Source organism: Glutamicibacter sp. MNS18 (assembly GCF_026107515.2).
In the GTDB taxonomy this organism is placed as follows: domain Bacteria; phylum Actinomycetota; class Actinomycetes; order Actinomycetales; family Micrococcaceae; genus Glutamicibacter.
Genome location: NZ_JAPCHW010000005.1, coordinates 57672 through 113670, shown reverse-complemented (window position 1 = coordinate 113670; position 55999 = coordinate 57672). Strand labels below are relative to the sequence as shown.

Sequence of the window (55999 nt, the reverse complement as noted above, 5' to 3'; positions counted from 1 at the left end):
AAATGGCAGCCAACGCGGTGGATATGATTGTTCACCCAAGTAAGGAGCCAAGTGTACGAAAGTCGCTACCCTCGCTCATTCCACGAGACTCCAGCGGTTCACGCATCAGCTGAGCACTTACTACTTGTCACGAGTTGAGCATACGCTTTAACGACGCGTCAATACTGACGTGATTTGGTCTTTTAGTCCCGTGTTCATTAGCTATGATTCGCTCCACGCGCACGAGAAAGCAATAGCTGTCCGCGATAATTCACCATTAGGGCCAAAGCGGCACTTCCACACGCACACGAGCGCATAAATTTCATGTCCTCCGGCGGGTTCCCAGCTGTAGATCAAACTCCCGATAGGTTCTCACGATTGATCCGGACAAGTCACACTCCGCATTACTTTCGTGACTGGTCGGGGTCTAACTGCAGCGTCTTCTATTTATCCCCATCGGCGGCCAGCTGGCCGCAGGCACCGTCGATTTCCTTGCCGCGGGTATCACGCAGCGTGGTGGGTACCCCCAGCTCATCGAGGCGCCGCACGAACTTGGACGTAATGTCCGGTTCGCTGCGGGTCCAGATGGATCCCGGGACCGGGTTGAGCGGGATCGGGTTCACGTGCACCCAGCCCCGGCCGCGCTCATTGAGCTTCCTGGCCAACAGCTCGGCACGCCATTCATGGTCGTTCATGTCCTTGATCAGCGCGTACTCGATCGACACCCGGCGTCCGGTCTTCACGTAGTAGTCGAAGGCGGCATCCAATGCCTCGTCAGCCTTCCACCGCGAGTTCACCGGGATCAGCTCATCACGCAGTTCGTCGTCGGGGGCGTGCAGGGACAGGGCGAAGGTCACCGGGACGTTCTCGTCGGCCAGCTTACGGATTGCCGGGACCAGGCCGACGGTGGAGACGGTGATGCCGCGGGCACTCATGCCCAGGCCCTCGGGGGCGTCGGCGACCATGCGGTGCACGGCGTTCATGACGCGCTTGTAGTTGGCCAGCGGCTCACCCATGCCCATGAACACGATATTGCCCACACGCTCGTCCGGGTGCTTCTGCCCGCCCAGGCCGCCTTCGGCGATGACCCGGTTGGCCTGGATGATCTGGTCCAGGATCTCCGCGGTGGACATGTTGCGGGTCAGGCCCGCCTGGCCGGTGGCGCAGAACGGGCAGTTCATGCCGCAGCCGCATTGCGAGGAGATGCACAGGGTGATGCGGTTCGGGTAGCGCATCAGCACGGATTCGACCAGCGAGCCGTCGAACAGGCGCCAGAGGAACTTGACGGTCGTCCCGTCATCGGTGGTCAGCCGCTTGACCTCGGTCAGCAGCGTCGGGAACATCGCCTCGACCAGCTCTTCGCGGCCGTTCTTGGGCAGATCGCTCATCTTCGCCGGATCGGTGGTGTAGTGCTGGAAGTAGTGCACCGACAGCTGCTTGGCACGGAACGCCTGCAGCCCCATCTCCTTCAGCTTGGCCTGGCGTTCGGCCAGGGACAGGTCGGCAAGGTGGGTGGGCGGTTGGGAGACCCGGCGCTTGGTGGAGAACTGGAGTTCCGGGCGTCCGTCGGCGCCCATCTCCTGCTTCCACCCTTCGGCGGTGGGTACCACCTGGGTGCGCCCCTCGGCCTTGGCACGGGACTGCGAAATGCGCAGCTGCTGGGCACGCTGGGCTGCGGCCTGCTCGGTGCGCAGGACCTTGCGCTCGGCGGCGGAAAGTGGGGTGGCGTCGATAGAAGTCATCTTTTCCATTGTTCCATGCATTCACTGGTAATGGGCGGTGAGTTGCCGCACGCGGTGCAGGCATCTGCGGTTGGGTCATTGGCGGCGGCCGTTGGTCATCGTGAAAGTGCGTGCCACGGCCGAATTGATACCGGCGCTTCCGGCAAGGGAACCAAGCAGCAGGTCCCGGGCCGGGACTACCCACTTTGGCAGGGGGCGACCCAACACCATATTCAGGTGGGCCTGGCGGCCGGCACGACGTGATGCGGCCAGCCTGCGCCGTTCGAACCCGGGCCAGAGGAGTTGCTGCACCCCCGGTGGGGTGCTGAGGATTCCGGCCAGTTCCGCCGCATCCAGCAAACCCAGGGTCATACCCTGTCCACCAATCGGGCTCACCTCATGGGCGGCATCGCCGATGAGCACCGTCCGCCGGTGCACCATGGAGGACACCTGCCGGTTCGCGGTACCGAACTCGCCGGACATGGTGAGCTGGCTATCGTCCAGAAGGTACCCGGCCCGCTCCCGGACCAGTGTTGCCAGCCCGGCTGCGCTACCGGTACCTTGGCGGGCGACCCAACGCCGCAGCCCGCCGGGCAGCGGGAAGGACTCGATGATCCCCTCCGGGTGCAGGAACAAGGCCGCGGTATCGCCGAAATCGGTGGTGTCGGGGTAGTCCCCCATGACATAGCGGTCAGGCAGTTCACGCCCGGCAAAGGGTATCCGCAGCCCGTGGCGTACCGCTGATGTGGCCCCATCGGCACCAATCAGCCAGCGCGCACAGACGGTTTCCGGCGAGCGCGCCGGGCTACCGGACTCGAGCCGCACCTGGACCGTGTGCTGATCCGGTGCCATCCGGTGGCCCAGATATCGGGCGTCTTCTTGCAGCGCCCGTGGGTCCAGCACCAGCAACCGGTGGCGCAGCAGGGCCAGCGTCTCGTTCTGCGGCAGGCTGGCGATGTACCGGTGCCGGCTGGGGACCTGCGAGAAGTCCATCCGGCCGACAACCCTGCCATTGGAGATCCCCACGCCATCCCGGATCCTCACTGCCCGGGCAGCGACCTGTTCCCCGATCCCCACCGCATCCAACACCTCAAGGCCCGGCGGGTGGATGCCAATGGCCCGTGAATGCCCGCTGATACCGCGGCGCTTCTCGATGACCCGCACCCTGAGCCCGCCCTTGATCAGCAGGATCGCCGTGCTCAGCCCGCTGGGTCCGGCCCCGACGACCAGGACATCGATCATGGTTTCTCCGCGGCCGGTTCGAAGACGGCCAGGTTCCGGAACCTGCCACCGGTCTCCACCCGCCAGCCTGCGGGGAGCCGATGCGCCAGTTCCACCGGGGTGTAGCTGCGATGGATCGAGATCAGCCCGTCGCGACGGATCAGCGATGTCCCGGCCAACGGCAGGCTGATCGTGCCGAAGAGCACCGATGCCACGCGGCTGCGGCGGATATCCGAGTGCAGCACCAGTCGGCCGGCCAGCGAGCTGGAGTCCTGCCACAACCCCTCCAGCTCTTGCGGGGACAGATGGTGGATCAGGTGGTTGGAGATCACCACATCGTAGCGCCCGGGTTCGGCCAGCAGCTCGTGGCTGAACGCCTGGCGGAATTCCAGCCGCCCCTCGGGAAGAGCGGCCCGTGCGGCACGGCCTGTGGCGTACTGCCAGGCGCGCTCATCCGGGTCGATCCCCAGTATGCGGGCATCGAGCCCGTCCCGCACCGTCCACCGGGCCAGCGCCAGGGCGATGTCCCCGCCGCCACAACCGATATCCAGGATCCGCGCCGTGCGGTCGCCGGGCAGCACCGGCCTGATCCTTTCCGTGTACAGTCCACGCCACCCGGAAAACAGCCGGTTGACCATCGGGAACTGGGCATAGGTGCGCTCCAGCAGCGCCGGATCACAATCCGGCTTGTCCATGTCCTCGATGGCCTCGTCCCACCTGCGCACTATGTCTCCGATTCGTGCCCGGGTAGCAGGGTCATCAGCGCGCTTTCGACGGTCAGCCCCGGCCCGAAGGCCATGGAACAGACCTGTTTTCCTTCCGGTGCCAGGCCCGCAAGATTCTGCTCCATGATCCGCTGGAGCACAAAGAGCACGGTGACGCTGGACATGTTCCCGTAGTTGCGTAGCACGTGACGGGCCGGTTCCAGTTGGCTGTCGCTGAGTCCGAGACGTTTCTGCACCCTGTCCAGGATGGACCGGCCCCCGGGATGGATCCCCCACAACGGGATGTCGGCAAATCTCCTGGTGGCCTGCGGGTCGTGGGCCAGCAGCGGCTCCAGGGCGCCGGTGATGTGCTCGTCGATGATGTGCGGGACATAGGTTCCCAATACCATCTCGAACCCCTCATCCCCGATGTTCCAGGCCATGGAGTCCTCCCCCACCGGGGTCAACGTGGTTTCGAAGGCGTCCAGCCGCAATCCAGGGGCGCCGTGGTCGCGGCCGGTCACCACTGCGGCGGCGGCTCCGTCGGCGAAGAGTGCCGAGCCCATGATCGTGTCCGGGTTGTTCGACGAATGCACATGCAAGGTGCACAGTTCCGCGCAGACCACCAGGACCACCGCGTTCGGATCGGCACGGCAGAAGTCGGCGGCGGCACGCAGCCCCGGGAACGCCGCGTAGCACCCCATGAACCCCAGGTGGTAGCGCCAGGTGGAGGGTCGCAGACCCAGTTCCCGCACGATCTGGTAATCCGGTCCGGGGTTGTAGAACCCGGTGCAGGAAACCGTCACCAGATGGGTGACATCCTCCGGGCCAAGATCGGGGCAGGCTTCCAGGGCCTTGCGCGCCGATTCGAGGAACAGCGCCGATGCCTGCTGGGCGTAGATCTCGTTACGTTTCCTGGTCCCCGGGCTCAGCAGCTCGTTGCGTCCCGCATCGTAGAACACCGGCTCGTCGGGTCGCGGGGCTGCGGTGTTGAATTCGTCGACCACGGTGTACCGGGTGTCGATATCCGCGGAGTCGAAGGAGGTCGCGATGAGCCGCTGTCCCAGCCGGGTCAGTCCCGGTTGCGCCGCGAAGACATCCCTGACCTCGGGCTGGTGCAGGACGGTGGGCGGCAGGGCCGTTTGGATGGTTCTGAGCATGACCGGCATGGGTCGAGCCTATGTGCAGGTTGTCCACCGGTAAAGAGTACGGCGCGAACTCCCAGAGGGGACAGGGGCCGGACGCCACCTTGCCTCCTTGCTTCCGGGATCGATCAGAGTCCCTCTGCCTGGCGTTGCGCCTGCCTGGCAGCCGCAACCTGTTCCTCGGCTTCCATCTTCTCCTCCACCACGTCAAGCATGGCCGCGGTGGTCCGGATGAAGGCGCTGATCCAGCCGAAGAGGATCGCCACGGCGGCCAATTCGAAACCGGTGAGATTGAAGTAGTCCCACTCCAGCCAGAGCAGCAACGCCAACCACATGCCACCCAGCGCGCTGAGCGAAAGCAGGTGGAAGATGACGGGGAAGCCCGGGAAGAGGAACACCGAACCGCCCAAGAGGATGATCAGCGCCCCTGCGGCGAGCCAGACACCGCTGGCATGCAGATCACCCAGGGTATTCACCGGCACCACGGCCGCCAGCATCACCCCGCCGGCAACCACCAGCAGGCAGCCGCGGACCACTCGTGGGCGCGGCCGGAAGATCCGCGAGCGTTTCTGGCCACGCGCGGTGGCCCGACGGGCATGGGCTCGCGCCAGCTGCACCAGGTCCCGCAGCAGGAACTCGCTGAAGGTGGCCAGCACCAGGCCGGTGACCAGCAAGGTGGTGTTGAAGGTCCAGAAGGACAACACCCCGCTATCGAAGGTGCCCAGGGTGGAGAACATGGTCTGCCACCACACCGGGTCCTCGGCCACCAGCATGCTGAGCATGATCCCGGCAACCATGAACCCGCCCAGCACCACGGACAGGGTCTGCGCAGTGGTCCGGGCAGTGGCTTCCATGGCGATATAGGCGCTGACCCCGGTAGCCACCGCTACCAGTGCGCTCCCGGCAAAGAGGTCCAGCCGCAATCCCAGGAAGGAACGTTGCATCAAATGGAAGAAAACACTCAGCCCCATCACCGCGATAGCCGCATGCACCAGGATCAGCGAAAAGGAGGTCAGCAGCCAGCGCCAGACAGGCAAGCGGGCCAACCACGGCTCACGACGAACCAACAGGTACTTGTAACCCCATGCGCTGCTGCCCGCGGCAGCGGTACCGCCGGCCACGGCGGCCACGGACCCCACCGACAGCCCGCCATAGAGCGCCGGTTGCTCCCCGGAGAACAGCAGTAGTCCCACGCCTAAGCCCAGCACCGAGCAGATCAACCCGGTCCAGAGCGCGTGGCGCTCGATATCCAGCTCCACCCCGGGCGACCGTCGGGTATGTGTTCTCACGTCTTCCTCCACCCGTACATTGTGCCATTTTCGGCCTTCGGCCCGCCCCTTGGAGACCAGAAGATAGTATGGTGATTGGAGAAAAGCGGATTGGAGGGAGCATTGTGGTCGGACAAGCGGCACAGCCGGGGCGCTCGGTCATCTCGAAGGCCCTGGGCATCATGTCGGCCTTCGAGTCCCTCAACCCCCCGGTTTCGGTGCAGGAACTGGCCGAATACGCACAGGTCCCGTTGAGCACCACCCACCGGATTATCGGCGAATTGATCGACTGGGGAGCCCTGGAACGGGACAAGAACGGCGGGCTGCATCTGGGCGGCCGGCTAACCGCTTTGGCATCCACCGGGACGTCCTCGATGCGCCAGCTTTTCCTGCCTCATCTGGAGGAACTCTGCGCAGTCACCGGGCATACGGTATCCCTGGGGCTACGCGAAGGAGACGAGGTGCGGATTTCCGAGCGGTGTTACGGGCAGGTCGAAACCCCGAGACTGACGCGGGTTGGCAGCCGGCTCAGGTTGGATCTGACCGCCATGGGCAAGACCCTGCTGGCCCATGCCCCGCCCTGGTTGCAGGAGACCTACCTTTCCCGGGTGGAAGCGGACACGCAGCCGAAGGAGCCGACGGCTCCGGCACGGCTGAAGTCGGCATTGTCGCAGATCAAGTCGGACGGATTCGCCCACACAACCCACCGTATTCCCGAAGAAGTCGAAGTACTCGCCGTCCCGGTACACCACCAGCAGCGGATCATCTGCGCACTGGATCTGATGCGCCCCACGGACCACCAGGTCCCGATCCACCGGTTCCTGCCGGCCCTGCAGGCCACAGCCAACACGATGCAAGCGGAGCTGGATCATTTCCAGGCCCTGCCGGCCTGGGATACCGGCTAGCTCCCAGGCAGGAAGGAATCGTTTCGCTGCGCAGTGCCCCGGGACGGATTCATGGTGCAGCCGGCGCCTGGCACGTTCGGGTGGCCCGCCGGCCGATGGCCCCTTCCCGACATCTCCACCACCTTGCCCAGTTAGGCTTTGTACATGGAGCCCCTGAACCAATCTGTCTTGGATGCCGTGGACTATCGGCCGCGCCCATTCGAAACAAAGGACGCCGGATTGGTTCGAGAGGCATCGCTTGACCCGCTGATACCTCTGATCACGACTGTGCCAGGCAACGGTACTGACGATGAAATCAGCAAGTACATCCTCGGGCAGCGCCGTCGGCTTGTGGAGCGATCCGGATATTCCTTCGCTGTCGCGGATGCAGGCTCCGATCAAGCACTGGGCCACATCGGACTGTGGTTGAAAAACGCCGAACAAGTCCGCGCCAGGATCGGATACTGGGTTGGACCTCGCCATCGAAACAAGGGAATTATCTCCGTTGCCCTGGATGCCATCTCACGGTGGGGGCTCAACCTGTCCGGAATACACCGGCTGGAACTCTACGTCGAACCGTGGAACGAAGGTTCCTGGCGAGCTGCGGAGCGCTGTGGCTACACCCGCGAAGGGCTGCTGCGCAGCTGGCAGGACGTCGGTGGGCAACGTAGGGACATGTACATGTACTCCCGCCTCGGCTCAAGCCAAGGTGCCGTTCCTGCTTCACATCCGGCATAGCGCTGGCACGACGTGCCGCGATATCGGCCGGGACCCAGCCGGTGAAGGGAATTCCGCGATGAAGCTGGAGCCGGTTTCGGGGGTGCTTCAGTTACACGATGACTCACCTTGTTCTTGAACTCGCACCAACCGTCCCGGACATCCTGGCCAAAGGCCAGCCACCGGGGATCCACGAACCGCCACTGTTGGATCCGAATAACCGCGAATCGATAGACTCAGGGTTGATGGGTATGACAGGCAACCGGCTAGCCAGCTGGTCCCGCCGCAGGATCCATCTATCCACTGGCCGGGTCTATGCGGCCAGCTCCATGATTCCACTGGCCATCAGGGACAGGGCACCGATGAACGCGATGACCACTACGAAGGCGCGACTGAACTTATGCGGGATCTTAGGGGCCAACCAGTTGCCCAGCAGGATGCCGCAGACCATGGCGACAAGACACCCGGTCCACTGGATCCAGTGCAATTGCGGCATCCCGCCCTTGGCCAGCAACGAGGCGAGGGACAGCACAAAAAAGTACAGCTGGACTGAGATCGCGAACTTCGCCTGGGGCCAACGGCTGGCCACCGCATAGGCGGCGATGGCCGGGCCGGAGACCCCGGCGGTCACCGACATGAACCCGGACACGGCCCCGGCGCCGACGGCCAGGCCCTTGCCTTGGGAGGATTTGAGATTGCGCAACAGGAAACTGCTTCCCAGGGCGAGGACCACCATCACGGAGATGGCGATGGACAGGGCCGGGCCTCCGATCCTTGCCGCCACCCAGGCCCCGGGGATCGTCATGACCACGGCCGGAGCCAGTACCAGCAGAACCTTGCGGAACTCGATCTGCTTGTAGATCTGCACCAGGATCAAGAAGCTGCTGCAACAGCCCAGGAAGTTGACCAGCATCACCCCCTGATGGGGTCCGAGCACCATGACCAGGAACGGGGAGGACACCAGCGCGAATCCCATACCGCTGATCCGTTGGGTGGAGGCACCGACGAAGGTCGCTGCAACCAGCGCGATCAAGGCGCTGATGCCAACGGTGTCGATCAAAGGGAAGCCCTCCTGCTTTGGTTGCGCGGCGCAATCACTGGCGCCCATTCAACGCTACCCTACCGTTTCATCGGCACCGCTTCGCCCGGGCAGGGGCATTGCCCTGGGCGGGTTCAGTCGATGATGTCTGCCGCACTGGTTCTCGAACTGGATCCGAAGAACCGTGGACGGCGTTTCCGGGCCCCAATGAGGAAGAGGGCCCCGGCAAGCAGGATACCGGCACCAACCAGGAACACCAGTCCCAGCCCGCCCAGATGCGTCCCCGACCCGTACCCGGGATCCAGGGAATCGAACACCGTCTGCACGAACACGGCGCTGAGGGCGACCCCGCCCAGGAAAGGAGCGATCCCCCGAAGCAGCAGGTGGCGAAGTGAACCGCGCAGGGTCTTCCGGAAGTACCAGACACAGGCGAAAGCGGTGATCCCGTAGTAGAAACAGATCATCAGGCCCAACGCCAGAATCGTGTCGTTCAGGACATTCATCGAAACGAAGCGCATCATCGCGTAAAAGCCGGTGGAGAGCAACGCTGCGACCACCGTGGAGAAGGCCGGGGTACCGAACCGCGGATGCAGCCGGGTAAAGGCTTCGGGTATCGCCCCATGGTGTCCCATGGCCAGCAGGGAGCGGGCCGGGGAAATCATCGTGGACTGCAAGGAGGCGGCACAGCTGGACAGGGTGGCCAGCGAGAGCAGGATCGCTGCCGGCCCCATGACCGGCGAGGCAAGCACCGCAAAGATGTTTCCCGCGTTCTCGGCATTGCCAAGACCCACTCCCTCGGTACCCACCCCGGCAAACACGGTGGCCGCCACGGCAGCCAGCAGGTAGAGTGCCAGCACCACCAACGCGGTGATTCCCGCAGCCAGACCACTGGTCCGTTCCCCGTGCCTGGTTTCCTCGTTCATGGTCAGGCACACGTCCCAGCCCCAGAAGGCGAAGATCGATAGGCTCAGCCCCACGGCAAGGGCCGAGAACGAATCAATGCCCATCGGGTTGAACCATTCCAGGCTGACCTGTGCGGCGGGGATGCCCGTGGACATCGCCGCGGTGATGAACCATCCCAACACCAGCAACTGGAAGCCGACCAGCAGGTACTGCACCTTGCCCGAAGCCTGCAGGCCGCGAACCGAAACCCCGGTGGCTACCAACATGAAGACCAGGCAGGTGGCCACGTTGACCCAGGGGTTGGCGGCAAGTTCCGCCAGGTGCGGACTGCCGGTCAGTTGGGCAAGGAACAGGTAGAAGAAATCCACTGCCACCCCGGCCAGGTTGGACAGCACGATGATATTGGCCGCCAGCAGACCCCAGCCGCCCATCCATCCGGCCCGCGGGCCGAAGGCCCTCCACACCCAGGTGAAGGTGGTGCCGTTATCGGGCATGGCCCGGTTCAGCTCGCGGTACCCCATGGCCACCAGGAACATCGGCAAAAAGCCGATCAGGAAGATCGCCGGCAGGTGGGTGTCCACCACTTGTGCGGTGGGTCCCAGGGTACTGGTGATGACATAGGCCGGGGCGATGGTCGATACACCGATCACCGTCGCGGTCATCAACCCGATCTGACCTGATCGCAGTCCCTTTCCGCTGCCCTTGACAGCGGTGCGGCTACCGGTGGCTGCTGGCGCGCTCATGATGTTTCACCGGAAGTTGCTGGGTAATGCAATGGATGCCGCCACCGCGTGCGAACAGTTCACGGGCGTCCACGCCCACGACTTCACGCCCGGGGTAGGCTTCTGCCAGGATTTGCAGGGCCTCGGCATCCTGTGGATCGTCAAAGGTGCAGGCGATCACCCCGCCATTGGTGACCAGGTGGTTGATGTAGGAGTAGTCAACCCAACCGTCCGTGTCGCGCAAGACGGAGGGAGCCGGCACCGGAACCAGTTCCAGGTGTCGCCCGCGGGCGTCGGTGGCTGATTCCAGCATCTGGCGGATTTCCGCGGAGATCCCGTGGTCCGGATGGGAGGGATCGCGCTGGTCGTGGTAGAGCACCACCCCTGGGGCGGCAAAGCAGGCCGTGATGTCCACATGTCCTCGGGTCCCGAATTCCTCGTTGTCACGGCTCAGCCCGCGCTGGAGCCAAATCACCTTCTCCGTCCCGAGCAGTCGGGCAAATTCCGTTTCGATCTCCGACGCGGTTTTGCCGGGGTTGCGTCCGGGATCCAGCTGGACGCTGCGCGTGGCGAGCACGGTCCCCGCCCCGTCCACATGGATCCCGCCTCCCTCGTTGGTGATCGACGCGCCAAGACGCGGAACCCCGGCAAGCTCGGCCACTTCGGCGGCGATTTTCGAGTCCTTCCCCCAGCTGGCCCACGACTGGGCGCCCCATCCATTGAAGTTCCAGTCAACCGCCGCCAATCCTCCGTCTGCCTGGCGCACGAAGGTCGGGCCGATGTCGCGCATCCACGCATCGTCCAGTTCGCGCAGCTCATAGTGCACCGTGTCACCCAAGTGCCGGCGAGCTTCGGCCTCGGCGGACGGGTCCACGATCAGGGTCACCGGGGTGAACCGTGCTATCGCCCGGGCGACATTGGCCCAGGCGGTGCGGGCAGCTTCGGCTTCCGCTTCCGTATCCCCCAGCGTGTAACCGCGGGTTGGAAATGCCATGAAGATCCGTTCGTGTGCAGAGGTCTCCGCGGGCATGGTGTATTCAGGCACTGGTCTTCACCGCCTCGCCGAGGCCGGTGGTCCGGCGGGCCTCAACCAGTGCACCGTAGGTATCCGGTCGGCGGGTGCGCAGGAAGGGAAAGAGGGTCAGCCAGTCCCGTCGTGCGTCCAGGTCCAGGGTGGCGACCAGGACCGCGGATTCATCGCGTGGTGCCCGGGCCAGGATTCTCCCGTAGGGATCCGAGATGAACGAGGATCCGTAGAATGTCAGCTCTCCCTCGGTTCCCCAGCGGTTGGGTACCACCATGAACAGTCCGTTGGCTATCCCGTTGCCCACGATGGTCTGGCGCCACAATGGCTCGGTGTCGAAATCGGGATGCTCGGGCTCCGACCCGATGGCGGTGGGGTAGGCCAGCAGATCGGCACCGGCGAGCGAGTAGATCCGTGGCGGCTCGCTGAACCATTCGTCCCAGCAGGTCGGCAGGCCCAGGCGCAACCCCGGAACGCCGGCCAATTCGTGGACCGGGTACGGGTCCTGGTTGGGGCCTTCGCGAAAGTATGTGTGTTCGTAGTATCCGGCGGTCCGCGGAATGTGCAGTTTGTTGGTGGCGGCCACCAGCTCGCCCTCCGGGGAGACCACGATCGCCGTATTCAGACCCAGCCCGTCGGCTCCCTCGCTCTTGCGGAACAGGGAGATGTGGACATGGATGCCGTGGTGGGCGGCCTGTTCGGCGGCGAAGCGGAAGGTGGGTCCGCTCAGCAGTTCCTCGGCGGTGGTGTCGGCCAGGCCTGGTTCCGGTTTCTCGAAGGCGGGGTAGCGGCTCAGGGTGAGCTCCGGCAGGAAGACTACCTGCGCCCCGTGCCCGGCGGCCTTGGCGATCCCGTCAGCCAGTTCGGCACATGTCTCGGCCGCGTTCCCGTGCCAGCGATGTTGCACCGCGGCAATCGTGATGGTGCCTCGCTCCGGCGCTGCAGCCCTCGCCGGTGAGGCCGGTGGGGTCAAGGCAAGTATTTCCCTCATGATCATTTTCCTCTTGTGACCTAAATAACGAATGTGATTCGTTTTCAGGATAGGGAAGATTGACGAGTGGCACAAGGGTTTTAACGAACCGAATTCGTTTACTTCGGGTATGCTCTAGTCAAGCTACGTAAAAACAGGAGTCGATCATGGCACGGCCTTCCACACCCAAGCTCAGCAGTCACATCATTGCCGAAGCCGCGCTGGAACTGGTCGACAAACAGGGTGAATTCACCATTCCCCAACTGGCAAAGTCGCTCAGCGTCTCGGCCTCCTCGCTCTACAACCACGTGGGCGGCAAAGACGACATCATTGAACTGATGCGCGGACAAGCGATGTCGGCGGTCAGGCTACCTGAACGCCTGGACGGCGACTGGCGAGACATCGTCAGGGTAATTGCCACGTCCTACTTCGAATCATATTCCCGTCACCCCCGGCTGATTCCCTTGTTCACCAGCCATACCGTTCGGGACCGCACGACCTTGCGGATCTATGATGCACTGGCCGAAGTCCTTGCCGGAGCGGGATTCGAGCCCGCGGCACGGCTGCGGGCAATCACGATCATCGATTCCTTCGTCCTGGGGTCGGCATTGGATGCGGCGGCACCCCAGCAGGTCTGGGCTGCGGATGCGGAAATCTCAGGGGCGTTCAGCGAAGCGCTCTTACAAGGCCTAAAAACCGAACACCGCGCAAAAACTACATTCGCTTACGGAATAGCATTGATTCTGTCTGGGCTGAATTCTCTGGATCAATGACTTCCCAATCCAGCCACCAGCCAGGTCCGCGAGTCTAGCCTCGGCTCCAATGCGCATCCGCATCTTGCAGAGCAGGACTAACCCACGCATGTGATCTGCCTAGATCCACTGACTAGAAGTCCTGGATAGTTGGCATGAATCTTGTATGGAACCGGCTTTGATTCCCATCCGCTCGAATAGAGTGCCACAATACTTACGTCAGCAGTATGACTATATCCGACTAGAAGATTGACCAAAGCGCCCACTAGACCCAGCACTGCGTTTAATAACCCTGAATTACTCGTCCTCATACTTAACGTATGGATTAGTACATCACGGTCAACAACTTCAGACCTCGAATTTCCATCGATAGAAACGGTTACCCTATAACCTGAAACTTCTTGTGGAATTTCTCGCGGTGGCATCCACCCGATCTCGACAGTTTGTGCATCACCAGGCAGCCTGGCGCACGCGACAGATTCAGGTCCTAACAACTCAACTGCTTGAAACCCAGCATTCGCTTCAGCCTGCGCATTGAATGCCGCATGTGTTGGCTCAAAGGGAACTACTAGTGTCGACAGATTCAACGTCGCGCTGAAGACGACTAGTAGTGCCATCCCCGACGTCATCCTGGATCTTCTGGCCGATGACTTTTCGATTCTAGTCGAACTTGAAGATTGAAAAGAGTGAACATCCTTGTTCGCTTCAGGCATGGAATCCACACGTTCATCACCTGCTCGTCTTAGGAACGCGATATACAAAAGATAGGCGCTCAACATGCCACCGGCAAAATAGATCCACGGATGACTTAGCCAGATCACTATTTTTCCAAGAAGGGGAAAGCTAAACAACAATCGATCAACTGCCTGAACCTCATAGGGTTGCAGATCCGCTACCGGATTAGCATCGCCTTTCAGCACCAAACCGGAAGTCGAATTCGACAAGACACGATGTGTCACGCGCTCACCATCCTCGCGCTTCACGGAAACGATTTGACCGACTAGTACTTCCTCCGCTGGAGTTGAGACGGCTATTCCCAACGAACCGGGGGGAATGCCTGGTTCCATTGAACCTGAGACGAAAACCAACGGTTTAATTCCAAATGCCAGACCGATAGCAGCAAATACCAAACAAGCGGTGCCCATTACCGCTCCGAGGTTCAGCAAAGCACGATGACAGAGAATCTCTTGTGCATTCCCTTGAGTTTTCCTCACGATGCCCCCACGGTTGCAGTAAAGGTTAGATTCATCGATGATTGCTGGCCCTGCAAGCTTGAAGCAGATCCAATGGGCAGTTCTGCTTGAACACAAAAGGTCTCGCTCGCACCAACCGCTAAGGTTCCCAGCATTAATGATGAACTTTCTGGTTGCTGGCTTGAAGTGAAGGATTGTTCTCCTGACGCCTTGACGTACTCCGCATTTCCGGTGCACGAGACCACGGTCTCGGATACATCGGAGACCGTTCCACCGGGGTGTACAGAGATTTCCATTGCTAGCCCTAACTCACCAGCACCCATAGAACCACCTATGCTGTATGGGGAGTCCACAGTTCCAATATTCTTTAATGCAACGGTCTCTGCTTGACGCATTCCGGGAAACCACTCCATCGTTGCCATACCTAGTTCGTAGGTAACGCTGTCCAGCGGTTCGCTATCGCCGATCGCCAGTGCAACTGTAGCCGCGCTGATAGTCGAGGTTGATGTTGCCGTTCCGGTCCAAGACGCCATGGTCGAAACCGCACCAAAACCCAAGAGGATTCCCAAGGATAGGAGGGCTTTGACTTGCATACTTCGCCTACTGCTCATTTGGAGCTCCCTCACTTGTGCCCTCAACGCGGGGACGACGCCACATGGTGAAGGAAATCCAGCCACCAAGGCCCAGCGCACCCAAAGCGATCAACAGAATCACACCTTCAAAGCCTGTTTCGGGCAGTTCATCAGGGGGCTGCTTGTCATCTTCCGCCCATGGTTCATCCGATTCCTCAGGATCGACTCCCAGAGGACGGGCATCAACCGCATGGACGACCACCTTCAATCCGTCCGAAGTCCGGTTTTGGGTTTCATTGCCCGCTTCAATGGGTAGCCACGCACGTACGATGAGTGAAACAGCTTGGTTCGACTCCAGAATCTTCTCACCTGCGAATACGGGCCCGAGGACAACCCCGAATTCCTCATCCGGCTGGGTTGTCTCCAGGGAAACCTTCACCGAATGATCCTGCAAATTACGCACCCATAACACTGCATGGATCTCTTCACCGGGGACTAACGACTGGGCATCATTGAACAACCGAGGCGGAGTGGGGGAAAACTGGACGCCATCAGTGCTGAATGCCAGTCCTCTATCGCCCTGTTCAGCCGAAGAAGCGCTTGCATCCGGAATATTACTCAACGAAAGTAGCCCCAGAGAGGCCGCGAGCACGATAGTCAGAATACGACGCGAGATCATAGCCGCTCCCCTCGCTGCTTGTCTCGCCAAGCCCCTACGAGCATCACTGCAGCGTAGGACAAGAGTCCAGTCACCGCGATCCAAGTCAGCCATGTCCGTTGCTGCCCGCTAATCGCCGAGTTCAGGTAGCCAAGATAGGGTACTGAATACCAGAGCTGTCCGCGGATCTGCTCAGGTCGAACGGGTGGATCAGCAGTGTTGTTGGCGTCTCCGCGAAGCGTAAAACGCCGTTCTCCGCCAGCCGTCGCACCGACCCCGGTGACACGATGCGTCACTACTGCAGGTTCACCAGATCTAAGCTGATAGGTCACCACGTCTCCGGTGCGAATTCCGTTGGGATCAACCGGGCGCACTACAATCAAGGCACCCGGCGGAAGACTCGGACGCATAGAACCGGTCAGTACCGTATACGGCATGGCGCCACCTATGCGGGGAACGACTATCATGATGGCTACTAAAGCCAGGACGATCAATAGGACCAACCATGATGTGATTTGGCCGATCCACCACAGCACGCCCGTATTTTCACGTTCACGCCGCAGTTGGGCTCGCGTCAATGCGCTCATCGCTGTTGCCCCGTGAAGTTCAGCACCAACCGCATTTGACCGCCAGCTGCGGATTGTGGAGCATCGGCAGCGACTTCAACGCGGACACACAAAACCTCAAAAGAAGCTCCGTCACCTGAGGCTACCAGCCGACGAGCATCACCTAACGTTGCTCCTGAACTGGCAGGGCCTTGAAACAGGGGTGCCACTTGTTCGGTACCCATGGAGCATTCTTCAGCACTCCTATCGGTGCCGATAGTCAAGACGCTTGAATCAGCCAAGGCAACGTCCGCTGGGGTTGGTGAGTCCGGCAACGCACTGGCTCCGGTCAAGTTGTACTCCAGATCAGTAGTACCGGCGTTGGTGATGGTCAGTGGTGCTTGAACGAATTCTCCGGGTACCAGGTTGCTGCCGTCGAGTTCGTTGAATTCATAGTCCTGCTGAGATGTTGTGCCGTTCCCGGCATGCATATTCAGGCTGCCAGTCGAGACGGCACCCACGTTGATAGTTTCCTCGGCACGCCAAAGAGCGGCCGTAGCTTGGGCACTCATGAATAGCACCAAAAGCACGGCCGCTGCAATGGCGGCTTTTAGCGGTTTAAGCATATGGAAACCAGCTTGATCAGGCCCTAGCGGACCTGATTCAAAGTCAGTACGAAATCGCCTAGAACAATGTCTTGATTCATGGTGGAGCGTGGTGTCTCTCCGGTATCACCTTCGGCAAAATCGACAGTGACCGTCACTGGAATCTCGTAGTCTCCAGGATTTTCGAAGGAGATGACATCGCCATCCACGGTTAGTCCGTCTGCTGATGCGTCAACATCGATCTCGATGTCAACAAAGTCCGAGAGCTCGGCAGGTACTACCTCGTTGGTGTTGACTTCTAGCTCTCCGGCAAGATTCTTGCCCACTGCGGAAATCGTGACGTTCTTGCTGAATGTCACGGTGTCTCCTGGAACGATCTTGTCCACAGCCGGATCGAACGATCCAGGATTTTCAGGATCACTGATGTCTGACCAAACAACCGGTCCGGCTGAAACACCCAAAGTCAGGTGCCCGGTGCTTACTGGTCCCGCATTAATAGCTGTACTATCAGACCACAGCGCCAGAGTCCCAGCGCCGCCCAACAACAATGCGCCTGCAGCGGCAGCGGCAATTGTTGCCTTGGTTACTTTCTTCATGATTTCGATTTCCTCCCCGTCGGCGAGCCCCCATTAGGCGCCTACGCTCGTATCCTAGCCATCAGGTCTGACCTAGATTTCTGCGCAGATTGGTTGCTATTGCAGTGAAATAGAAGGAAGATTCAGGCTTTGCTTGCGAACTTGCAAGTCAACCCAAGGATCATGATTGATACGTCACCTATAGTAGCGAAACGCCAATAACCACAGGTCAGTCAAACGTTACTAAAGCAGTCAACATAATTGACCAGACGGCCAGTCATCTGGACATTCGCTATCTCTTCTAATCGACCGGCATACGCATCGGCGCCGAAGCAAACAGGTTCAACCCCAGCGCTCGCGACAGGTGGCCGATGGCCAGCTGCGAGCGCACCGAGTTGCCCGCATCATCCAGCAGCGGCGAAAAGGCCCCGATGGCCCCCTTGCCCGGGGCGATGGCCACGATGCCTCCGGAGACCCCGGACTTCGCGGGAATACCGATCTCGAACAGCCACTCGCCCGACTTCTCGTACAGCCCGTTGGTGGCCACCACGGCCAGCACATCGCGGCAGACATCCGCCGAGACCACCCGTTCGCCGGTCACCGGGTTGACTCCGCCATCGGCCAGGGTGGCGCCCATGATCGCCAGGTCGTGGGCGGTGACCTTCAACGCGCACTGGCGGGTGTAGATATCGACAATCTCCAGCGGCTCTCCATCCAGCTGCCCGTGGGCCTTCAGCAACCGGCCCAGCGCCTTGTTGCGCTCATTGCTGCGCGATTCCGAGCGGTAGACTTCGCCATCCATCTTCAGGTGGCGTCCGGCGAAGGCGGACAACCCCTCGCGGATGTTCTCCCACTTCTCCGCTGCGGTCAGCCCCGGCATGAGCGCAGCCGTGGCCAGGGCCCCGGCGTTGACCATGGGGTTCATGGGATGCCCGTCATTCAGTTCGATGGCCATCACCGAGTTGAAGGACATGCCGGTATTGTTCACGCCGATGTGGTCCCGCACGCTGTCGCGTCCCAGTTCCTGGAGCACCAGGGCGTAAACGAACATCTTGGAGATGGACTGGATGGAGAAGGCGTGGTCCACGTCCCCTGCCCCCTGGACGATTCCGCCGACGTTGGACAGGGAAATGGCAAACAGCGATGGGTCGACTTCCCCGAGAATGGGGATGTAGTAGGCCAGCATTCCGTCGTCGATTCCGGCATAACGTTCATGCACACCATGCAGGAGTTCCTCGATCCGGGACTTTTCGGGCAACGAACCGGTGGATACCTGCTGCTTGACATCGCTGTAGTCGTTTGGAATCACTGATGCCTCCTGTCCGTGCCATAAGTGGGACGCTCCAGTAAGCCCCGTTCGTCCGATCTCGCCCTGCAACACATTCCACCATGTCTGGCTCGGCATTCAAAGATGCTGGTCATCTACTGAATGTGTAATTCCCAACAGTGTCGGGCAGGTTACTGCGCGCAGCCCCGAGGCCGCATAGGGTTAAAACATGGCTGAATCAATCACTTTCCACACACGTAAATGGGTCCGTCCCGAGGACCTGAACGCCAACGGAACCCTCTTCGGTGGTTCCCTGCTGCGCTGGATCGACGAGGAAGCGGCAATCTACTCGATCATCCAGTTGGGCAACAAGCATGTTGTCACCAAGTACATGTCCGAGATCAACTTCGTCGCCTCCGCCAAGGAAGGCGACCTGATCGAGATGGGCCTGACCGCAACCCACTTCGGCCGCACCTCCATTACCCTGCGCGCCGAGGTCCGCAATATCTTCACCCAGGCATCCATCCTGACGATCGAGAAGCTCGTCTTCGTCAACATGGGAGAAGACGGACAGCCCGAACCGCACGGCTTCGACCATATCACCTACACCCGGGACCGTATCCCGCTGGAAATCACCAAGTCCCTGGTCTGATCACGGTTTAACGACACCACCGATTTTCAGCCTCGCGGCACCCGCAACGTCCACGGCTTTCCCGAAACCACAGGTCTTCGGGAAAGCCGCTTTTTTGCCGTGGCACCCCTAACCCACCGGGGTGAGCATCCAACGGCCATCGGCTGCGGTCGCCGTCCACAACTGCCCGGATTCCATCGGGTCGGTCGACAACCCGTCGGAACAGAAATCGACGGTGTCACGGGGCAGGCGCAACATCCCCGGCTGATCTGCCTGGGCGAAGATCAGCCATTGCGAGGAATCATCGAGGAACTCATCGGTGTTGGTGATGGCCTTGGCGAAGTCCGGGTCGAACTCCTCCGGCACGTACATGTACGGGCAGACGATCACTACACGATCCCACTGCTCAACCGGCGTGCCCTGGGCCGGCAATGAAAACGGTCCCTCTTGCTGTGCCGCCTGTTCCAGGACGGCCTGCTCGAACTCACCGGCACCGCAGGAGGCAAGCAGGGCTGCAGCCAGTCCGGTCGCCATCAGGATCGTGCCGGTTCGTGCACTTCGGGACATAGGCGCTGTTCTTCCTTGCTGGCTCGATCAACCCCGTCTCGGCGGGGACTCCTGTTCCAATCTACGTGAACCTTGTGGTCATTGGCCTTATTGCTGTGAAGCTTCAGAAATCCATTGTCAACCCCTTGCCGTGGCAGTACCGGTGGAGGAAAGTGGGAAGGGCCCGTTTGACCGCCCGGATTCGGTCATCGTCCAACCATCTGCGAGGTGCTCCATGAGCCGCATGATCTTCATCAACATCCCGACCAATGATCTGGCCCAGGCTGACACGTTCTACGGCGCACTGGGATTCACAAAGAACGAGACCTTTTCCGATGCCAATGTCACGTCGTGGATGATCAGCGACGTGATTTCCGTGATGGTGCTCAAGCGCGACTACTTTGCCGGTTTCCTCGCCCAGGGGGATACCCCGACGCTGGGCCGGAACGACCGTGAGGTGCTTAACGCGTTGTCCTCCGACACCCGTGAGGGGGTCGACGAATTCCTGGCACAGGCCGTGGCCGGTGGCGGCAGCGTCTACCGCGATGCGGACGAACCCTTCCCGGGCATGTATCAGGGTGCCGTGCAGGATCCAGATGGGCATGTGTGGGAAATCGCGTGGATGAGCCCGGAGGCCATGGGGGATCCCGCTTAATTCGGGTTTTCCGTAATGATCTTCTCCGGCTCCCTCGGTGTTGGGTGCAAGGGTGCTGACCATAGTGTTGGAGTATGACTTCCACAGCATCACATACCGCGCCTCCGGGAACGTCCCGCCCGCCCCTGAGGTTCCTCTACACCCTGTTGCAGCTGGCGTTACTGGGCACCATCGGCCTGGTCATCCTGCCCTTGCTGGCCGCGTGGCTCGCCACCGGTATCGGCCTGGTTTTCCTGGTCGGTATCGGCCTGCTGCTGCTGGTCGGGCTGCTCTATGCGGTCTTCGGCCTGTCCTGGCTGGAAATCGAACGGGTCAGCGAACTCTACGACCTGCCGGTGGCGCCGCTGCGTTGGCGCCCACGCACCGAGCCCGGCTTCGGCGCCTGGCTACGCTCGCTTGGCCGGAACCTGGCCAATGGGCGCATGTGGGCCGCCTTCGGCAGCTTCGCCATCGCGACCCTCATCGGCGCCTTCATGCTCGGGGCGCTGCGTTGGAGCATCTCCTCGGCGATTCTGGCCTTCGCGCCGTTGACCGAGACCCCGGTGGTCTACACCCTCGGCGGCTGGGAGCTGACCTCGGCCCAGGCACCCTGGCTGATCCTGGTGGCACTGGCCGGTGCCGCGGTGGTGGTCGGCCTGGTCTTCCTGCACCGGGCGATTGCCACCGCCATCGTCGGGGCCGTCGCCCGTGAAACGGTACTGGCCGAACGGGCCTACACCAGCAGCGTGCAACGTGAAGGCGCGGTGCGCGCCGCCGAGGTGGAACGCACCCGCATAGAACGCGACCTGCATGACGGGGTCCAGCCCCGCCTGGTTTCGGTGGCCATGGCCCTGGGCCTGGCCCACCAGCAGATCGATTCCAACCCCGAGCAGGCCAAGGAACTGGTCGCCGAGGCGCATACCTCCACCAAGGCGGCCATCACCGAGCTGCGCCAGCTCACCCGCGGCATCTACGCCTCGGTGCTGGAGGACCGCGGGCTGGATGCGGCACTGTCCGCGGTGGCCGGCCGCTCGCATATCCCGGTCACACTCGACATCCAGCTACCGTACCGGGCCGGCAGGAACGCCGAGGCCGCCGTGTACTTCGCGATCGCCGAGGCACTGACCAACGCCGCCAAGCACTCACGGGCCTCCGCCTGCCGGGTTACCGTACGGGTACGGGAGTTCGAGAACCAGCCGTGGATCTGGGCACGTATCGAGGACAATGGAGTCGGTGGAGCCCACATCCAACCCGGTGGAGGGCTCGACGGCATCCACAACCGCATCCTGGCGGCCGGGGGCACCCTGCACCTGGACAGCCCGCACGGCGGCCCGACCGCATTGGAGGTGAACGTACCATGCGCATCCTGATCTGTGAGGATTCCGTCCTGCTACGCGAAGGACTGGTCCGGTTGCTGGAGCATTCCGGGCACCAGGTCACCGCGGCCCTGCCCGACACCAGCGACCTCTTCGAGGTGCTGCAGGCCGCCGGGGATGGGCAGTTCCCCGAGTTGTGCATCCTGGATGTGCGCTTGCCCCCGACCTACACCGATGAGGGGATCCGCGCGGCGCTGGAACTACGCCGGCGTTACCCGAACACCCCGCTGCTGGTGCTTTCCCAGTACGTGGAGGAACGCTACGCCTCGGAGCTGATCGCCACGCAAACCGGCGCCCTGGGCTACCTGCTCAAGGACCGAGTGGCGGATGTTTCCGACTTCGTCGAGTCCCTGGAGCAGATCGGCTCCGGCGGCACGGTACTGGACCAGGAAGTGGTGGCACAGCTGTTGACCCGACGTAACCATGACGACCGTATGCAGCGACTGACCGACCGTGAACGGTCTGTGCTCGCGGCCCTGGCCGAGGGCAAGTCCAACCAGGCCATCGCCAAACTGCTTTTCCTCTCCGAAGCCAGCGTGGAAAAATACATCACCTCCATCTTCCAGAAGCTCGGCCTGGAGGCCGACGGGTCGGGCAACCGGCGCGTACTCGCTGCACTGGCCCACATCCAGACCCTGGGCACCACCACCACAGACAGGAACACCCCATGAGTACCAACACCGTTCCACACACCCCCCGGGGACCCGGAACCCGGAACAAGTCCCTGACCATCATCCTGTCCGTGCTCGGCGGGCTGGTGCTGCTCGGCCTGGTGCTGGGCACCAGCTGGTCCTCGATCACCTCGCTGAATCGCACCGATTCGGTGCAGACCGCCGATGCCACCGGCATCGACACCCTGGAAGTGGAAGCCAACGCCGGGGAATTCACCCTGCAGTTCGCCGACATCACCGAGGCCCGCTTGGAGGTCCGCTCCTCACGCGGGGCGTGGGACCTGGAACGCCGGGGTAACACGCTGGTCGTCGACTCCCCCGGTGGCTGGGGCAACTGGTGCTTCTTCGGCTGCGATTCGCGCCCCTCGGTTGTTGTACTGTCCTTGCCCGAGTTCCTGAACGACGGGCAGCTGGATGTGCAGCTGAGCCTGGCCGCAGGCGAGTTCATCACCGAAGGCGACTTCAAGACCCTGGATATGGATATGAGTGCCGGACGGTTGGTGGCCTTGGGCGCAGCCGACTCCGTTGACCTCCGCCTCGGTGCCGGGCAAGCCACGGTGGAGCTGGCCGATGTGCACACCGCCCGGTTCGATATATCGGCCGGACGCCTGGACGGCGTGTTCAGCGGCAGTGCACCGGCTTCGGTGCAGGGCGAAGTCAGCGCCGGAATGCTGGATCTGACCCTGCCGGAGGCCGGCTACGATGTCCGCTCCACGGTCTCGGCAGGCAATCTGGACAACCGGTTGGCCACCGCCAGCGATTCGGCGCACCAGGTCACCATGGACGTCTCGGCCGGAAATGTGGTGCTGCGCCCGGCTTCATGACCCGGCACACCAGCGGTAACCCATGACAATGGCCGCCAGGTTCCCTGCAGGGAACCTGGCGGCCATTGCTGTCAGTGCTGTTTCTTCAGTGCCGCGAGACGGGCTTCGATTTCGGAAAGCTGCGGAGTGCCTTCGTCCACTGCGGCCGGGGCTTCATCAACGATGTCCGCCGCGGGTTTCAGTGCGGCCAAGCGCGCCTCGATCTCGGCGTCCTTGCCCAGATCCTCGAGTTCGGCGAACTGCGAGTCCAGGGAGGATGCAGCCAGTTCGGCGGCACCACGGGCCTTGGCCTCATCCTGGCGGACCTGGGCTTCGAACCGGCTGATTTCCGAGGTGGGGTCCCCCAGATCCAGGGACTTGAGCGCATCCATCATCTGCCCCTGGGTCTTGGCATTGCGTGCCCGGGCCACCAGCTCATTGCGCTTGGCAACCAGCTCCTGGCGCTTGGCCTTCATGGAGTCCAAACCGGTTTTCAGCCGCTGGACGACTTCCTGCTGGGTACGGATGGTGGGTTCCAGCGCGGCAGCGGCCTTTTCGCTGGCCATCTGTTTCTGGATGGCCATGGTGGCCAGCTGGTTGAACTTCTGCGCGTTGGCGGAATCACCGGCCGCATTGAATTCATCGGCCTTGTTCGAGGCGGCCAGGGCCTTGCCACCCCATTCCTTGGCATCGCGTAGCGCCTTGGCATGGTCCTCTTCCTGCATCCGCAGGTTCCCGATGGTTTGCGCTACGGCCGATTCGGCCTCGGAAATATTGTTCGTGTAGTCGCGGACCGATTGGTCAAGCATCCGTTGTGGATCCTCGATCGAATCCAGTGCGGCGTGTGCGTTGGATCTGCCGATCCGGAAAAGTCGGGCAAAAAACGACTGCTTGGCCATGGTGGTTCCCTTCAATTGCTGCGGTTTTAACTCTATGGCACGAAGCGCGACTGGGTTAATTCGCGAGAGAACCACTTTATGGTTTGCGTGGAGCACTCACCCATACTGAACTCTTGCGGAAAAGCCGGCGGGAGTAGGTCAGCGTCGTAGAACACCATCGTCCGGCAGGTTCGGAACTTCCGCTGCCTCCGAATACAGGACTTCCACCTTCAGAAGTGGGTCATCGTGATGTGCAAGCTGTTGGATCTCTTCAAATCTGAACTTCTTGCGCCGAGGATGGTTATCGAGAATACACAGATAGGCTACCGGGGAGCTCGCTCGCGGGTAGATCGTCCTATGGGCGTCAAGCAGAAAACGTAATTTATCAATATCCTTGCAGACTGCTTTAAAATCCAGTCCGCCCGTCTGAGTTGCCGCGACCTTCAGCTCGGAGATCACACTCAGATGCCCCAACAAACCTATACCCGTCTCGTCGTCGGCCTTGGCCAAACGATTGGCATAGTGGGGCATCATGATCCCTGGGGCTTTTGTTACCACCACATCTGGACGTAATTCGCTACCGGTAAATCTCGCCTTGAATGGCGATTCAGGAAGAGGGCGAATATGGATTACCGGTTCGCGCGCGATCCTGTCGATTCCGTATTGGGAAATTAAATAGTGCGCGAACCATGCTTGATACGAGGGTTCCGGAGCCATGAACATTCCGCAAGTCATCGCGAAGACATTCCACGCGGCCTTGAATTTCTGGTCGCTTCGCTCGGCACCGAACGGATCCAAAATCTGGGAACCCGGGCTCTCGATGCCTGTCACTACCGCACCGCCGTCCGCTTTACCTTGTCTCGCCCCTCCATCCACAAAACAACATCCAGCGTTCGGAGCAACGATATCTGCGTCAATCCAGCAGCAGCCCGGAGCTCCGTGAGCTGTTCTTGCATTGACGATTGACCGGTGGCGTTAGAGGCGAAGGCGGCCCTCCATCGCGTCCACTGATGCAGACTATTTGGCATTCCGGTGATATTTGCAATCACGGAATCATATATGGGTATGAGATGTGGGCGTTTGCGCGCAAGGATCTTGCTTGCGGTGGTTTGCCCTATCCCCCATGGCGTTCCGTCTTTTTGACGCAGCAAATTCCATAACTTTTCAGCAGGACTTCGAGCCCCAAGATACTCCTCGAATTCCTGGTCCGTCAGTTCTTCGAATTTCAGCTCCACGGGGAGGCACGATAACAGCACAGTGATTTTTTCTTGCAGGGAGCCACAGATTTTCAATGACGCTGCAGCCGGAACGTTCACGGACAACATGGAGACTGCGAGCAAATCCGCGGCGGCTATCTGATTAGGGTCTTGCGACTCGGCTAGGAACGACTCGAATTGCGACCCGGTAAATCGCGGCGCATCGGTGTCGGCACCATCAAAGTACTCTCGCAGATATGACAATCGGCGACCTTCAGTGATCTCCTGCAATGCTGAACTCGGCATGAATTTCCCCCGGAACCTGGTCGATGCCTCGGATACACCCCACCAGTAGCAGGCCAATGCCGATGCACTCTTTAGTTTTGCGTATAGGACAACCATATTGCCACCGACCGACAGATAGCGGCTTGGGCGTTTGGCGACCACCGGGGCCTTTCAATTCCCATCAGAAGAATACTTGAAGCATCAATCAAATCACGTTATGGTTGGACCATGGCTTCCACCGACTCCCGCCCACCGGTCCTCTTTCTCTCCCACGGCGCTCCACCGCTGGCCGACGACGCCCGGTGGACCGCGGAGCTGGCGGCCTGGGCCGGGGCAATGGAGAAACCCAAGGACATCCTGATGGTCTCCGCCCACTGGGAAAACGCCCCGGTTTCGCTCAGTGCCACACGGACCAAACAGGAGCTCGTATACGACTTCTGGGGGTTCCCGGACCGCTACTACGATGTTCGCTACGATGCTCCGATGGCCCCTGACCTGGCCGACGAGGTCACCCGGTTGACCTCAACCCACGGGCATCATGTGGAACGCGACGAAAGCCGGGGACTGGATCACGGCGCATATGTCCCACTGAAGGAAATGTTCCCGGACGCCGATATTCCGGTGGTGCAGATGTCCATGCCCACACTGGATCCGGAAGGCCTGTTCGGGCTCGGGCAGACCCTGGCCCCGCTGCGTGAGCGCGGCACCATGATCATCGGTTCGGGCTTCACCACCCATAACTTGCGCTGGTTCAATCCTGCAGCCGGTGCGGATTGCGCCCCACCGAGCGCATCCAGCGAATTCGATCATTGGGCAGAGGAGGCCATGGCCCGGGGCGACGTGGATTCGATCCTGAATTTCCTGGACAGGGCACCGGGCGCCTTGGAGGCCCACCCGCGATCGGAGCACTGGGCTCCGCTCTACATTGCCCTGGGTGCGGCCTACGCCTCGGGCGGTATCGAGGCCAAGACCGCCATTGACGGTTTCTGGTTCGGCTTGTCCAAGAGATCCTGGACACTGGGCTAGAGACTCAACGCGGCTCCGCGGTCCTGCGCATGATGATCCGTGGCATCCGGCTGGCCAGGGACTTTGTTGTGCCGATGCATTCGAAACCGGCTGCCTCGAACATGGAACGGGTCCCCACGAACGCCATGGTGGTGTCCATTCGCCCCTGCGGATCCACCGGATAGGCCTCGACCGCCGGCGCACCGCGGGAAAACGCGTACCCGACTGCGCCCTCGATCAGCTGGCCCACGACTCCCTGGCGTCGGAATCCGGACCTGACAACCAGGCAGATAATGCTCCAGACCTCCACCTCGTCGACGGGGCGAATCAGTTTGGAGTTGGCCAGCTTGGTGTTTTCAGCACGTGGACTGATACTGCACCATCCCACAGGCGTTCCATCGCGGTAGGCCACCACACCTGGCGGATTCCTTCTCTCGCACAGCGTCCGCATCGCCTGTTCGCGGCTCCCCTGCCCCAGCTCCCGCTCCTGGGCCGCGGTGAGCCGGTGCGACAGGCACCAGCAGTGCTTCTCGCGCCGCGTTGGATTCAGCACCTGCACCAGGTCCTCGAACCTCTCCGGCGTGACCGGATGGACCTGCCACTGATGATCTGTGCTTGTCATGGCCATGGGACAATTCTCCGCCATCGTTCCAAATGAGGATAATCAGGACCGGCACGCAATCCGGCAGGAATTGGCGGATTGCCTATCCGGCATGACAGCGTTCCGCCTGCCGTGCCGGAAGGCGGAACCTGTTGGCGAACCCCGAATCAGGCGGTGCAGGCTTCGTTCGAGCAGCCGGCATCGCGCGGCAGGTACTTGCCGCTGTCGTCGACCTCTTCCCACACCACATGGCGGTGCTGGCCGCAACGTTCGCACGCCGGAGCCAAGTAGGTGGCGCGTTCTTCCATGGTGTATGCCCTGAAATCCCCCATGTCGACCTCCTGAAGTAGTGGCAGCCGATCCGTGGGCAAGCTCGGCCGCGTGGTGGTATGCACACTCTACGCCCGGTTGCCATCCTGAACCAGAGCCATGTGGGAGCCTGGTCCGAGTTTGGCTACCGTCCCACTGCCACGCTGTCCTTGCCGGCCGGCTTGTTCGCCGGTGGTACGCGACGCAGGGACCCAGCGGCTTGTCAGCGCTCCTTGTCCTGGGGCTGCCAGATCTCGGCCGAAAGCAGGAAATGGCGTCCGAGCCGTCCCCAGTCCATGCTTCCACCGGCATCCATGACCTTCACCCGAAGGCTGGAGAGGCTGATTCCCCCGGCCGCGTCCTTGGAGCCGGGACGCACCCCGTCATTGCGCACCGACAGATGCCACAGGTTGCGGCCGTCCTGCGGCGGTTGCGGCCGCAGGAAGATGACCAAATGCGTGGTGTCCGCATGGATGATCGCGTTGGTGGCCGCTTCCCTGACGATCCGCATCACCAGCAACGGCAGCCCGTCGTCCAGGTCGACACCGGGTGCACTGACATCCACCCTGAGCCCGGCGTCCCGCAGGCTGGAGGCCAACTCGACGATATTGCTCAACGTCCCGCCGCTGCGTGTGGCAGCTTCACCATCCCCGAGCGCATCCACCGTACGGTTCAAGGCCAGCAGGGCCTTGGCCGTGGCCTCGCGGACATGCCCCAGGCTGACGCTTGCCGGATGCGAGGCCGCCACCGCTTCCATCGCGGCATTGCCGTGCAGTGTGGCCAGGGCCAGATGGTGGGCCAACTCGTCCTGGACCCGCAGGGAGAACCGGGCGCGTTCCTCGGCCCGTCGGTGATCGGCTTCGGCCCGTGCCGAGGCCTTGGAAGCGAAGTCGGCGAACTTGCGGTGGTTCTCCTGCATCTTGCGTTGGCTGCCGGCCAGCGCGCGGTGCAGGATGACGAATTCGGCCACGGCGACCGCCAGGGCGGCCAAGGCCAGGTTGGCCAGCAGCTCGTACCCCAGGACTGTCTGCGGCTCCTGGCCGGCAAGAATCCGCAGGATACTGGTCAGCGCGAACAGGCCGGCGGCCACCACCCCGGAAAAGATCTGGTGTCCCACCACCGCGGCGGCATAGAGGAACACCATGAACGCCGGAATCATGCCCAGACTCGGCAGCCCGGCGGCATAGTAGCCGCAGACCCCCAGGGAAGCGATGACCAGGCTGATGCGCGGTGCCCGGTTACGCACCAACGCCAGGAGGGCAAAGCCCAGGGCGAACCCGCCGGTCACGGCCAACCGGCCACCCCAGTCGGGGCTGCTCCAGTCGTCGGGGTCCCCGATCAACGACAAGAGAATCACGGCCAGGAAAATGGCCGCTGCCCACAAATAATTGGTGATGCGCAAACTGCCTGCTTGATCCACGTCTCCAGTCTATGACGTGCGACGTTGCCGGATGCCCGATTGCGCGCAATCATGTCCCCAAACGGCGCAGGATCAGCTGCGCTGCCAGGTGATCTGGAGCTCCTGGTCGGCGGCGAAGCGAACCAGGTGGCGTGCCAGGGCGTCTTCCAGCGCGTCCAGTTGTCCTTCCGGGGCTTCAACCCGCAAGTCCAGGCTGGTCTCGGTGGCCACCACATCGGCCCGGTGCCCACCCAAGGCGATCCATCCGGCGTTCCGTTCTGCCGACCATTGCCCGCCGTTCTTGCGGCTCATATGCGAGACCAGTTGCTTCCCGAAGCGGGCCGGACGCTCGATGGCGACGACGGCGGAACTGATGCTGTTCATGGGGGTGCTCCATTCTCAAGGCTCTTCCGGTGACGCTACCCGAGCCGGCGGCGGAAAGCGAAGGGGCTGGTCTCACACCCGGATCCGTACGCCGTCCTCGACGTAACGTGGCTTGCCGGCCATGATCCCGGCAATGGTCTGGGCCACCATCAGCGCTCCCAGCAGGCAGATCGGCGCCACCCAGGAGCCGGTGATCTCATGCAGTGCACCCACGGCAAAGGGCCCGGGGAAGGCGATGAGGTACCCGACGGACTGCCCGAACGCCGAGAGTTTGGCGACTCCCGCGGCGGTGTGGGCCTTCAGCCCGATCATGGTCAGCGCCAGCGGGAAGTTCGCCCCGGCCACCCCCAGCAGGATCGCCCAGAGCAGGGCTCCCTGGGCCGGGAAGGACAGCAGCCCGGCCACGGCCAGGATGCCGGCGCTGCCGGTGACCCAGACCAGCGGCCCCTGGTTGGTGAAGCGGGCGGCCAGCGCCGGCATGATGAAGGACAACGGCACACCCACCCCGAGGATCACCGCCAGCAGGGCCCCGGCGTATCCGGGATCCACACCGAAATCGGTGAAGATCTTCGGCGCCCAACCCATGAAGATGTAGGCCGCCGAGGATTGCGTGCCGAAGAAGATCGCCACCCACCAGGCGGTGGGGTTCTTGCGCATCGGGCCCAGGGCCGCGGCCCGTCCCGGAAGCGTCGCCACCGGCTGCTGGCGAACGGCGATCTGGGTCCGCAGGCCGAAGTAGATCACGATCCACAGCACCAGGGCAACCGCCGCGGGGATGGCCCAGACCCCCAATCCCAGGCGCCAGTTTCCGCCCAGGGCCCCGGTGAGGGGCACCGCGGCCCCGGCCACGGATGCCGCACCCAGCGCCACCGCGGTGGTGTAGGTTCCGGTGACCAGCCCGATCTTCTGCGGGAACCACCTTTTGACCAGCACCGGCATCAGGATGTTGCCCACCGCGATGCCGGCCAGGGCCAACGCGGTGCACAACAGGAACACCCAGGTCATCGGGGCCGCCGAACGCAGCAGGATGCCGGTCATGATGGCACCTATGGCCCCGATGACCACCAGTTCCGGCCCGCGTTTGCCGGCCAACCGGGGAGCCAGCGGACCGAGCAACGCAAAGCACAGCGGTGGCACGCCGGTGAGCATCCCGGCAATGAAGCCGTTCATCCCCAGACCCTCGATCACCGGATCCAGCAAGGCGCCCAGCGAGGTGACCGCCGGGCGCAGGTTGATCGCGGCCAGGATCATCGCGACCACCAGCAATGGTGCGAAACCGCGGGGCAGTGCGGTGCGCCTGTTCGTCATCCCGGGCTGTGTCATGTGCGCCATCAGCCCATGACCGGTGGGTTGCGCTTGAACTTGCGGTAGTGGTTCAGCGTGCTGACCAGGATGTAGTACCAACGCCGCGGGTCGGTCTCCTTCCGGTAGGCCAACGGGTGGCTGTACGCCTTGGCCTTGATCAGCCGCTGGACCTGCTCGGTGCGGTGTGCCGGAACGTAACGGCGCAGCAGGCGCAACGGCAGGATCGTGTACAGGTGTTCGGTGCGGGACTGTTCGAAGCGTTCGGGCTCACGCAGCCCGCCTTCGAGGTATTCCTCCACGTAGAAGCGGGCGACGTTGTGCCCGGCCGCGGAAATGTAGAAGTGGTTGCGTCCCAGCCTCGGGTTCAATTCGAAGAACCGGTAGCTGCCATCGCGCGGATCCAGTTTCACGTCGAACATCGAGAAACCGGTCCATCGCAGCTCGTCCAGGATGCGCTTGCCGTCCTCCACGAGCCGCTCATTGGGTTCGGCGATGATCGCCGCGGAATTGCCCAGGGCTCCGGGGGCATGTTCCTCGACGAGCACGCTGCCGCAGGAGGCGAAGCGCACTATGCCCTGGCGGTCGGAGAAGAAGGTGGCGATATTCATGCCGCTATCCCCTCCGGGCACCAGGTCCTGGATCACCAGGGTGCCGGCATACCCGGCCCGGACGGCCGCGGCGACCAGCTGTTCGAGTTCGGGCGCCGACCCGACGGTGTGCACCTTCTTCTTGCCCCGGAATTCGGCGGCGCCCCAGGCCACCCCGTCCGAGGGTTTGACGATGGCAGGGAAGCCGATGCCCTCGGCCTGCAGTGCGGGCCCCAATCCTGCGGTGCCCGCCCCCGACGCGCAGTCGTGCACGATGGTACGCGGGAAGGGGACTTCCAGTTCCCGGCAGAGCTCGTAGAAGGCGTCCTTGCCGGTGGTCCGGTCCAGCAGTTCCTCGCCCACGTACGGGATGGTGAAGTACCCGCCGAGCGCCTCGGCGTTGCGGGCGATGAAGCGGATATGCGGATCCGCGCCACCCAGCAGCAGCAGCGGACGCTGCCCGGGCCCCGAGAGTTCGGCACCCAGCCCGGCCAGGAAGCGGCTGAAGGCCGCGTCATCGGACTGCTCGGCAAAGGGCCTGGCGTCCAGTATCCGCGAGTGGCGGGTGATGCCGGTGAGCACCGAAGGCACCACCGCGCAGATCACGTTGTACTGTTCGTGGAATTCACGGGCCAGGGAATAGGTCCCGATATCCCCGCCCAGGATGACCGGGACGAAGGGCTGTTCAGCTGGAATGCGCATAGCCTAAAGCTATCAACACCGCCGAGGTGGCCGCGGGATCTGCGTTCGAGGGATGCGCCACGTGGCGCTCCGGCTAGCGACGGAGGTTCGGGACGAACCGTGCCATCGGCCCGAGGAAGTTGTCCAGTTCCGCCGAACGGATCATGCGCAGCAGCAGCAGGTAGACCACCAGCATCACCCCACCGACCACGGCAATCGAGATGAAGGCTGCCGGGATGGAGGACCAGGCGAATCCCCAGGTGTAGCCGCCCAGCGCCGCCAGCACCAGGGCCCCGACCGCACCGGAGAGCGCGGCCATCACCCCGATGCGGATGTAGGTATCCAGCACGTGGCGGCTGCCGTAGTCCCCGTAGCGGCGTACCAGCAGCCGGTGGGCGATGATCGCCGAGAGGATATTGGTGCCCCCGTAGATCGCCGCCACGGCCGCCGCGATCTGGGTGGCCGGCAACCAGATCGATGCGGCGAAGGCCAGCACCACGCACAGGGTGGCGATGATGCTCTGGATGATCATCGGCGTCTTGGTGTCCTCGTCGGCGAAGAACACCCGCAGCATGAAGAAGTGCATGGACTTGAAGGGCAGCCCCAGGGCGGTCAGCAGCAATAGTTGCCCGATGGCCGCTCCCTGCAGCATCGAGGTGGAGGAGCTGCCGGCAAAGAGGCGTCCGAGCGGGCCGGCCAGCACGATGAATGCCACCGGGGCGAACACCACCGGCACCGCCGAGGTGCGCAGCCCCTTCGAGAGCAACGGGCCGATTCCCTCGGGCCGCTGCTCCTGGAAGGACTTGGTGAACTCGTTGAAGTACATGGTCGCCAGCGCCAGCACGAAGATCGAATGCGGCAGCACCGTGATCAGCTGCGAGGTGTTCAGCGCGTATTCACCTGCCACCGAGGCGCCACCGTCGGGCAAGGACAGGCGGGCCGGGGTGGCGGCCGAAACGAAGCGGGAGTTGACCAGCGAGGCGATATTTCCCACCGTCATCGAGCCCAGGGTCCAGATCGCGAGCTTGCCCACGTGGCGCAGGCCCATACCGCGCCAGGCGAAGTCCGGACGCAGTTTCAGGCCCAGCCGGCGCAGCGGCCAGAACAGCACCACGGCCTGGGAGACGATGCCCAGCGTGGAGCCGCCGGCCAGCAGCAGGGTCTTTTCGGTGCTCCAGGTGGCCAGCTGGTCGGTTTGCCCGGAGTAGGCGCCGAAGAATCCGATGAAGGCACCGATCACGCCGATCTGCACGACGTTGTTGACCACCGGGGCCCACATGAAGGCCGCGAAACGACCGTGGGCGTTGAGCACCTGGCCCACCACCGCGTACACCCCGTAGAAGAAGATCTGCGGCAGGCACCAGTAGGCGAATACGGTGCCCAGGGCCAGCATCGCCGGCGTCCAGCCCAGGGTGAGGATCCTGATCAGCGGTCCGGCCATCAGGGTCAGCAGGATCGTGGCCGCGCCGATGACCACGATGGTCAGCGTCAACAGCTTGGAGGTGTAGGCCCGCCCGTTGTCACTGGCCTTGGAGGCCTTGATCAGCTGCGGAACCAGCACCACGTTGAAGATGCCACCGGCCAGCAGCATGAAGATGACGGTGGGGATGACGTTGGCTTTTTCGAAGATGTCCGCCATCGTGGTGGAGGCGCCGATGGCCACCGCCAGCAGGGCGGTCCGCACGAACCCCAGCACCCGCGAGACGATGGTGCCCGAGGTCATCAGGGCATAGACCTTCGAGGAGTGGGTTTTGGGCGCTGCACCCTGGGTCTGGGTTTGGCTCGTTGATTCCTGGGACATTACTTGTGAAATCTTCACCCTCTACTTCGGCACCGGGCACCACGGGCGCTGGCCCGGAAGGTCTCCGGTCCGGCATGTGGGCACTTGTTGCTAGGGTCCAACACTTGCATGGTGCCTGCGGCGTCGACCAGATGCTGCCAGTCGGCGGCTACCGGATGGTCCGGCAACAATCACTCATTGTAACGACCCTTGCTGGCCAGCCTCTCACAGGCCCGCCCGGCAACTGGCGGACGGGACCCCAAGTGCGAGCGGAACCACATCGGAGAACACTTGATACCCCATACCCCTAGGGGGTATGTTAAGGGTATGGAAAAACCCAGAACACCGGTCGGGGAGCAGCCCGAGCACGGATACACCGGGGAAAAGGAAGCACTGCTGCGGCGCCTGAAACGGATCGAGGGCCAGGTGCGCGGGGTGGCCCGGATGGTCGACGAGGACCAGTACTGCATCGACATCCTGACCCAGATCTCCGCGATCAACGCGGCCATGCACAAGGTCAGCGTGCAGCTGATCGGGGACCACATTTCCCACTGTGTCATCCAGGCCGCCCATGAATCTCAGTCCACCGGGAACCCGGACATCGTCCAGGACAAGGTCACCGAGGCCACCGCGGCCATCTCCCGGCTGCTGCGCTGACCACCACACCACCCAAGGAAGGCGGAACCATGAGTACACACAACGGATGCGGCTGCGGCTGCTCGGAGAACTCCCAGCCGATGTCGATCACCCGACGCCCGGAACAGGAGGCCGGCCCGGTACGCACCGAGCTGCGGATCCAGGGCATGACCTGCGGACACTGCGTCGCATCGGTCGGCGAGGAACTGCGCGAACTGGCAGGGGTGGCCGCCGTGGACATCACCCTGGTGGCCGGCGGCACCTCCACCGCGGTCATCACCTCCACCACGGCACTGGACGAAGCCGCACTGCGTGCGGCGATCGACGAGGCCGGCTACGAACTGAACGGGATCGGGAGCTAGCACCCCCGCCCAAACGATCCGAGGATGGACATGTCAACACCAACCGAAGAACACCCCACCGATACACGCGTGGTCAACCTGGAGATCCAGGGCATGACCTGCGCCTCCTGCGTGAACCGGGTGGAGCGCAAACTGGGCAAGCTGCCCGGGGTGAGCGCGAGCGTCAACCTGCCGCTGGAAAACGCCCGGGTCACGGCCCCGGCGGGAGTCAGCGACGAGCAACTGCTGCAAACCGTCAAGGCCGCCGGCTACGAGGCGAGCGTGCATGTCGAGCACCAGGCCGGCGGGCACGTGCATACCGATCACGGGAACCTGCGCCACCGGGTGATCCTTTCCCTGGTTCTGACCATCCCGCTCTTCGTGATCTCCATGGTGCCCGGAGCCCAATTCCCGCACTGGGGCTGGGTGGCGCTGGCTTTGTCCACCCCGGTGGTGTTCTACGGCGGGTGGCCGTTCCACAAGGCCGCGGCGGTCAATGCCCGGCACCTGTCGAGCACCATGGACACCCTGGTGTCCATCGGCGTGCTCGCCGCCTACTTCTTCTCGGTTTTCGAACTGCTGCGCGATCCGGCGATGACCGCCCACGCACACGCCGGCATGCACGAGCATTCGCTGTACTTCGAGACCGCCGGCGTGGTCGCGACCTTCCTGCTGGTGGGCCGCTACCTGGAGGACCGGGCCAAGAACCGGGCCTCGGACGCATTAAAGACCCTGCTGGACCTGGGCGCGAAGGACGCGGTGGTGCTGCGCGGGGGCAACGAGCACCGGATCCCGGCCGACCAGCTGGTGATCGGGGACCGGTTCGTGGTGCGTCCCGGGGAGAAGATCGCCACCGACGGCACCATCCTCCAGGGGGCCAGCGCCGTGGACACCTCGCTGCTCACCGGCGAATCGGTGCCGCAGAAGGTGACCGAGGGTGATACCGTCACCGGCGCGACGGTGAACACCTCCGGAAGGCTGGTCATCGAGGCCACCCGGGTGGGCTCCGATACCACCCTGGCCCAGATGGGGCGGCTGGTCTCCGAGGCGCAGTCCGGCAAGGCCCCGATTGCCCGGCTGGCGGACCGGATCTCCTCGGTGTTCGTGCCGATCGTGCTGGCCATCGCCGTGCTGACCTTCCTGGCCTGGTGGCTGTTCACCGGCGACACGCTGGCAGCATTCACCGCTTCCGTGGCGGTGCTGGTCATCGCCTGCCCGTGCGCGCTGGGCCTGGCCACCCCGATCGGCCTGATGGTGGGTACCGGACGGGGCGCCCAGTTGGGCATCCTGATCCGCGGACCCGAGGTCCTGGAGGACACCCGCAAGCTGGATACCATCGTGCTGGACAAGACCGGCACGGTCACCACCGGGGTCATGACGCACCTGGGGACCACCGCCATCGCCGGGGTCAACCCGGAGCGGGCGCTGGCCGTCGCCGGTGCCGTGGAACACCACTCCGAGCACCCGATCGCCCAGGCGATCGCCGCCGCGGCGGCACGGCTCGGCCCGTTGGCCGAGGTCAGCGAGTTCGATTCGGATCCCGGGGGCGGGGTCAAGGGCATCGTCGACGGCCACAAGGTCGTGGTGGGCCGGTACAGCTGGCTGGAAGCCGAGGGCACGGAACTGGATGAGACCGCCATGTCCATGCTGCATGAGGCCGAGGCCGCCGGCGCCACCGCCATCCTGCTCTCGGTGGACGACCGGTTCATTGCGGTGCTGTCGGTGGCCGATAGGATCAAGGACTCCTCCGCGTCCGCCATCAAGGCCCTGCAGCAGCGCGGCCTGCGGGTCATGCTGCTGACCGGGGACAACATCCAGGTGGCCCGGCAGGTGGCCGCCGAGGTGGGGATCGAACCAGGCGACGTGTTCGCCGGGGTGTTCCCCGCCGACAAGGCCACGACGATCGGCACACTGCAGGGCAAGGGCCGGGTGGTGGCGATGGTCGGTGACGGCGTGAACGACGCCCCGGCGCTGGCCCAGGCGGACCTGGGTATCGCCATGGGCTCGGGCACCGACGTGGCCATCCAGGCGGCGGACATCACCCTCATGGGCAATGAGCTGGGCCAGGTCAACGACGCGATCGCGTTGTCGGAAAAGACCCTGAGCATCATCAAGACCAACCTGTTCTGGGCCTTCGCCTACAACACCGCCGGCATCCCGGTGGCGGCCTTCGGGTTGCTGAACCCGATGATCGCCGGGGCAGCGATGGCCGCCAGCTCGATCCTGGTGGTGCTCAACTCGTTGCGGTTGCGCTCCTTCGGGAAGAAATAGCACTTTCCTGCCCTCCGGCAAGGCAAGACTGGTCGAGCGGGATTGGTCCCAGTTCCTCAAGTACGTCTCCGGGGCCCGGATTAACCTCCGGGCTCCTTCCACCCGGCTGCGTCATTACACCCCATACGGCGTTCACAGCCGTGGTCACCGCTCCCTCGGCCCAACCAGCGGTGAAGGAAACGTCGTCGCCGGCAAGATATATCCCCCGTTGTCCCCTTGGCCGCGACTCCTGTGTGAAATGGGTGAATAGGCATTGATTCACCCACCATGAAGCGACGGGGGGAACGCATAGTAACCAGCGGTCTGGCCTGGCCGGTCGCCACGCTTGAGGATCCACGACAGGCCAGCACCGCGATTGTGGAAGTCGAATGCGACCCCGGCCAGCTGCTAGCCACCGTGCAGCATGCCGGCCACCATCAGGCCGTCTCTTCCATAGATCTCAGCAGCGGCATGGGGGATGTCGTGATGACCTCACGAGCCCAGGATGATGCCGAGCTAGCCGAATTCATCCTCACCCATGTGGGGGAGTTGCCCGGGGTACGCTCAGTGCGCACCTCAGTTTCGAGCTCAACCCTCAAGATCGGCGCGAAATGGACGCTGGGCGTCCTGCGCCCGGCTCAAGTTGAACGTATTCCCCGGGCCCGCCCTCCACGCGCCGCCGCCGTCAAGGTAGTGCCTGATGATCTCTTCCTGGATCTCGTGGCCATCCTGGAAAAGGACATTCGCGCCAGCAACCTGCGGTTATCGCAGGAGCCGGGCATCAGTGCGCAAAAAGCTGCGGGCTCCGTGGGAACCCTGCGTATGCAAAATGTGCTGGATTTCCCCATACACGTTTAACAGCAATATTCTAATTGGCCCGCGGTCACCCGGTACTTCCTCAAGGTACCCAGTCAATCCCTCTTGGGCATGGCGCCGCCTTGGATTGCGATGTCGGAGATCCAATTCGCAGGCGTCGCTTTTGGCCAATACGATCTCATCCTCGCCCTGACAACCCAAAGCCGATCAGATGCGGTCAGACTCGAGGCCCAACTCGTGGACCGCATCCCGGGTGCGGTGGTACTGGACAGATCGCCTGTGATTCGCGTACACAAACATCTGGGGCACATCCTGGATTCTTCAGGGCGCGGAACCGCAGAGATCATCAGCATGGTTCGGCGCTAGGTTCCTGCCGATCCGCTGGCTGGCTCACCAAAAGTCAACCTACTTGCCTTGAGGGCATTACGCCGTGAAACGAAAACGCTGACTCCCGGGCATGGGCCTGCTTATGGCACAGGGGCCTGTCGCTGTCGGATAGTCAGGTTGCCCCGTTCTCCTCACCCATCTGGCCGGTGGCCGATCGAGCCGGTTGCTCCTTATGCGGCGGTTCCAGCGGCAGGCGTTGCTTTTACTTTATTGCATCCTCATGCCATCGCTGTAGGAGTGATTTTCTCGAAAGCATTAACTAATAACATCAATTCCCGCTCCTTCGCGTTAGCTTCGATTTTCGTGGCAACGGTGGGCTTGGCTGGATGTGCCGGCGGTGCCACCAACACCGCGACCCCTGCGCCATCGGTGGAATCGACCCAGGAAACCAGCGCGGCATCACTGTCGCCGACGACCATCCCCTCCCCTGACGAACCTCAGGCCACGGAGTCGACCACTGCAGCAATCGATGACCCCAAGGTCACTGTTGAGATCACCGGAAGCAAACCGAGCGCGCTCGTCAAGGCCCTTGTTGTCACCGACGAGGAGCAGGACAACGACGGCCAGATGAGGCAAGAATCCTTGCCGTACAACATCGAAATGGACCTACCAGCCGGTGGAGATTTCACGAAAATCCTAGTCTTGGGCAAGTACGCCAACGGAGCCGCGGGTGAGATCTCCTGCACTGTCTCCATTAATGACGAACGGGTCGCTGAGGACACCTCCAACGGACGTCAACCGGCCAAATGCATCGTGCTTCAGCAGGAGATAGCCCGCTAACCCGCAGGGAATCCACGGCGCCTACGGACAAGAAGACTCGCTGACCAAATGTGACACGGGCAACATCCCGGGTTTGCATCGCGACCAGAAGTCTGGTCATACTGTGATGGCAGTCACAACCGCTGTGCCAGGAAATGGTACAACCGTTGTGGCAGGTTCACCCCGCCCACCGCAGACGCAAGTCCCGGCCCGATTCGGCTCCGGACGATGCCTACTCCCGGGCGGGCAGCTGATGGGCAGGAGCCCTGGATCGCATTGCCTGCGGATTCGACCAGCTCCTGCCTCGGAGCTTGCCCCACGGTAATTTTCAACCGTGGACAGGCAAGCCGTTCCGACCTCGTGTCCGACCACACTCCATTCCCCTGGCCATTGCCCCTGTCAGGGGATTGTGCCACGATGCGGCCATGGTGGGAATCGAGAACATCCGTGACCAGTGCCTGGCCATGCCAGGTGTGACCGAACGGCTCAGCTGGGGCCAGCCCGCGTGGTTCGCCCGAACCCTGATGGCCAGGGTCTGGGACGATGGCGTCCTGACGGTGAAGAGCGCAGAGCGCGAAGCGCTGGCGGCCATGGCTCCGGACACGTTCTTCTGGACCGGCCACCATGAGCGTTCCCCCCTGCTGGTACTCATCAGGTTGGATACAGTCGATCCCGAACAGCTCTCCGAGTTGCTGGCCGACTCCTACCGGCTGGCGGGGCGTCACGGCCGTAACCGGTAAAGGGCTACCGTCCGACCGGTTGGCGTAATTCGTCGATACGCACCAGCACCACGCCGCCGACAATCAGCAGGCCGCCGAGGAGCTGGATCATCCCGGGGAGTTCACCAAGCAGCAACCATGCCCAGATCACGGCGAACAGCACCTCGGTCAGCGAGATGAAGCTGGCGACCTTCGAACCCAGGGCACGGGCGGCCATGATCCCGGTGACGTAGGCGATCACGGTGGACAGCAGGATCATGCCTCCTAGCGCCACCCACCATTGGGTCCGGAAACCGGCCAGGTCCACCTCGGTGAAGGTCATCTCCATGGGCACGATGCCCAACGCGCCGACCAGCACCATCAGCAGGGAGCCAACGCTGAGCCCACCGGCCGAGAGCATAATCGGCGGCAACGCCCCGTCCACCCGGGCGCTGACGAAGAAGTAGACGGTCAGTCCCATCGCTGCACCCAACCCCCACAACACACCGATCGGGTCGATGGACGTGGCACCGGTGATATCCAGCACGGCCATCAGCCCCACCAGCGCCAACAGCGTGCCCAGGATGGTGGGGATCCGCGGGCGCTTCTGGTGCCGCACCCACAACACCAGCACGATCAGCACCGGTGCCAGGTATTCGAGCATCAGGGCCACCCCGACATCCAGGCGTTGCACCGCCAGGAAATAGAACAGCTGGCAGGCCGCGACCCCGAAGAGCCCGAAAAGCAGGATCGGTACCCAGTTGGTGCGCAGCAGCACCCAGCGTCCGCGCATGGCCAGGATCGCGGGAACCGCCAGCACCAGGGCGGCCCCGGCCATGCGCAGGGTGACCGCCGCTGCCGGCGACCATCCGGCTTCCATCAGGGCCTTGGCGAAGGACCCGGAAAGCCCGAAGACGGCCGAGGAAACCAGGGCGATCCAGATGCCGGTCAACCTGCCGGCACTTCGGCGTGGCTCGTCGGAGATCCGGTTATTCGGCGCGGTAGCTGGCGTCTGTGGCATGAGGGTTTCCTTCGGAACTTCCCCGGATCCCGGCAGCGTGGTGTCGTGGTGACATACAGCTGCGGTACAGGAGTCAATGATTGTATGATCATGACAATACGATCACGCCTGATCCCCCGTCAATCATGGCGACCCCAAGGAGTCATAATGATCTTTGCCCCTGACACGGAAGTATCGCTACGCAGCGTGGTGAACCTGCTGAATACCAACGCCGGGCTCGTGGACCGCCTGGAAACGGTGGGCGATCTCGACTACTTCCTGGACACCGAACGTTTCACTGGTCCCCGGGCGCGGAACCTGGCCGAACTGCGCTCCATCCGCCAACTGCGCTCCCAGCTGCACGATATCTGGGTCGCCGATGAGGACACCGTGGTGCGCCGGGTCAATGCGATCCTGCGCAACGCCCAGGCGCTGCCACAGCTGATCAAGCACGACGAATGGGACTACCATCTGCATGCCACCACGCAGAGCGCCCCGCTCTATGACCGGATGGCGGTGGAAGCGGCCATGGCGATCGCCGAGGTGGTCCGGGCCAAGGGACTGCCACGCCTGCGGATCTGCGCCTCGGATGATTGCCAGGCTGCACTGGTGGACCTGTCCCGGAACCGTTCGAAGATGTACTGCGATACCGGCAATTGCGCCAACCGCGAGCATGTGCGCGCCTACCGGGCCCGCCGGGCCAGGGAAAACTAGGTCCATGCCATCCGCGGTGTTCGGCAACCAGTTCTCCACTCCGGCCGAATCCGCCAATCATTGACCAGGAACGCATTAAGGGCATGGTGGCTGCGGGAACACCCCACAGCCACCATGCCCTTCTATTTGCTTCGTTGGAACTGCGGGTCAGGTGATGCGTTGCCCGGCGCGCGCCTTGCGGCGGGCCCTGACCAACTCCACGACCTGTTCCTCGGCTTCCGGGCCGGCTTTGATCCCCGCCGGAACCTTGAAGAAGAACAAGGCACCCAAGGCCCACCAGATGGCGAAGATCAGCCACGGCTCCCAGGTCAGCGATGCCGGCATGCCGGGCATGTAGAGGCTCAACAGGCCCGCGGTCAACAGGACCGCAATCCAGCCGATGGCTTCACCGGCACGGCCCTTGCCGCCAATACGTAGTGGGCGATCCATGCCCGCATCACGACGACGCAGCACCAGGAAGGTCACCGAGACCAGCAGGTAGGCCACGATAATGCTCGGTGCGCCGGAGTCCACCAGCCAACCGAGCATTTCGGCACCGAAGAATGGTGCGAGCAACGAGATCCCGCCGATGAACATCAAGGCGTTGGAAGGGGTCTGGTACTTCGGGTGCAGCTTGGCGAACCATTCGGGCAGCATCCCGGAACGCGCCAGCGAGAACACCAGGCGCGAGGCGCCAATCAGCAGGGAGTTCCACGAGGTCAGGATGCCGGCAATGCCACCGGCAATCAGGATCTTGGCCATGATCTCGGAATTGAACATGGCGCCGAAGGCATCGGCGGTGGCGATATCCGCCCCGGCCAGCTCGCTGGCCGGCATGGCCGAGGAGGTCGTGAGCACCACCATGACGTACCAGATGGTCGCCAGGATCACCGAGATGACGACCAGCTTGCCGATCTGGCGAGCGGGGATGTTGACTTCCTCGGCGGACTGGGGAATCACGTCGAAGCCGATGAACAGGAATGGAACTGCCATCAGCACGGTGAAGAATCCGGCCATTCCCGGGGTGAAGAGCGGTTCCATGTGTTGCGGGTCCCCGGCGCTGAAGGCGCCGAAAATCATCAGGGCGCCTACGGCCAAAAGGAAGATCACGGTGAAGGTCTGCACCACGCTGGCCTGCTTGATCCCGCGGATGTTGATCCAGGTGATGAGCAGGCCCGCCACAACACCCACCAGTGCCCAGGTGAGGTTCACTTCGAAACCAGCCACCGTCCACAGCGGAATCCTGCTCATGCCCGGGAAAATGTACTCCACGGTCCGCGGGAAGGCCACTGCTTCAAAGGCCACGATGGTGACGTAGCCGCCGGTAATGGCCCACGAACCGATGAAGGATGGGCGCGGTCCCAGGGCGCGCAGGATGAAATTATGCTCACCACCCGCCTTGGGCATGGACGCTGTCAGCTCGGCGTAGGTCAAACCGACAATTGCCATGATTCCGCCGCCGACCACCATGGCCAACACAGCGCCCAGGGTTCCGGCGCTTTCCAGCCATCCGCCGGTGAGTACCACCCAACCGAAACCGATCATGGCGCCGAACCCCAGCGCGAGGGCATCCCAGTTGCCTAATGTCTTGGCAAGGGTCGTTGCCCCTGGGTTTTGCTTGTTATTCGTCATCAGAGGATTGCTCCATGTTGTTCCTTGTCCCGTGCAGGGTTCATCAGGAAATTGTTCCGTAGCCGGAATCTGGCGTTGATATCCTCAGGTCTTTATGACGCTCCACGTGCGCTGAACGGTGCTGCTCTTGCGCCGACAGGAATACCGGGCGAAACATGCCTGCTTCTTCCGGAGCGCTGGCCGCAACGGATCACGCGCGAAAGATTGGGCCAGCACCCCCGACGCTCCCGTCCGCTCGTCTAGGATGAAGTGACCAGCAGACTCTGCTTTACGGAACCCGTTCCGTATCCGGTTCGATGGGCGGGGCGGAAAGCACTTCGAAGGGATGAGCCATGACGCAGCATCAAGCATCGGATGATTACGAGGCACGCCTGGAGCGTACGGAGGATTCGCCGTTGAAAGCCGCCGCCCGGTGGACCGCGGCCATCGCCTCGGCAGTGATCGGGGATTCCGAATTCGAACCCTCCGGCACCCAGGTGGTTGTCTACTCGCGGATCGATGATTCCAAGGTGTTGAGCATGCGCACGTCCAACCTTGAGGAAGCCGAACGGCTGATCGAGTTGGTGCGCAAGGACCTGGCGGAGTTGGGTCCCGAGGATTTCCTCTCCGAGTGGGGCCAGGCCGACGAGGCCCAGCGCAGCTGACTCGCCGTGGGGATCCGGGCAGGAAAAAACCGCTAGCGGCCTCTTCTGCCGTTAGCGGTTGGTTCGTCCTGTGGTTATTCGCCCTGCTCCGGGTTGTCCGAGGAACGGTTCACACCGGACCCGGTACCGAGACTCGAATCGTTTTCCTTGGAGGCCATGGTCAGGACCGAGATCACCAACAGGCTGACAATGAATGCCACGCCAAAGCAGACCAGCCCGATATCAAAGCGCAGGTTGTTCTCTGATCCACCGGTGCCACTGATCATGCCGACAAATGCCGCGACAATACCCAGCACGAACGAGAACCACAGCGGAGCCTTGATCGACTGGCTCCAGGATTGCTTCTTCGGTGATTTATTAGACACCAGGATCTCCATTTCTACTTCCTCGTGTTTCCATCAAGTCTAGTCATTCTCCGCAACGGCTTCTTTGCGCGAGTCGTGCAGGTGCCCGAAGGCGGCAATCAGCTCGAAGACGGCGAAGACCACGGCACCACCGCCGATCATCCCCAGTATCCCGTGCACGTCCAGTCCCCCGGAAAAGACCAGGGCCACGCCGACGGCCAGGGCCACCGCGCCGCTGACCAGCTGGTTGCGGTAGGGCGGGAACCCGGCACGGTGCTTGGAGAACACCATGATTTCGGCGATTCCGCCGACGATCAGGCCGACAGCGGCCATATACGCGACCATGGCGGGGGTCGAGGAGAAGAGCGTGGTGATACCGGCGAGCAACATGATCCCGGCACCGAAGGCGTAGAGCCCACGGGATTTGGCCGGGGCGGTGGGTGCCGAGGCGTATTGCCACATGAAGACACCGGTGAGCACCAGCAGCCCGGCGGTCGCATAGGACAGGACCTTCAGATCGGCGCCAATCCAGAAAATCGAGATCAGGGCGTACCCCAGCGCGGTCAGGCCGCGCAGCAGTACTGGCCGGAAAACGTCTTGGGCTTGTGTTACGGATGTTTTGGGTGCAGGCACAGACCTATTCTACGCTCAATAGAATTTATGGGCACCTGAGTGCAGGCTTGGTGAGCCGAAGCACAACGATGGTCGCCATGAGGCTACTGGTGGGACACCATTTTCCGCCCTGAGCCAACTGGGTGCTGACGGATCAGGTCGGCGGTCAGCTCCTTGACGGAACCGGCACCCATCAGCTGCATGTTGACCTCGATCTCCTTGGCCAACAGCTCGATAACGCGTTCCACCCCCTGTTGCCCGCCGGCCATCAACCCGTACAGGTAGGCGCGGCCGATCAGCACGAAGTCCGCCCCGGCGCACAGCGAGGCGACGATATCCGCGCCGGACATGATCCCCGAGTCCAGGATGATCTCCATGTCCGCGCCGACCTCGGCGCGCACCTCACCCAGTGCCTCGAAGGCGATCGGCGCACGATCCAGCTGGCGTCCGCCGTGGTTCGAGACCACCAATCCGTCGGCCCCGGCCGCCACGGATTTGCGGGCGTCCTCCGCGGTCAGCACGCCCTTGACGAAGAGCTTGCCGGGCCACAGGTCGCGGATCCAGCGCAGGTCATCGAAGTCCAGGGAGGAGTCGAACATGGAGTTGATGATCGTCGGCAGGTCGGAGGAGGTGTTGGACAGGGAGGCGAACTTCAGTGAATCGGTGGTCAGGAAATTGAACCACCACTCGGGTCGATAGGAGGCGTCCACCACCGTTTTCAGGGACAGCTCGGGCGGGATCTTCATGCCGTTGCGGGTGTCGCGCAGGCGCTGTCCGGCCACCGGGGTATCCACGGTCACCAGCAGGGTGTCGTAACCGGCCGCGGCGGCCCGCTCAACCAGCGCCCGGGATTTCTCCCGGTCCTTCCACAGGTAGAGCTGGAACCATTTGCGTGCCCCCGGAGCGGCCGCGGCGACCTCCTCGATGGAGCGGGTACCCATGGTGGAGAGGCTGAAGGGAATCCCTGCCTTCTGCGCGGCCCGCGACCCTCCGGTCTCCCCTTCGGAATGCATGAACCGGGTGAACCCGGTGGGCGCGATGCCGAAGGGCAAGGCGCTGGTGCCACCGGCAATGCTCGTGGACAGATCGGAGTGGGCGGTCCCGTGCAGGATCCGCGGCAGCAGTTGCACCGAGTCGAAGACCTCGCGTGCCCGGTCGGCGGTGATCTCGCGTCCGGCAGCACCGTCCACATAGTCGAACGCCGCCGTGGGAGTACGGCGTTTGGCGATCCTGCGCAGATCCCAGAGATCGGCGGCCTTGGCCAGTCGGGCGGTCCTGCGATCCAGGGTGGGCAGGGAGAATTTCATCAGGGACTTCAACTCGCCCAGATCCGGGAATTGGCGGTGCAGGTTGCTCATAATTTTGTGTCCTTCGGCTTGGGATGGGGAAGTTGACGGCAGGAGCTAGTGGTAGCGACGGCGAGTGGACCGCAGACCGAAAAGGACGGCGAGCGCCGAGCTCAGGCAGCACAGGGCCAGGTACCCGGCGGGCAGAGTGATGGCCCCGCCGCCGGCTTCCAGCAGGGCCGCGGCAATCAGCGGGGACATGCCGGCCACCAGTGCGCCGTTGAGTTCACGGGCCGTGGCGATTCCGGTGAAACGCACCGGCACCGGGAATAGCGCGGTCAGGAACGCCCCCTGGGCGCCACTGGTGCACGGGATGACCAGTGCGTAGCCCGCGGCGATTGCCAACAGGCCGAGCTCGAACCTGCCGCTGCCCAGCAACCAGAAGATCGGGAAGGCCAGTACCAGGCCGCTGAGGTTGCCCACGACCAGGGTGCGTCCGGCGCCCCAGCGGTCGGCCAGCCACCCACCGACCGGGGTGAGCACCACCGAGACCAGGGAACCGGCGGTCACGGCCAGCAGCGCCTGGCTGCGTTCCATGCCGGAACCCACCATCAAGCTGATCGAGAAGACCGCCAGGATGTAGTTCATGGCGTTGTGCCCGGTGATGGCCAGGAACCCCAACCCCACTTCGCGCCAGTGTCCGGAAAACACCGTGGCCAGTGGGAGCTTGCCGGATTTGCCCTTGTCCTGGGCCCGTTCCATGGCCTGGGCGTATTCAGGGGTTTCCTCCAGCTTGTTGCGGATGTACAGCGCGAGCAGGAACAGTACCGCGGAGACGAGGAAAGGCAGGCGCCAGGCCCATCCCAGCAGGGCTTCATCGCCCAGGCTGGCCACGGCAAAGAAGCTGATGGTGGCCAGTGCGATACCCAGCGGCGGGGTGGAGAGCACCAGCGAGGTGTACCAGCCGCGTTTACGGGGTTCCACGTACTCGGCCACCAGGGTCATTGCGCCGGTCAGCTCGGCACCGGCACCGAAGCCCTGGACCAGGCGGAAGAACACCAGCAACCCGACGGCCCAGATGCCCCAGGAGTCGGCCGTGGGCAACAGGCCGATGCCCACGGTGGCGATGCCCATCAGGATGATGGACATCAACATGGCCGGACGCCGCCCGAACTTGTCGCCCAGGTGTCCGATGATCACCCCGCCGAAGGGTCGGGCGATGAAGCCCACGGCGAAGGTGGCGAAGGCGGCGAGTGCTTCACCCGAGGTGCCGGCGGCGGCGAAGAACAGCGGGCCGATGACCACGGAGGCGGCAGCCCCGTAGAGCGCGTAATCGTACCATTCGATGGCGGTGCCCAGCACCGAGGCGACGATCGCCCGGTGTTTCTGCTTGACCCGGTGTTGCGTCCGGCCGGGGTTCAGGCCCATCTGCTGCTGCGCCACATTCGCTCCATTACGGGTTGGCCCGGTATCCACACGCTTTGTAAGATACCTGAAATATATTTCTGTACAGACTAGGGTGTTTCTTGTCCGCCCGTAAAGACCGGGTACCGAAGATTACGTGGAGCGGCTTCGGCGGACGCACAGGAAATGGGGAATGATGGGCAGCTCCTTGACCGATCGGTTAACCGGCGAACTGCGCCGGCGGGTGCTCAGCGGCGAGCTGGCCCCGGGCACCGTGGTGGTTGAGCCGCGGCTGGCCGAGGAATTCAGGGTTTCCAAGACCCCGGTACGTGAATCCCTGCGCCAGCTCACCAGCGAAGGACTGTTGCAGGTCCTGCCCAAGAAGGGGTATCTGGTCCGCGGGGTCAGCCTCACCGATGTCTACGAAACCCTGGACATGCGGATGCTGCTTGAGCCCTTCGCCGCCGCCGCGGCAACCCGCCTGGCCACCGGGCAACTGGTGTCCGGACTTCGGGAGCAGCTGGACGAGCAGGAACACCTGGCTGCCACGGACCCCATCGGATCCATGCATTGCGCCCAGCGGTTCCACCAACTGCTGGCCGAATCCAGCGGCAATTCGCGTGTGGCCGCGGCACTGGAAAAGTGCTTCGCCGACACCGCGCGGGCCCACTACGTCCTGCCCGGGATGCAGCGTTACATGTCCACCTCGCAGGAGGTGGCCGAACACCGGCAGATCCTGGCCGCGCTGGCGGCGGGGAACGGCGAACAGGCCCAGCAGGCGATGGTTGACCACCTGAAATCGATCCGCAGCGCCATGCTGGGACAGTTCCAGGATGCCGACGGGCTCTGGGGATAATCCCACGGGACCCGTGCCGTTGCCCAACCGATACGGTGTCGGCGCACCGTTTCGCAGTCCGCCGGCAGGTCCTGGAGCCGGATACGGAAGCAAGCGGGCTTACTTTTCATCTCCGGTTTCCGTTCCCGGGTGTCGGGCAGCGGTAGGCTGGCGGTATTCCTTCCCCGAGGATTGTGAGTCGCCGCCATGAAGGCAGCCGTCCGAGATCGCTATGGTCCCCCACAAGTCGTGGGCATCACCGAAGTGCCGATGCCGGTCACACGCAAGGGCGAGGTGCTGGTGCGGGTTCAGGCTGCGGCGCTGACCGCGGCCGATGCTCGAATCCGCGCCGCGCGGTTCCCCCGGGGTTTCGCCCCCTTTGCCCGACTGGCCTTCGGTGTCCGTCGCCCCCGCAACAAGGTGCTGGGCAGTTGCTTCTCCGGTACGGTGCACTCCGTGGGCGAAGGTGTCGCCGCTTTCGCCCCGGGAGACGAGGTCTGCGGCACCACCGGTATCTCGATGGGTGCCCACGCCCAGTACCTGCGGGTTCCGGCCGGCAGAATCCTCAGCAAGCCCACGGCGGTCCATCACAGGGATGCCGCCGGCATGCTTTTCGGCGGCACCACCGCGTTGCACTACCTGCGTGACAAGGCATCACTGGCCTCCGGTGCGAAGGTCCTTGTCAATGGTGCCTCTGGAGCGGTCGGCACCAACGCGGTACAGCTGGCCGCATATCTGGGAGGCACCGTGACCGGGGTGACCAGTACCGGCAACATGGACCTGGTTTCTGCACTTGGTGCCCGGCATGTCATCGACTACACGTGTACGGCGCTGGGCGAGATCGCCGAACGTTTCGACATCGTGCTGGACACGGTCGGCAACATCAACCCTTCGGCTGGCCGTACGCTGTTGGCGCATAACGGGGTGTTGTTGCTGGCCGTGGCAAACCTCAGGGAAACCGTCACCGCCCACGGAAATGTCAAAGTCGGCCCCGCTCCGGAACGGGTGGCGGATATGGGGACCCTGCTCGAACTCATGGTCAATGGCCATCTGGTGTCGGTGACCGACCGGGTCTTCGATCTTGCCGACATCGTCCAGGCCCATGAACGGGTGGATTCAGGACGGAAGGTCGGCAATGTCATCATCACCCCGGCTGGGGATTAGCCGCGGCTGCACCAGACCGTTTCTAGACTCCTAGACGCATCCATGCGTCGGTACGCGCCCGCAGCCCCAGGGTGATGAGTCGCGCCAGCATGAAGCCCAGGGCGAAGGCCAGCCAAATCCACACCATGGCGCTCATCGGGTCGTGGGTGAGCGCCTGCACCGCCCACAGCATCGGCAGGTAGACGGCCAGGTTCACCAGGCCGACAAGCCCCAGGTAGCGTGCGTCCCCGGCCCCCATGAGCACCCCGTCCAGGACGAAGACCACGCCGCAGATTGGTTGAGATACCGCCAGGATCCACAATCCCGGCGTGGCCAGGGCGTGCACCGAGACATCCGAACTGAGCAGCACCGGGACGATCCAGGACAGGGCGAAAATGAACAGCCCAGTGAAGATGCCGAAGTAGATTCCCCAGCGGGTCATCACCCCCGTCAGTTCCTTGACCTTGGCCGCGTCCCCGGCGCCCAGCTCCTTGCCGATCAGCGCCTGGGCCGCGATGGCCAGGGCATCCAGTGCAAAAGCCAGGAAGGAGAACAACGTGAAGACCAGCTGATGGGCGGCCAGGATCACTTCCCCGGCGTTGGTGGCCACCACCACGGTGGCCAGCAGGGCAATACGCATGGTGGCGTTGCGCAGCATCAGCCAGGAGCCGATATTCCCGGTGGCCTTGAACCCGGCCCAGCTGGGGGCCAGCGACAGGCCGGCTTGGCGGACCCGCGGGATGATCAGCCAGAAGTACACGATTGCCATGACCCATTGGGAGATCGAGGTACCGGCTGCTGCCCCGGCCACCGACCACCCGAACCCGTAGACGAACACGAAGTTCAGCACGATATTCAGTCCGAAGCCGGCGGTCGCGACCACCAGCGGTGTCTTGGTGTCCTGCATGCCGCGTAGCACGCCGGTCGCGGCAAAAACCAACAGCATCGCGGTCAGGCCGGGCAACGAGTACATGATGTAGTCCACGGCGAAACCCAGAGCCTGGCCTTCGGCACCCATGACGCGTACCAACGGGGCAGCGGTGAACAATCCGATCAGGCTCAGCACCGCGCCGAGCACCAGGGCCAACCACATGCCGTCCCGCCCGGCGGCCATGGCCTTGGCGAACTGGCCGGCCCCGATGGCTCGGGCCACGGCCGGGGTGGTGGCATAGGCCAGGAAGATCATGAGCCCCACGGCGGTCTGGATGACAGTGATCCCCAGTCCCGCTCCGGCCAATTCGGAGACGCCCAGATGGCCGATGATTGCGGTATCAGCCAGGAGGAACATCGGCTCGGCGATCAGCGCGCCAAGGGCAGGGATCGCCAGGGCCAGGATCTGGCGGGCCATGGACCGGTTCGAACTGGTCGGGGAGGTTTGCTGCTTCACGGCTCCTACTCTACGAACCCGTTGCCGGATTACACCATTCGCCGCGTTTGGCAGCGGTACAGAAGTCATGGGCCGCGGATCGGCACACCAACCTTTTCCCGTTCACCCTCCGTTCACCTCGGGCCGCTGGTCATCTCCTAGACTCGGCGCAATGAGTACTCATTCCCAGTCAAAAGCCTCGACCTCCGGCAATGTGTGGGAGGTCTTCACCGTATTCCTGCGTCTGGGGCTGACGTCCTTTGGTGGACCGGTTGCCCATCTGGGGTATTTCCACGAGGTCTTCGTCCGGCGTCGGCGTTGGGTCAACGAGCGCGCCTATGCCGATCTGGTGGCGTTGTGCCAGCTTCTTCCCGGCCCGGCGTCCAGCCAGGTCGGCATGGCGCTGGGCCTGCAACGTGCCGGTTACGGGGGTCTGGTCGCCGCATGGGTTGGTTTCACCCTGCCCTCGGCGCTGTTGCTCTTCGGCTTCGCGTTGGGCGCTCCCTGGCTGGGCCGGGAACTCGGGGACGGGTGGATCACCGGGTTGAAGGCGGCCGCGGTGGCGGTCGTGGCCCACGCTGTACTGGGAATGGCCCGGGTACTCACCCCGGATGCTTTCCGGGCGACCATCGCCGCGGGAACCCTGGCCTTGGTGCTGTTGTTTCCCGGTTCACTAACCCAGCTATTGGCCATGGCGTCAGCTGCGGTGGCGGGTCTGCTCTGGCTCAAGCAGTCCGCTGCGGTCGATCCCCCGGATGCTGCCGGACACCGCAGCGGTTCGAGGTCGCTAGCTGCGGGAGCCCTGGTGTTGTTCGGTGCCCTGCTGGTCCTCCTGCCGGTAATTGCTTCACTGGGACACTCCGCTGTGGTCCAGTTGGCCGACATTTTTTACCGGGTCGGGTCCCTGGTCTTTGGCGGCGGCCATGTGGTGCTGCCGTTGCTGGAAACCGAAGTGGTCGCTTCCGGATTGGTGGGCGAGGAAATGTTCCTGGCCGGGTATGGGGCCGCGCAGGCGGTGCCGGGGCCCTTGTTCACCTTCGCGGCATTCCTGGGGGCATTGGTTCCCGGCAGCCTGCCTCCCGCGGTTGGCTCACTGGTCGCCCTGCTGGCCATCTTCCTGCCCTCGGCGTTGCTGGTAGCCGGCACCCTGCCCTTCTGGGACCGGTTACGCCAGATGCCCCGGGTACGGCAGGGCCTCGCGGGGGTGAATGCCGCCGTGGTGGGTTTGCTTGCAGCGGCCCTGTATTCCCCGGTGTTCATTCACGGGATCCCCGGTACCTCCGCCTTTGTGCTGGCAATCCTGTGTTTTGTCGCCCTCACCATGTGGAGAGCCCCTGCCTGGGCAGTGGCTCTGGGGGCGGCGTTGTTCGGCGGGTTCTTCTTCTGACCCATTATGGGGCTCCGGGACCCTGTTCTTCGCGGGCGCTAGGTCGTAGCGTGGGTATTCAGCGAGGAGGAACATGGAACCTGACCATCTGAACTGGCAGTGTGCCGGATGCGCGGTGGAGTTCGCTCCGGCCGGCAATCCGCCCGATACGTGCCCCATCTGCCTGGACGAGCGCCAGTACATTCCTGGAGGGGTTCAGCGCTGGACAACGTCGCGTGAGCTGGAGCAATCGGGTCACTCGCTGGAATTCAGTGAGCTGGAACCAGGCCTGACCGCGATCCGCGCCCCCGGCGTGGGTATCGGGCAAAGTGCCTTGCTGGTACAAACCAGACGGGGAAACCTGCTCTTTGATGTTCCCGGGCTGATCACCGACCATGCTGTGGAGCAAATTCGGGCGCTGGGCGGAATCGCCACGATCGTGGCCAGCCATCCGCATATGTACGGCGTCCAGGTGCAGTACAGCCAGGCCTTCGAGGATGCTCCGGTGTATGTGGCCGCCGCCGATGCCCGGTGGGTGCAACGCCCCGCGCTGTCCATCAGGCACTGGAACGAGCCCTTCGATCCGCTTCCGGGGATCCGGTTGCACCAGATCGGCGGGCATTTCCCGGGAAGTACCGTCGCGATGTGGAGCGCCGGCGCCAACGGGAAAGGGGTGCTCCTGGCCGGGGATGCCGTATTCCCGGTGGCGGATGGCAATGTGACGTTCCTGCGAAGCTATCCGAATCGCATTCCGCTTTCCGGACCGGTCGTCCGGCGGATGGCCGCGCAACTCTCAGCCCTGGATTTCGCGCGACTCTACAACAATTTCGCGACCAGCGTTCCGTCCCGCGCCGGCCAGGTGGTCCAGTTCTCCGCCTTGCGCTATGCCCAGTGGGCTGAGGGTGTCCACGACGATTTAACCTGAGCTTCGGGCCTTGCCACCCAGCATGCTGGCCAGCAATGCGGCCGCGACGTGCAACCCGATGACGCACCCCACCAGTGCGGTCCAACCGTGGTTCATGAACGGGATGCCCAGCAACCATCCGAAGACCGAGGAGCCGATGTAGTAGCCGAGGTTGTACAGGCTCGCGGCCTGCGCGCGGCTGTCGGCGGCCATCACCGGCACCCAGCCGCTGGCCACCGCGTGGGCCGCGAAGAACCCGGCGGTGAAGACCAGCATCCCCACGATGATCACCCACAACGCGGCGGCCATGGTCAGCAGCAGCCCGGCGGCCATGACCGCGATCCCCAACAGCAGGGTCCACTTGCGACCCATCCGTGCTACCACCTTGCCGCTGGCCACCGAGGAATAGGTTCCGGAGAGGTAGGCCACGAATACCAGCGAGGCGATCGCCGGCGGAATCAGGTAGGGTGGCGCTTCCAGCCGGAAGGCCAGGTAGTTGTAGACGGCCACGAAGCCGCCCATGAGCAGGAATCCCTGAAGGTACAGGATCGGGCGTCGGCCGGAGAGGCTCTGTGAGAACTTGGCCAGCACGGGTCGCAAACTGCGCTCGGGTGCCGGGCTGAACCCCCGGGCTTGAGGAGCCATAATCAGGAAGAAGACCGTGGCCACCCCGGCCATGATGCTGACCGCCGCCACACCCCACCGCCAGGATGTCGGTTCGGCAGCCCAGGCCGCCAACAAGCGGCCCACCAGCCCGCCGACCGTGGTCCCGGAAATATAGACCCCACTGGCCAGGGAGACAGCCCGCAGTGAGAGCTCCTCGGCCAGGTAGGCCAGGGAAGTACCCGGGACCCCGGCCAACGCGACCCCTTCAAAGAAGCGGGCGACCAGCAGTATCTCGATATTCAGGCTGAAGGTTCCAGCCAGACCAAGTACTACCGAGCAAACCAACGCCATGGCAATGACCTGGCGTCGCCCCACCCGGTCGGAGATGATCGCCCATGGGATGACCGCCAGGGCCAGCCCCAGCGTCGCTGCCGAAACGCTCAGGGCTGCCCGTGATTCCGAGATGTCCAGATCCCGTGAGATCAGCGGCAACAGGCCCTGCATCGAGTACAGCTGTGAAAAGGTGGCCAGCCCACTGGCGAACAATGCCAGCAGCATCCACCGGTACCCGGCACTGCGCGGTTCGTGGCCGGTAAATCCCAACTACGCTCCCGCGGCCGGAAGTATCGGTGTCAGCGTGTAGACGACCAGCAGGGCAATGCCGTTGTTGACCACATGCAGCATGTAGGCGTAGGCCAGCGATTTCCCCGACAGGATATAGGCCACCGACATAAGCACGCCGAGCATCACATAGGGCAGGAACTCGGCCACCGAGGAGATACCTCCGGCGTTCGCGAAGTGGATCCCGGTAAAAAGGACGGTGGAAATCAGGGCGCACACCCAGATGTTCATTTTGCGCGACAGCTTGCCGATCAGCAGGTGCCGGAACAAGTACTCCTCCACAAACGGCCCGAACAACGCGGTGATGACAAACATGACAGGTAAGGGCACCGAACCGGTCATCGCGACCAGCGTCTGCTGGTTCACGCTGGTCTGTGCTCCACCGGCAATCGTGGTGATAATGGCCGAGAAGATCACCGTGATCAGCCAGCCGCCGGGCAACATCAGCCATTTCGCCCACGGGTAATATCGCATGGTGGCAAAGGATTCGAAGAACTGCGGGCCGCATTGGAGCATCGCCAAGACGAAGAACACGGTGTAGAGCACCATATTGATCCCGAACAGGGCGGATTCCTCGTCCGGGAACGCCCCGAAGTATCCGGGAATCAAGGTGATGAGCGCTGCCCCACCCAAGATGAAGAAAATGATATATGCCGCAACGGTTATCCAGTCGCCCTTGGTGACGGCTCCGGCCTCGAAGACTCGTTGCCGGCGCGGCGGCGGGAACCCCGGATGGGGATAGTACTGCGGGACGTGAGACATGCTTCTACCCTACCGAGCATGGCGGCCCGGCGCGTGCTCTGACGGCTATGGCAGGTTGTGTTTCAATCCACGCGTAGCTGCCCCGCCAGCATGTCTCCGAGCCAGGCCCCGAGGATCCCGGCCGCCACTCCCAACAGGTTCCCGGTTCCACGTTCCCACAGTTCGTGCGCCGAGGTCCCGGGGTCGGCCAGGACGATCATCAGCATGATCAAGGGAGTGAAGAAGCTCAGCGCCAGACCGTAGTTGCGTGTCATATAGGCCTCGGTGGGGAACATCAGCCCGATCACCACCAGCCCCAACAGGGGCGGAGGCAACTGCAGGCTGAAGATCGCCAACAGCGCCGCCAATCCGATCAGGGTTCCGGCGACCCGGTGGGCGCCGCGGCGCAATCTTCCCCGGGCATTGCCGGCCACCAGCGGTACCACCGAACCGGCCAGTACCCAGTGCAGGTTTTCGAAGCCGCACAGGATTCCGGCGCTCCCGGCCAACAGGATCACCAGGGTGTAGCTGCCGGACCGACGCCATGTCATCATCCATTCCTGGGTAGCCGGCGTTGCGTGTGTGCCGGAGCGTGCAGGGGCAAACCGTGCCAGTTGCCCCAGAACCAGGCTGGTCAGCACGCTGGCGGTAAAAACAGCCATGCCGTCCAACGCCACGTGCCCCTCCACGGGTAGGGCAGCCAGTGCTCCGAAGCCGAAGAGCGGGAAGAAGGGCCCGGCCGGGCGCAGGTGGAACCGGTCAGCGGTCACGGAGGCAATGGTTGCGCACAGAATCCCGGCGGCCACCAGCGACCACCCGCGAAGTTCCCACGGTGCGGCCAGGATCCCGGCACACCCGGCCAGAAGCATCAGCCCGCCGGCCAGCAGCTGATCGCGCAGCCTGCGGCCCCGGCGGACACTCCGACCGTACATTCCGGTGACCGACCCGAAAACCGCGTAGATCATCAGCTCCTCACGGCCCAGCAGCAGCAACGACAGCCCGGGAATGGCAAGCCCCAGGCCCACACGGAACGCCGCCGCGTGATCACCGGTACGGTAGAAGAATTTTGCGGGAACGAGCAGGAGAAGGACAACTGCCGTCCAACCCATAACGAGCCGATGGTGCAGGGTGCGAGGCGAGTCGCCGGTTTTCGAGCGCTCCGCGATGTCACCCCTGATCACATTGGCTCCTTACCCGCGGACTATCACCACCCGATGTGGAATATGTCCACGCCATAGCTTGACGCAAATTTTTGATTACGTCCAAGAACTAACTTCAATTGTTCAATCGGCATAACCTATCAACCTATGTCATACTGATTTGTCGGGAAAGATCCATTGGGAAAGTTCCAGCAATGCCCGTGACATCATCGGCATCGGC

General features: G+C 63.1%; 60 protein-coding genes and 1 pseudogene (2 of these 61 only partly in view). 22 read left to right on the top strand and 39 right to left on the bottom strand.

Annotation, left to right across the window (positions count from 1 at the left end):
* Positions 1-113, top strand: partial view of a LacI family DNA-binding transcriptional regulator gene (locus OK351_RS08285; RefSeq protein ID WP_265157796.1) — the end only. It extends 901 nt beyond the left edge of the window; 113 of the gene's 1014 nt are visible here — the last part of the coding sequence; the start codon falls outside the window, past its left edge; the stop codon is at positions 111-113.
* A gap of 309 nt (positions 114-422) precedes the next feature.
* Here the strand turns inward: OK351_RS08285 and rlmN are convergent, their stop codons facing one another.
* From rlmN to OK351_RS08260, 5 genes are all read right to left on the bottom strand, one after another.
* Positions 423-1721 carry a dual-specificity RNA methyltransferase RlmN gene (gene rlmN / locus OK351_RS08280; protein WP_265157794.1) on the bottom strand — a complete coding sequence of 433 codons (1299 nt, stop codon included), beginning with the start codon at positions 1719-1721 and terminating at the stop codon, positions 423-425.
* A gap of 75 nt (positions 1722-1796) precedes the next feature.
* On the bottom strand, positions 1797-2942 hold the full coding sequence (locus tag OK351_RS08275) for an FAD-dependent oxidoreductase (protein ID WP_265157792.1): 1146 nt from the start codon (positions 2940-2942) through the stop codon (positions 1797-1799).
* Complete coding sequence (locus tag OK351_RS08270) at positions 2939-3646, bottom strand: methyltransferase domain-containing protein (protein ID WP_265157790.1); 708 nt, start codon at positions 3644-3646, stop codon at positions 2939-2941. Before OK351_RS08270 ends, OK351_RS08275 begins: the two co-directional genes overlap by 4 nt.
* Positions 3646-4794 (bottom strand): type III polyketide synthase, encoded by a 1149-nt coding sequence (locus OK351_RS08265; RefSeq protein ID WP_265157788.1) that lies wholly within the window; start codon positions 4792-4794, stop codon positions 3646-3648. Before OK351_RS08265 ends, OK351_RS08270 begins: the two co-directional genes overlap by 1 nt.
* Positions 4795-4898: 104 nt before the next feature.
* On the bottom strand, positions 4899-6059 hold the full coding sequence (locus OK351_RS08260; RefSeq protein ID WP_265157786.1) for a hypothetical protein: 1161 nt from the start codon (positions 6057-6059) through the stop codon (positions 4899-4901).
* A gap of 68 nt (positions 6060-6127) precedes the next feature.
* Here OK351_RS08260 and OK351_RS08255 point away from each other — a divergent pair, with 68 nt between their 5' ends.
* Entirely contained in the window at positions 6128-6943 is an 816-nt protein-coding gene (locus tag OK351_RS08255; protein WP_265157784.1) for an IclR family transcriptional regulator, read from the top strand.
* 144 nt (positions 6944-7087) lie between these two features.
* Positions 7088-7660 carry a GNAT family N-acetyltransferase gene (locus tag OK351_RS08250; protein WP_265157782.1) on the top strand — a complete coding sequence of 191 codons (573 nt, stop codon included), beginning with the start codon at positions 7088-7090 and terminating at the stop codon, positions 7658-7660.
* Positions 7661-7952: 292 nt separating this feature from the next.
* Here OK351_RS08250 and OK351_RS08245 read toward each other — a convergent pair whose 3' ends face one another.
* The 4 genes from OK351_RS08245 to OK351_RS08230 form a co-directional block, all read right to left on the bottom strand.
* Positions 7953-8747: a sulfite exporter TauE/SafE family protein gene (locus tag OK351_RS08245; RefSeq protein WP_265157780.1), complete on the bottom strand. Its 795-nt coding sequence runs from the start codon at positions 8745-8747 to the stop codon at positions 7953-7955.
* Between the two features lie 65 nt (positions 8748-8812).
* Entirely contained in the window at positions 8813-10324 is a 1512-nt protein-coding gene (locus OK351_RS08240) for an APC family permease (protein ID WP_265157778.1), read from the bottom strand.
* The gene (locus OK351_RS08235) at positions 10299-11333 is read right to left on the bottom strand and encodes an agmatine deiminase family protein (RefSeq protein ID WP_265158378.1); all 1035 of its coding nucleotides are present in this window, start codon (positions 11331-11333) and stop codon (positions 10299-10301) included. Before OK351_RS08235 ends, OK351_RS08240 begins: the two co-directional genes overlap by 26 nt.
* A 7-nt stretch (positions 11334-11340) precedes the next feature.
* Positions 11341-12318, bottom strand: a complete 978-nt coding sequence (locus OK351_RS08230; protein WP_265157776.1) for a nitrilase-related carbon-nitrogen hydrolase — start codon at positions 12316-12318, stop codon at positions 11341-11343.
* A 146-nt stretch (positions 12319-12464) separates the two neighbouring features.
* Here OK351_RS08230 and OK351_RS08225 point away from each other — a divergent pair, with 146 nt between their 5' ends.
* Positions 12465-13070, top strand: coding sequence for a TetR/AcrR family transcriptional regulator (locus OK351_RS08225; protein ID WP_265157775.1), 606 nt, complete (start codon positions 12465-12467; stop codon positions 13068-13070).
* A gap of 77 nt (positions 13071-13147) precedes the next feature.
* On the opposite strand, the gene OK351_RS08220 is transcribed toward OK351_RS08225, so the two are convergent.
* From OK351_RS08220 to glsA, 7 genes are all read right to left on the bottom strand, one after another.
* On the bottom strand, positions 13148-14263 hold the full coding sequence (locus tag OK351_RS08220) for a S24/S26 family peptidase (protein ID WP_265157773.1): 1116 nt from the start codon (positions 14261-14263) through the stop codon (positions 13148-13150).
* The gene (locus OK351_RS08215; protein WP_265157771.1) at positions 14260-14835 is read right to left on the bottom strand and encodes a hypothetical protein; all 576 of its coding nucleotides are present in this window, start codon (positions 14833-14835) and stop codon (positions 14260-14262) included. The genes OK351_RS08220 and OK351_RS08215 overlap by 4 nt, the downstream gene beginning before the upstream one ends.
* Positions 14836-14842: 7 nt before the next feature.
* Positions 14843-15493: a hypothetical protein gene (locus OK351_RS08210; protein WP_265157769.1), complete on the bottom strand. Its 651-nt coding sequence runs from the start codon at positions 15491-15493 to the stop codon at positions 14843-14845.
* The gene (locus OK351_RS17940) at positions 15490-16059 is read right to left on the bottom strand and encodes a signal peptidase I (RefSeq protein ID WP_371931402.1); all 570 of its coding nucleotides are present in this window, start codon (positions 16057-16059) and stop codon (positions 15490-15492) included. The genes OK351_RS08210 and OK351_RS17940 overlap by 4 nt, the downstream gene beginning before the upstream one ends.
* Entirely contained in the window at positions 16056-16643 is a 588-nt protein-coding gene (locus OK351_RS08205) for a hypothetical protein (protein WP_265157767.1), read from the bottom strand. Before OK351_RS08205 ends, OK351_RS17940 begins: the two co-directional genes overlap by 4 nt.
* Before the next feature lie 23 nt (positions 16644-16666).
* Positions 16667-17218 carry an alternate-type signal peptide domain-containing protein gene (locus tag OK351_RS08200; RefSeq protein ID WP_265157765.1) on the bottom strand — a complete coding sequence of 184 codons (552 nt, stop codon included), beginning with the start codon at positions 17216-17218 and terminating at the stop codon, positions 16667-16669.
* Positions 17219-17498: 280 nt separating this feature from the next.
* Positions 17499-18506, bottom strand: coding sequence for a glutaminase A (glsA, locus tag OK351_RS08195; protein WP_265157763.1), 1008 nt, complete (start codon positions 18504-18506; stop codon positions 17499-17501).
* Positions 18507-18693: 187 nt separating this feature from the next.
* On the opposite strand from glsA, the gene OK351_RS08190 reads away from it, so the two are divergent.
* The gene (locus OK351_RS08190; RefSeq protein ID WP_265157761.1) at positions 18694-19116 is read left to right on the top strand and encodes an acyl-CoA thioesterase; all 423 of its coding nucleotides are present in this window, start codon (positions 18694-18696) and stop codon (positions 19114-19116) included.
* 108 nt (positions 19117-19224) lie between these two features.
* Here the strand turns inward: OK351_RS08190 and OK351_RS08185 are convergent, their stop codons facing one another.
* A complete protein-coding gene (locus tag OK351_RS08185) occupies positions 19225-19662 on the bottom strand; it encodes a hypothetical protein (protein WP_265157759.1) in 438 nt (145 codons plus the stop codon).
* A 214-nt stretch (positions 19663-19876) separates the two neighbouring features.
* Between OK351_RS08185 and OK351_RS08180 the strand changes: the two genes are divergently transcribed.
* From OK351_RS08180 to OK351_RS08165, 4 genes are all read left to right on the top strand, one after another.
* Positions 19877-20296 carry a VOC family protein gene (locus tag OK351_RS08180; protein ID WP_265157757.1) on the top strand — a complete coding sequence of 140 codons (420 nt, stop codon included), beginning with the start codon at positions 19877-19879 and terminating at the stop codon, positions 20294-20296.
* Between the two features lie 74 nt (positions 20297-20370).
* Positions 20371-21645, top strand: a complete 1275-nt coding sequence (locus tag OK351_RS08175) for a sensor histidine kinase (protein WP_265157754.1) — start codon at positions 20371-20373, stop codon at positions 21643-21645.
* Positions 21633-22322 (top strand): response regulator transcription factor, encoded by a 690-nt coding sequence (locus OK351_RS08170; RefSeq protein WP_265157752.1) that lies wholly within the window; start codon positions 21633-21635, stop codon positions 22320-22322. The genes OK351_RS08175 and OK351_RS08170 overlap by 13 nt, the downstream gene beginning before the upstream one ends.
* Positions 22319-23146, top strand: coding sequence for a hypothetical protein (locus OK351_RS08165; RefSeq protein ID WP_265157750.1), 828 nt, complete (start codon positions 22319-22321; stop codon positions 23144-23146). Before OK351_RS08170 ends, OK351_RS08165 begins: the two co-directional genes overlap by 4 nt.
* Positions 23147-23217: 71 nt before the next feature.
* Here OK351_RS08165 and OK351_RS08160 read toward each other — a convergent pair whose 3' ends face one another.
* The 3 genes from OK351_RS08160 to OK351_RS08150 form a co-directional block, all read right to left on the bottom strand.
* Complete coding sequence (locus OK351_RS08160; protein ID WP_265157748.1) at positions 23218-24024, bottom strand: PspA/IM30 family protein; 807 nt, start codon at positions 24022-24024, stop codon at positions 23218-23220.
* Between the two features lie 138 nt (positions 24025-24162).
* Positions 24163-24834 (bottom strand): hypothetical protein, encoded by a 672-nt coding sequence (locus tag OK351_RS08155; protein ID WP_265157746.1) that lies wholly within the window; start codon positions 24832-24834, stop codon positions 24163-24165.
* Positions 24834-25646, bottom strand: a complete 813-nt coding sequence (locus OK351_RS08150) for a DUF6308 family protein (protein ID WP_265157744.1) — start codon at positions 25644-25646, stop codon at positions 24834-24836. The genes OK351_RS08155 and OK351_RS08150 overlap by 1 nt, the downstream gene beginning before the upstream one ends.
* Before the next feature lie 66 nt (positions 25647-25712).
* Here OK351_RS08150 and OK351_RS08145 point away from each other — a divergent pair, with 66 nt between their 5' ends.
* Positions 25713-26510, top strand: a complete 798-nt coding sequence (locus OK351_RS08145) for a dioxygenase family protein (RefSeq protein WP_265157741.1) — start codon at positions 25713-25715, stop codon at positions 26508-26510.
* Between the two features lie 4 nt (positions 26511-26514).
* Here OK351_RS08145 and OK351_RS08140 read toward each other — a convergent pair whose 3' ends face one another.
* The 7 genes from OK351_RS08140 to murJ form a co-directional block, all read right to left on the bottom strand.
* On the bottom strand, positions 26515-27111 hold the full coding sequence (locus tag OK351_RS08140) for a GNAT family N-acetyltransferase (protein ID WP_265157739.1): 597 nt from the start codon (positions 27109-27111) through the stop codon (positions 26515-26517).
* A gap of 146 nt (positions 27112-27257) precedes the next feature.
* Positions 27258-27398: a hypothetical protein gene (locus OK351_RS08135; RefSeq protein WP_265157737.1), complete on the bottom strand. Its 141-nt coding sequence runs from the start codon at positions 27396-27398 to the stop codon at positions 27258-27260.
* A gap of 224 nt (positions 27399-27622) precedes the next feature.
* Positions 27623-28819: a sensor histidine kinase gene (locus OK351_RS08130; protein WP_265157735.1), complete on the bottom strand. Its 1197-nt coding sequence runs from the start codon at positions 28817-28819 to the stop codon at positions 27623-27625.
* Between the two features lie 72 nt (positions 28820-28891).
* On the bottom strand, positions 28892-29182 hold the full coding sequence (locus OK351_RS08125) for a DUF2218 domain-containing protein (protein ID WP_265157731.1): 291 nt from the start codon (positions 29180-29182) through the stop codon (positions 28892-28894).
* Positions 29183-29254: 72 nt separating this feature from the next.
* Positions 29255-30490 carry a CynX/NimT family MFS transporter gene (locus tag OK351_RS08120; protein ID WP_265157729.1) on the bottom strand — a complete coding sequence of 412 codons (1236 nt, stop codon included), beginning with the start codon at positions 30488-30490 and terminating at the stop codon, positions 29255-29257.
* A 23-nt stretch (positions 30491-30513) separates the two neighbouring features.
* Positions 30514-31776, bottom strand: a complete 1263-nt coding sequence (locus tag OK351_RS08115) for a carboxylate--amine ligase (RefSeq protein WP_265157727.1) — start codon at positions 31774-31776, stop codon at positions 30514-30516.
* A gap of 73 nt (positions 31777-31849) precedes the next feature.
* Positions 31850-33556: a murein biosynthesis integral membrane protein MurJ gene (gene murJ, locus OK351_RS08110; RefSeq protein WP_265157725.1), complete on the bottom strand. Its 1707-nt coding sequence runs from the start codon at positions 33554-33556 to the stop codon at positions 31850-31852.
* Between the two features lie 306 nt (positions 33557-33862).
* On the opposite strand from murJ, the gene OK351_RS08105 reads away from it, so the two are divergent.
* From OK351_RS08105 to OK351_RS08095, 3 genes are read left to right on the top strand one after another with little or no spacing between them, the layout of a single operon-like run.
* Positions 33863-34192, top strand: coding sequence for a metal-sensitive transcriptional regulator (locus tag OK351_RS08105; protein WP_265157723.1), 330 nt, complete (start codon positions 33863-33865; stop codon positions 34190-34192).
* A gap of 29 nt (positions 34193-34221) precedes the next feature.
* Positions 34222-34533 (top strand): heavy-metal-associated domain-containing protein, encoded by a 312-nt coding sequence (locus OK351_RS08100; RefSeq protein ID WP_265157721.1) that lies wholly within the window; start codon positions 34222-34224, stop codon positions 34531-34533.
* A 30-nt stretch (positions 34534-34563) separates the two neighbouring features.
* Positions 34564-36783, top strand: a complete 2220-nt coding sequence (locus OK351_RS08095) for a heavy metal translocating P-type ATPase (protein ID WP_265157719.1) — start codon at positions 34564-34566, stop codon at positions 36781-36783.
* 31 nt (positions 36784-36814) lie between these two features.
* On the opposite strand, the pseudogene OK351_RS08090 reads toward OK351_RS08095, so the two are convergent.
* Positions 36815-37039: pseudogene (locus OK351_RS08090) on the bottom strand (amine oxidase); the annotation flags it as partial.
* 11 nt (positions 37040-37050) lie between these two features.
* Here OK351_RS08090 and OK351_RS08085 point away from each other — a divergent pair.
* The 3 genes from OK351_RS08085 (at position 37051) to OK351_RS08075 (ending at position 39464) form a co-directional block, all read left to right on the top strand.
* Positions 37051-37620, top strand: a complete 570-nt coding sequence (locus OK351_RS08085; protein ID WP_265157717.1) for an Lrp/AsnC ligand binding domain-containing protein — start codon at positions 37051-37053, stop codon at positions 37618-37620.
* A gap of 462 nt (positions 37621-38082) precedes the next feature.
* Entirely contained in the window at positions 38083-38745 is a 663-nt protein-coding gene (locus OK351_RS08080) for a hypothetical protein (RefSeq protein WP_265157715.1), read from the top strand.
* Between the two features lie 404 nt (positions 38746-39149).
* Positions 39150-39464 carry an MmcQ/YjbR family DNA-binding protein gene (locus OK351_RS08075; RefSeq protein ID WP_265157713.1) on the top strand — a complete coding sequence of 105 codons (315 nt, stop codon included), beginning with the start codon at positions 39150-39152 and terminating at the stop codon, positions 39462-39464.
* A 4-nt stretch (positions 39465-39468) separates the two neighbouring features.
* Here the strand turns inward: OK351_RS08075 and OK351_RS08070 are convergent, their stop codons facing one another.
* Positions 39469-40443: an EamA family transporter gene (locus OK351_RS08070; protein ID WP_265157711.1), complete on the bottom strand. Its 975-nt coding sequence runs from the start codon at positions 40441-40443 to the stop codon at positions 39469-39471.
* 147 nt (positions 40444-40590) lie between these two features.
* Between OK351_RS08070 and OK351_RS08065 the strand changes: the two genes are divergently transcribed.
* Positions 40591-41136 carry a CGNR zinc finger domain-containing protein gene (locus tag OK351_RS08065; RefSeq protein WP_265157708.1) on the top strand — a complete coding sequence of 182 codons (546 nt, stop codon included), beginning with the start codon at positions 40591-40593 and terminating at the stop codon, positions 41134-41136.
* 147 nt (positions 41137-41283) lie between these two features.
* Here OK351_RS08065 and OK351_RS08060 read toward each other — a convergent pair whose 3' ends face one another.
* Positions 41284-42747: an APC family permease gene (locus OK351_RS08060; RefSeq protein WP_265157705.1), complete on the bottom strand. Its 1464-nt coding sequence runs from the start codon at positions 42745-42747 to the stop codon at positions 41284-41286.
* Between the two features lie 332 nt (positions 42748-43079).
* Between OK351_RS08060 and OK351_RS08055 the strand changes: the two genes are divergently transcribed.
* Positions 43080-43391: a hypothetical protein gene (locus tag OK351_RS08055; RefSeq protein ID WP_265157702.1), complete on the top strand. Its 312-nt coding sequence runs from the start codon at positions 43080-43082 to the stop codon at positions 43389-43391.
* 74 nt (positions 43392-43465) lie between these two features.
* Here the strand turns inward: OK351_RS08055 and OK351_RS08050 are convergent, their stop codons facing one another.
* The 4 genes from OK351_RS08050 to OK351_RS08035 form a co-directional block, all read right to left on the bottom strand.
* Positions 43466-43756, bottom strand: coding sequence for a hypothetical protein (locus OK351_RS08050; RefSeq protein ID WP_265157699.1), 291 nt, complete (start codon positions 43754-43756; stop codon positions 43466-43468).
* Between the two features lie 39 nt (positions 43757-43795).
* Complete coding sequence (locus OK351_RS08045; RefSeq protein WP_265157696.1) at positions 43796-44368, bottom strand: DUF308 domain-containing protein; 573 nt, start codon at positions 44366-44368, stop codon at positions 43796-43798.
* An 83-nt stretch (positions 44369-44451) separates the two neighbouring features.
* A complete protein-coding gene (locus OK351_RS08040; protein ID WP_265157693.1) occupies positions 44452-45705 on the bottom strand; it encodes an alpha-hydroxy acid oxidase in 1254 nt (417 codons plus the stop codon).
* A 45-nt stretch (positions 45706-45750) separates the two neighbouring features.
* A complete protein-coding gene (locus tag OK351_RS08035; protein ID WP_265157690.1) occupies positions 45751-47076 on the bottom strand; it encodes an MFS transporter in 1326 nt (441 codons plus the stop codon).
* A gap of 154 nt (positions 47077-47230) precedes the next feature.
* Here OK351_RS08035 and OK351_RS08030 point away from each other — a divergent pair, with 154 nt between their 5' ends.
* Positions 47231-47893, top strand: coding sequence for a GntR family transcriptional regulator (locus tag OK351_RS08030; protein ID WP_265157685.1), 663 nt, complete (start codon positions 47231-47233; stop codon positions 47891-47893).
* Positions 47894-48079: 186 nt separating this feature from the next.
* Complete coding sequence (locus tag OK351_RS08025) at positions 48080-49036, top strand: NAD(P)-dependent alcohol dehydrogenase (RefSeq protein WP_265157682.1); 957 nt, start codon at positions 48080-48082, stop codon at positions 49034-49036.
* Between the two features lie 22 nt (positions 49037-49058).
* On the opposite strand, the gene OK351_RS08020 is transcribed toward OK351_RS08025, so the two are convergent.
* On the bottom strand, positions 49059-50363 hold the full coding sequence (locus OK351_RS08020) for an MATE family efflux transporter (RefSeq protein ID WP_265158377.1): 1305 nt from the start codon (positions 50361-50363) through the stop codon (positions 49059-49061).
* 190 nt (positions 50364-50553) lie between these two features.
* On the opposite strand from OK351_RS08020, the gene chrA reads away from it, so the two are divergent.
* Entirely contained in the window at positions 50554-51768 is a 1215-nt protein-coding gene (gene chrA, locus OK351_RS08015; protein WP_265157680.1) for a chromate efflux transporter, read from the top strand.
* A gap of 73 nt (positions 51769-51841) precedes the next feature.
* Positions 51842-52672: an MBL fold metallo-hydrolase gene (locus tag OK351_RS08010; protein ID WP_265157678.1), complete on the top strand. Its 831-nt coding sequence runs from the start codon at positions 51842-51844 to the stop codon at positions 52670-52672.
* On the opposite strand, the gene OK351_RS08005 is transcribed toward OK351_RS08010, so the two are convergent.
* The 4 genes from OK351_RS08005 to OK351_RS07990 all read right to left on the bottom strand — a co-directional run.
* Positions 52664-53860 carry an MFS transporter gene (locus OK351_RS08005; RefSeq protein WP_265157676.1) on the bottom strand — a complete coding sequence of 399 codons (1197 nt, stop codon included), beginning with the start codon at positions 53858-53860 and terminating at the stop codon, positions 52664-52666. The genes OK351_RS08010 and OK351_RS08005 overlap by 9 nt on opposite strands.
* Positions 53861-54640, bottom strand: coding sequence for a CPBP family intramembrane glutamic endopeptidase (locus tag OK351_RS08000; protein ID WP_265157674.1), 780 nt, complete (start codon positions 54638-54640; stop codon positions 53861-53863).
* Between the two features lie 62 nt (positions 54641-54702).
* Positions 54703-55800: an FUSC family protein gene (locus OK351_RS07995; protein ID WP_265157672.1), complete on the bottom strand. Its 1098-nt coding sequence runs from the start codon at positions 55798-55800 to the stop codon at positions 54703-54705.
* A 129-nt stretch (positions 55801-55929) separates the two neighbouring features.
* Positions 55930-55999, bottom strand: the 3' portion of a protein-coding gene (locus tag OK351_RS07990; RefSeq protein WP_265157670.1) for a LysR family transcriptional regulator. Its footprint extends 824 nt past the window's final position; the window shows 70 of its 894 coding nt (coding positions 825-894); its start codon lies off the right edge, out of view; it ends in the stop codon at positions 55930-55932.

What these genes read in the sequence shown, in the direction of transcription:
- rlmN (WP_265157794.1), bottom strand. Translation starts at nt 1,721, where the DNA reads ATGACTTCTATCGACGCCACCCCACTTTCCGCCGCCGAGCGCAAGGTC.
- OK351_RS08275 (WP_265157792.1), bottom strand. Translation starts at nt 2,942, where the DNA reads ATGATCGATGTCCTGGTCGTCGGGGCCGGACCCAGCGGGCTGAGCACG.
- OK351_RS08265 (WP_265157788.1), bottom strand. Translation starts at nt 4,794, where the DNA reads ATGCCGGTCATGCTCAGAACCATCCAAACGGCCCTGCCGCCCACCGTC.
- OK351_RS08255 (WP_265157784.1), top strand. Translation starts at nt 6,128, where the DNA reads ATGGTGATTGGAGAAAAGCGGATTGGAGGGAGCATTGTGGTCGGACAA.
- OK351_RS08250 (WP_265157782.1), top strand. Translation starts at nt 7,088, where the DNA reads ATGGAGCCCCTGAACCAATCTGTCTTGGATGCCGTGGACTATCGGCCG.
- OK351_RS08245 (WP_265157780.1), bottom strand. Translation starts at nt 8,747, where the DNA reads ATGGGCGCCAGTGATTGCGCCGCGCAACCAAAGCAGGAGGGCTTCCCT.
- OK351_RS08240 (WP_265157778.1), bottom strand. Translation starts at nt 10,324, where the DNA reads ATGAGCGCGCCAGCAGCCACCGGTAGCCGCACCGCTGTCAAGGGCAGC.
- OK351_RS08235 (WP_265158378.1), bottom strand. Translation starts at nt 11,333, where the DNA reads ATGCCCGCGGAGACCTCTGCACACGAACGGATCTTCATGGCATTTCCA.
- OK351_RS08230 (WP_265157776.1), bottom strand. Translation starts at nt 12,318, where the DNA reads ATGAGGGAAATACTTGCCTTGACCCCACCGGCCTCACCGGCGAGGGCT.
- OK351_RS08225 (WP_265157775.1), top strand. Translation starts at nt 12,465, where the DNA reads ATGGCACGGCCTTCCACACCCAAGCTCAGCAGTCACATCATTGCCGAA.
- OK351_RS08215 (WP_265157771.1), bottom strand. Translation starts at nt 14,835, where the DNA reads ATGCAAGTCAAAGCCCTCCTATCCTTGGGAATCCTCTTGGGTTTTGGT.
- OK351_RS08210 (WP_265157769.1), bottom strand. Translation starts at nt 15,493, where the DNA reads ATGATCTCGCGTCGTATTCTGACTATCGTGCTCGCGGCCTCTCTGGGG.
- OK351_RS17940 (WP_371931402.1), bottom strand. Translation starts at nt 16,059, where the DNA reads ATGAGCGCATTGACGCGAGCCCAACTGCGGCGTGAACGTGAAAATACG.
- OK351_RS08205 (WP_265157767.1), bottom strand. Translation starts at nt 16,643, where the DNA reads ATGCTTAAACCGCTAAAAGCCGCCATTGCAGCGGCCGTGCTTTTGGTG.
- OK351_RS08200 (WP_265157765.1), bottom strand. Translation starts at nt 17,218, where the DNA reads ATGAAGAAAGTAACCAAGGCAACAATTGCCGCTGCCGCTGCAGGCGCA.
- OK351_RS08190 (WP_265157761.1), top strand. Translation starts at nt 18,694, where the DNA reads ATGGCTGAATCAATCACTTTCCACACACGTAAATGGGTCCGTCCCGAG.
- OK351_RS08185 (WP_265157759.1), bottom strand. Translation starts at nt 19,662, where the DNA reads ATGTCCCGAAGTGCACGAACCGGCACGATCCTGATGGCGACCGGACTG.
- OK351_RS08180 (WP_265157757.1), top strand. Translation starts at nt 19,877, where the DNA reads ATGAGCCGCATGATCTTCATCAACATCCCGACCAATGATCTGGCCCAG.
- OK351_RS08175 (WP_265157754.1), top strand. Translation starts at nt 20,371, where the DNA reads ATGACTTCCACAGCATCACATACCGCGCCTCCGGGAACGTCCCGCCCG.
- OK351_RS08170 (WP_265157752.1), top strand. Translation starts at nt 21,633, where the DNA reads ATGCGCATCCTGATCTGTGAGGATTCCGTCCTGCTACGCGAAGGACTG.
- OK351_RS08165 (WP_265157750.1), top strand. Translation starts at nt 22,319, where the DNA reads ATGAGTACCAACACCGTTCCACACACCCCCCGGGGACCCGGAACCCGG.
- OK351_RS08160 (WP_265157748.1), bottom strand. Translation starts at nt 24,024, where the DNA reads ATGGCCAAGCAGTCGTTTTTTGCCCGACTTTTCCGGATCGGCAGATCC.
- OK351_RS08145 (WP_265157741.1), top strand. Translation starts at nt 25,713, where the DNA reads ATGGCTTCCACCGACTCCCGCCCACCGGTCCTCTTTCTCTCCCACGGC.
- OK351_RS08140 (WP_265157739.1), bottom strand. Translation starts at nt 27,111, where the DNA reads ATGACAAGCACAGATCATCAGTGGCAGGTCCATCCGGTCACGCCGGAG.
- OK351_RS08135 (WP_265157737.1), bottom strand. Translation starts at nt 27,398, where the DNA reads ATGGAAGAACGCGCCACCTACTTGGCTCCGGCGTGCGAACGTTGCGGC.
- OK351_RS08125 (WP_265157731.1), bottom strand. Translation starts at nt 29,182, where the DNA reads ATGAACAGCATCAGTTCCGCCGTCGTCGCCATCGAGCGTCCGGCCCGC.
- OK351_RS08120 (WP_265157729.1), bottom strand. Translation starts at nt 30,490, where the DNA reads ATGACGAACAGGCGCACCGCACTGCCCCGCGGTTTCGCACCATTGCTG.
- OK351_RS08115 (WP_265157727.1), bottom strand. Translation starts at nt 31,776, where the DNA reads ATGCGCATTCCAGCTGAACAGCCCTTCGTCCCGGTCATCCTGGGCGGG.
- murJ (WP_265157725.1), bottom strand. Translation starts at nt 33,556, where the DNA reads ATGTCCCAGGAATCAACGAGCCAAACCCAGACCCAGGGTGCAGCGCCC.
- OK351_RS08105 (WP_265157723.1), top strand. Translation starts at nt 33,863, where the DNA reads ATGGAAAAACCCAGAACACCGGTCGGGGAGCAGCCCGAGCACGGATAC.
- OK351_RS08100 (WP_265157721.1), top strand. Translation starts at nt 34,222, where the DNA reads ATGAGTACACACAACGGATGCGGCTGCGGCTGCTCGGAGAACTCCCAG.
- OK351_RS08095 (WP_265157719.1), top strand. Translation starts at nt 34,564, where the DNA reads ATGTCAACACCAACCGAAGAACACCCCACCGATACACGCGTGGTCAAC.
- OK351_RS08085 (WP_265157717.1), top strand. Translation starts at nt 37,051, where the DNA reads ATGAAGCGACGGGGGGAACGCATAGTAACCAGCGGTCTGGCCTGGCCG.
- OK351_RS08075 (WP_265157713.1), top strand. Translation starts at nt 39,150, where the DNA reads ATGGTGGGAATCGAGAACATCCGTGACCAGTGCCTGGCCATGCCAGGT.
- OK351_RS08070 (WP_265157711.1), bottom strand. Translation starts at nt 40,443, where the DNA reads ATGCCACAGACGCCAGCTACCGCGCCGAATAACCGGATCTCCGACGAG.
- OK351_RS08065 (WP_265157708.1), top strand. Translation starts at nt 40,591, where the DNA reads ATGATCTTTGCCCCTGACACGGAAGTATCGCTACGCAGCGTGGTGAAC.
- OK351_RS08060 (WP_265157705.1), bottom strand. Translation starts at nt 42,747, where the DNA reads ATGACGAATAACAAGCAAAACCCAGGGGCAACGACCCTTGCCAAGACA.
- OK351_RS08055 (WP_265157702.1), top strand. Translation starts at nt 43,080, where the DNA reads ATGACGCAGCATCAAGCATCGGATGATTACGAGGCACGCCTGGAGCGT.
- OK351_RS08040 (WP_265157693.1), bottom strand. Translation starts at nt 45,705, where the DNA reads ATGAGCAACCTGCACCGCCAATTCCCGGATCTGGGCGAGTTGAAGTCC.
- OK351_RS08030 (WP_265157685.1), top strand. Translation starts at nt 47,231, where the DNA reads ATGATGGGCAGCTCCTTGACCGATCGGTTAACCGGCGAACTGCGCCGG.
- OK351_RS08025 (WP_265157682.1), top strand. Translation starts at nt 48,080, where the DNA reads ATGAAGGCAGCCGTCCGAGATCGCTATGGTCCCCCACAAGTCGTGGGC.
- OK351_RS08020 (WP_265158377.1), bottom strand. Translation starts at nt 50,363, where the DNA reads ATGGCCCGCCAGATCCTGGCCCTGGCGATCCCTGCCCTTGGCGCGCTG.
- chrA (WP_265157680.1), top strand. Translation starts at nt 50,554, where the DNA reads ATGAGTACTCATTCCCAGTCAAAAGCCTCGACCTCCGGCAATGTGTGG.
- OK351_RS08010 (WP_265157678.1), top strand. Translation starts at nt 51,842, where the DNA reads ATGGAACCTGACCATCTGAACTGGCAGTGTGCCGGATGCGCGGTGGAG.
- OK351_RS08000 (WP_265157674.1), bottom strand. Translation starts at nt 54,640, where the DNA reads ATGTCTCACGTCCCGCAGTACTATCCCCATCCGGGGTTCCCGCCGCCG.